A 57,671-nucleotide genomic window follows, 5' to 3' on the forward strand; every position below is an offset into this window, starting at 1 on the left:
TCTATGTTTATTGAAATGATTTTGTCGTTCTCTTGATTTTCTAAATCTTCTGCCATAAATAATTTGTTCGTTAAAAACGAAGTTTAAATTAGGTTTTACTATAACCTTGCGAATTTAATAAATTATGCACCAATATGCACCTTTATGTGGAAAAGTTTTGCCTATTTGGAGAATGATTTTTTGAGGTAGATTTTCACATAAAAGGCAATCGAAATTTTAGCCACAGATTAGCAGATTTTTAGTGTTCTTTTAAATCTTTTAGTCTGTGGTTTTAATTTTTTGTTTCAGTGACTTGCTATTTGTTACCAAAACCGGATTATCTACAATTGGCAATTTAGCAAACTTCATTACTTCTATGCTAGGTACACCAAAATCTAGTACTACTTTGCCCAAAATCAAGTAGCATCCTTTTCCTCTAAAAGGATAAATTGGGTTATTATTTGGAAAATGCGTGGTATCAAAAAAATCGCCTTCATTATCAATAAAGGTTCCAAACCACATTTTAGTGTTTTTAATGGTATAAACTGTTTTATCGCACACAAAATTCCCTAGCATTTTTACAATTTTACCTTCGTGTTTTTCTAAATCCTTTGCTAAAACATCTCCTCTATATTCGGTTTTCAATAAATCGAACATATTTAAACTAACGGGGAAACCTAATAACTCTAATTCCTGATAAGCATCTTCAACCAAATATGTATCTAAATTGGGTAATACATACTCTTTACTCGGTAAATGAAATAATTCTTTTCCAGGTTTCGGTTTTGTTTTATTTCCTAAATAGTTATAAACCTCCCATAGCAATTCTTTTTTGCCTTTCCCTATAAAGCGTAAAGCTCCAATCCTTATTAAAATGAGCGCCTGTTCTAAATTCAAATTGGTGCGTTTTATCAAATCTTCCAGATCTATGTAATTTCCGTTTTGTTTCCGCTCCTGCGGGATAAGAGCAATCAACCTATTTTCTAAGCCTTGCACACCAATAAACCCTAAATAAGCCTTATTTCCATTGATATTAACCACATCATCGCTATGATTTACACACGGCAAATGCACTTCTGCACCTGTTTGTTGTAAAGCTTTTACATACACCCAACGCTGGTAAAAACCACCATAATTATTTAAAACCGCTACCATAAATTCTTTCGGATAATAGGTTTTAAGAAATAAGCTCTGATAACTTTCTACTGCAAAACTCGCCGAATGTGCTTTAGAGAAACTGAATCCTGCAAAACTCGAAATTTGTCGCCATACTTCTTTCGTCGTTTCTTCATCTCGACCTAACTCTTTTGCACAAGAGAAAAACCGTTGTTCCAGCTTCTGAAATTCTATTTTTTGTCGGTATTTACCACTCATTCCTCGACGTAAAATGTCGGCATCTGCAAAATCTAAACCCGCATAATGACAACAAACTTTAATTACGTCTTCTTGATACACCATAATCCCAAAGGTTTCGCCTAATTGCTCTTTCATTACCTCTGATAAATACTTCACTCCCTTTGGGTTATGGTAACTTTGGATATACATTTTCATCATACCAGAACTAGCTACTCCAGGTCTAATAATTGAACTTGCAGCCACTAAGGTTAGGTAATCTTCGCATTGCAATTTTTTAAGTAGTTGTCGCATGGCTGGAGATTCGATATAAAAACAACCAATAGGTGTACCCGCTCGCAATTGTGCATTTAGTTTAGGATCGTCTTTAAACGATTTAAAATCATGGATATCTATTGCTATTTGTTTATTTTTTTGAACAAGCTGAACGGCTTCTCTAATGTGTCCAATTCCTCGCTGACTTAATATATCGTATTTATCTAGCCCAATTGCCTCGGCTTCATACATATCCCATTGTACGGTTGGTAAGCCTTTAGGTGGCAAATCTAACGCTGTATAATACGTTAATGGTTCTTCACCAATCAAAATCCCACCGGCATGAATGGAGCGTTGATTTGGCATGTTATTCATGTAGGTATGTATGGCCAAGATTTTAGTAAAAGTGGGATTGTCCCTGTTAAATTTTTCTTTTGTAGGATCTGTAAAATCATCTATTTCATTTTTAGGCAAACCCATTACTTTTCCAATTTCTCTAATAATCGCTCTATCTTTAAAACTACTCATTGTGCCTAATAAAGCAGTATTAGGGTATTTTTTGAAGATATATCTTTGTATTTCTGGTCGCTCATCCCAACTAAAGTCAATATCAAAATCTGGCGGAGAACTGCGTTTGTGATTTAAAAATCGTTCGAAATAAAGATCTAATGCAATCGGGTCAACATCGGTTATTTTCAAACAATAAGCAACAATACTGTTGGCTCCAGAACCCCTACCTACATGATAAAAACCTCTTTCTTCCATGGCATACCTCACAATATCCCAAGTGATTAGAAAATAAGCGCAAAAATCCAATTCAGAAATAACCTTCAGTTCGTTTTGAATACGTTTTAAAGCAACCTCGTTATCCACCCCATACCGATAAGCCAGACCTTTCATGGCAAGATCAGTTAATAACTTTAAATCATCTTCAGTGCTTTTTGTAAACGTTTTTTTGTTTTTTTTGCCAAATATATAGTCATCCATGCTACAGCTATTTAGCAATTTCTGGGTATTAGAGACTATAAAATCATAGGCAATAAATTTCTCTTTTAATTCATCTTCAGGAATTAAAACTTCATCTTTCTGACAAACATCTTCTTCTTTTAATTTTCCTAAAACTGTATTTAAACCTATAGCTACTAAGTAGTTGTGCAACCTATATTCTATCTTATCTTTAACTGTTACAGGATGAAAAACTACGAGTTTATCTTTAACAGAATCCAAAGGCTTTCCAGCGATTTTATTTAACTCATTGCCACGCACACCTAAGTATTCATTCTCCGCTAATGTGATATTGGTTTGATAAGGATAAATTACATATGCATTATTAAATTGAAATGGTTGATCTGGCAAAGAGATTTCATTCAGGTTATGATGAGTTAAAAAATCATTTAACTCTTTCATTCCCTCTTTATTTTTGGCAATGCCGATATATAATAGCTTATGATTTCGTCGAAATTCTATTCCAACAATAGGTTTAATAGCATAAGCTGGCCAAAATGTACCGTGTTTATCTTCATGATCCCTACCATGTTTTCTACATAAACGAATAAACTCCATGCAGCCTGTAGAGTTATTAATATCCGTAAGCACTAGCTGGTGGATATTTTTTGCCCTCGCTTCTTTTATGAGATCCTCTATCTCCATTGTGCCATAACGGAGGCTATATTGCGAATGGACGTTGAGGAACATAATATTTTGAGTTTATCCGTTCATTTGTATCATTCGTTCATTAGTATTAATGCACGACGCAAACTAATGACAAGTGAACCAATGAACTACGTTTTTAATACTGTTGCTAGTTTAATAGCATCTACACCATAACGAGAACGCATTTTATCCATGCTTTGATAGAGATTATACATTTTTTCTGAAGGGCCATACAGTGCAATTTGCTCATAACCGCTCACCAAGTGTGATAATTTTACCCCTACCAAGCGCAATAACATTCGTTTCTGATACACTTGATCAAACAACTCTTTTGCTTTCATAATTAAGAAAGAATCAAGCGACGTATAAGGAATTTTAGCCTGTTGAGTAACGGTTTCAAAATTCGCATAGCGGATAGTTACCGTAATACATGCTGTTAATTTCTGTTTCTGTCGAAGTTCAAAAGCCAACTTAGTAATCATATCCGTAAGAATGATCTTCATGCCCGCAATGTCCATGCTATCACTATCAAAAGTGGTTTGCTTACCAATAGACTTTTGTTCACGATAAGGCACCACAGGCGAATTATCTATTCCATTGGCTTTTTGCCATAAACTCAATCCGTTTTGTCCCAAAATTTTAAACATTAAATCTTGTGGAATTTGAGTTAAGGTATGGATTTTCCTTACGCCCATTTCACTGAGTTTTATAAAGGTAGAATCGCCCAAACCAGGTATTTTTTTGATAGAAAGAGGATTTAAAAATGATTGAACTTCTGGTTTTCGTATTTGTTTTTCACCATTTGGTTTACATTCATTGGTAACCATTTTAGAAACCGTTTTGTTAATAGATAAACCAAAAGAAATTGGTAAACCTATTTGTTTTAATACCGAATGACGTAGCTCTTGGGCAAATTTCATGCAACCGAAAAACCGATCCATACCCGTCATATCTATATAATGTTCATCTATACTTGCTTTTTCTAAAAGGGGTACTTTTTCCTGAAGCAATTCAGTTATCTGATCGGAATATTTACTATAATCTTCCATGCTACCTTTTACAAAAATTGCATGTGGGCAAAGTTGACGAGCCATGCGACTTGGCATGGCTGAATGAACGCCAAATTTACGAGCTTCATAGCTACAAGAAGCAACCACTCCCCTGTCTGACATACCCCCAATAACGACAGGAAGACCAGCTAATTTGCTATTTTTAAGGATTTCTACAGATACAAAAAAGGCATCCTGATCCATGTGGATGATATGTTTATCGCTAAATTCCATAAATTATAAACAAATATAATACTAATATTTTTAGTATTAAAAATATTTATCAACTAATTATAATAGTAGTGTTATGCTAATTTATAAACGATAGATGCCCTTTAGGCTTTGATGAACAGGCGGTTCTTATAGTATTTGAACACTGGATGTATGACTATATTCTTATCTAGTACTTTTGAGAATAAGCGTTGCATCCATATATCAGTTTCGATTGCGAAACAATAGTGCCAATAATTTAATAATTGAGCGAACCTTTACGCTAGAAAATGTATATTTAAAAACCATTCCATATACAACGATTTTCCGTTACAAATCCTAATTTTTTCTTAATGCTTACCGCGACATTACGGCGACCTTATAGCGACCTTACCGCGACTTATATCCTAGAACAGTTCTTGTTTAGTTCTACCTTAGTTTAGGTTACCTACTGGTTTTGGTGTATACAGTCTTTTAAAATTGGATGTCTTCTAGAACAAGACTCGGATTAAAGTAGGATGTTGATAAAAAGAAGATGGTATGCAAGCAAAAATGAATGCGATGATGGTTATAAAATATCTCCGCTTTTACATGAGCGCCCTACTTGTGACTAACATTAACAAAAATACAACCATTAAACTAATTCGCTTAAAACGATAAGTTTAGCCTGAATAATACATTACACCCAGTCTATCCCCTTTTTAAGGTAGTTTTGAGTGATTTCTTCTTCACTATTGGTTATAATTTGAGGATTGTAATTCCATTTAGCAGTTGGCGGCAAACTCATTAAGATACTTTCGATACGGCCATTGGTTTCTAGTCCAAACTTAGTACCTGCGTCATACACTAAGTTAAATTCGGCATAGCGACTTCTGCGTAGATATTGCCATTCTTTTTGCTGATCTGTATAGGAAGTATCGCGATTGCGATCTATTAATTCGGTATAAACGGGTAAAAATGTATTGCCAACAGCTTCAGAAAAACTCAATATCGAAGCAAAGTCTAAACCTGTATTTTCTGGTTTTAGTCTATCGTAAAAAATACCGCCCACTCCTCTGGTTTCTTCGCGATGTTTGATAAAAAAATAATCATCGGCAGTTGCCTTAAATTTTGGATAAAAAGAAGAATCGAAGTTATCGCAGGTTTGTTTTAAGCGATGATGGAAAAATCGAGCATCCGTAGGGATAACATAATGTGGTGTAAGATCTATGCCGCCACCAAACCAACGAGTTTGCTCATCCATTTCAAAATACCTAATATTCATGTGTATAATAGGCACAAACGGGTTTTCTGGGTGCATTACTATAGAAACACCTGTTGCGAAAAAGTCATCACTATCAACTTTAAAAGCTTTTTTTACTGCTTCAGGAAGTTTACCATGTACTGCAGAAAAATTTACACCACCTTTCTCTATCACGTTCCCGTTTTGCATGATACGGGTTCTACCGCCTCCGCCACCATCACGTTGCCAAAGTTCTTCTTCAAATTTTGCTTTTCCATCTGCCTGAACCAAACCTTCACAAATACTATCTTGTATGTGCTGATACGCTGCAGCTACTTCGTCCCTAAACATCATCTTTAAATTAAATACCAAAGTTAAGGGTATTAATAGCTAATGCTAATTGAAAGTTTAGATAGTACATTTTTTTGACATACTTTGGCTTATTGGATTTCTTGCCATTTTGTTTACATCACGCTCCCTCTCCTTGAGTAGAGGGAATCAAAGAGTGAGGTTTACACCTCAACGTAATCTAAATCTTTATGAAAGGTTTCCTTTAACTGGCTTAAAGCTACCAAAGCGATAATTACACAAGTAAAGCCTACAATCAGTGCACTTTGTAAAATGCCAACTTCACCTTTTAAAAACTGAAAAGAAAGCGTAACTGCAATTACAGAACCACGAATAAAATTCGGAACTGTTGTAGTTACCGTTGATCTTAGGTTTGTACCGAATTGTTCTGAAGCGATAGTTACAAAAGTGGCCCAATAACCAGATGCAAAACCTAAAAATAAGCTTAACCAAATAAAAGTCTCAGGAGTTAATCCTTTAGCATTTAAATACACAACGATTGAAACAGCCGTTAATAACAAAAACAATAACATTACTTTTTTCCGTGATTTTAATAGCTGACATAAAAATCCAGCAACAACATCGCCTGCGGCAATACCTATATAACAATACATTACGCCTTTGCCGGCATTTAAAATACCTGTAGCCCCTAATGCTTTACCAAATTCTGGAGAAAAAGTAATGAGCACGCCTACCACAAACCAAAGGGGTAAACCTATTAAAATACAGCAAACATATTTTTTAAAACGACCAGCATTGTTAAAGAGCATCCACATATTGCCACGCTGAACAGTCTTCTCTCTTACCTCCTTAAATAGACCTGATTCAACTAAACCTACACGTAAAAACAAGAGCAACAAACCCATCCCTCCACCAATAAAATAACTGGTTTGCCACGTGTAATGCCCACCAATTAATGCTGCAGCAACAGCACCAAATAAACCCACTCCTGCAACAATCATAGTTCCATAACCCCTATTTTCTTTACCCATACTTTCGGTAACCAGGGTAATCCCTGCGCCTAATTCGCCAGCTAAACCCACACCCGCTATAAAACGAATGATTGTATAAGCAGTTACTGAACTCACAAATCCATTAGCAATATTAGCTATTGAATACAAAATGATAGATCCAAATAATACGCTTAATCGACCTTTTTTATCACCTAAGATACCCCACAATATGCCGCCAATCAGCATCCCAAACATTTGGCTATTTATAATAGTTGCACCAACCCTTAGCATTTCATCATCGGCTACGCCTAAATCTTTTAGGCTCTTAACTCTAACTACCGAAAAAAGGATAAGATCATAAATATCAACAAAATAACCTAGTGCGGCTACGATAACAATGAGCGTGATGTTTCGCTTATTTGAGGCGTTCATATATCATACAGTTTGAAGGCTTTAAACTACAAAAAAATAGATAGAATCAAAAAAGCCAACCCACAATGTGAATTGGCTTTTAAAATTAATTAATTAATTAAACATATGATTATTTAGGCATTAAAACGCCATCAATAACGTGTGTTACACCATTGCTAGAAACAACATCAGCAATAGTAACGTTAGCGCCATTAATCATCACTTTACCATCTTTAATAGATACTTTAAGCTTACCACCTTGTACTGTTGTTAGCTCTTGGCCATCTTTTAAATCTGATGATTTTAATGCTCCAGGAACTACATGATACGTAAGGATTTTAGTTAAATCAGCTTTCATAGCTGGCTTCATTAAATCAGTTAAAGTAGCTGCAGGTACTTTAGCAAATGCCTCATTAGTTGGTGCAAATACTGTAAAAGGACCAGTTCCACTTAATGTTTCTACTAATCCAGCTTGTTTAACAGCGGCAACCAAAGTAGTATGATCACTAGAACCTAGTGCATTTTCTACAATGTTTTTAGAAGGAACCATCATTGCTCCACCTACCTCTACACCAGCTTCAGTACTCATAGTTGTATCTGCCATGGTAGTATCCATTGCAGTACTGTCTCCCATTTTAGAATCTGTTTTGGTAGAATTACAAGCAGTTGCCATAGCTAAAAATGCTACACCCATTGCTACGCTTAAGAATTGCTTTTTCATAAAATTTTATTTTTTTGTTTTTAAGTTATGCCTCTACTTACGAAACAAATTGTAGAGCGGTTTTTAAAACAAAAAATAAAATAGAAGATTAGCTGTCGTGATGTACTTTCAATTTATCTAATAATTCTGGTGAGATATTTTCAGCATAAGCTCCATAAGCATCAATTAAAACACCTTTCAAATTACCAACTGGCGATGAAATGGCATAAATAACTGCACTATCTCCAGGATCTGTCATGCCTTCGAAACGATAAAATTCATCAATTTCAAATTCCTCTGGCATTAATTGAAGGTTTAAAGATTTACATTCAATGCAATCTTGAGCTAATGTAAAATCGTACTCGTAGCCTCTTTTTTCTAAATCGGCCACTGCGGCAGTAAGTGTATCGTAAATGTGCATAGCAGCAATTTACCACTTTTTTCTTACACCACATAAAATGAATAACCCTTAATAACAACCATGTTATTAAGGGTTAGATTTGCTTAAACATAGGTAGATATGTTTTTTTTTCATGTAAACGTGCCCACCATCCAGTGAGCGTAATTAATTAACTAATAGGCTAACACCTTGTGAATTAAAATGTTTTTTCAAATTATTGAGTATTCTTAAAAGTTTTACTTTTTACATTAAACATCAAATTTCAGCATTACCTAGAGATAAACTTTTAAAGCTCAATTCTATTTCTGATATTTAAACATCATGATAGTTTCGGAAAAAACCCTTAAATGGGCTATGTGTTTGTATCCTCCTTTATTATTTCAGCGCATTTGGGTTAAAAAATTTCATCCTGATTTTAGAGGCGTAGATGTTAAAATTAGCAACAGCTTTTTAAACAGAAACTACAATGGTTCTATTTTCGGTGGCTCAATTTATGCAGCAACAGATCCATTTTATGCTATTTTGTTTGATCAACTGATGCAACGTAGAGGCTTTAAAGTTAGAGTTTGGTTAAAAAGTGCATCTATCCAATACCTTAAACCAGGTTTAACGAGCTTATATTTTACCTTAAAGGTAACCGATGAAATGATTGCTGAGGCAGAAGCTTCCTTAACGGAAACTGGAAAATTTGTGAAATCATATCCAATGGAATTATTTAATAAACAAGGCGAATTGTGTGCTACGGTAATGAATGAGATTTATTTAAGAAATAAATTCCCAGGAGAAAAACAGAGAGTTGCGATATAATTAATGCTGAGCTATGAACATTAAAAGACTAATTCTGGAAGGTGAAAATGTAAGCTTAGACTTTAAAAAAACCATTAGTAATAACGAAAAAATAGCCAAAACACTAGTTGCTTTTGCAAATAACAGAGGTGGTAAATTATTAATTGGCGTAGCCGATGATGGAACCATTAAAGGTGTAAAAGCTGAGGATGAAGAAAAGTACATGATTACTAAATCTGCGCATCTATTTTGTAAACCAGCGATAGAACCAAAATTCGAAGAAGTGTATGTGGATGATAAACTGGTTTTAGTAGTTGATATTCCTAAAAGCGACACCAAACCACATTACGCATTGGACGAAAACAAAAAATGGTGGGTTTATTTTAGAGTGAAAGACAAAAGTGTATTGGCTAGTAAAATTATTGTTGATGTTTTAAAAGAAGGTAATCATGAAAACGGACAACTCATCTCCTATTCAGAACACGAAAAAAAACTATTAAATTACCTTGAAGAACATGGCCGTATTACTTTAAAAGAATACAGTAAATTAACACGAAGTGCTTATAAAAAAGCACAGAAAATTATTGTTAGCTTAATTCTTACAGGCGTAATTTTACCACATACCTCAGAAAAAGAAGAATATTTTACAGCGGCAGATATAAAATAAAATCGGCTATTTGAGATAAAAATGCGAATTTGCAAACCTTATGCTTAAAGCACTATACACCAAATATAAACCTTACTATAAAGAAAACCTTATTCTTGCTAGTCCAATTGTAGTTTCTCAAATTGGACACATGGCTGTGCATATAGCCGACAGTGTAATTGTAGGTCAATTTGCTGGTACAGTTCAATTAGCAGCTGTATCTTTAGTAAATAGTCTTTTTACTATTATTATGGTATTGGGCTTGGGTTTATCTTATGGATTAACGCCATTAATTGCCAAACAAAATGGTGGTAAAAATTACAGTGAATGCGGACGATTGCTTTCTAACAGTTTATTAATAAATATCATATCAGGTATTATTCTTTATCTATTGTTACACTTTGGTACTTTATCTATAATTAGTCATTTAGGACAATCGCCTGAAGTTGTTGCCTATGCAAAACCTTATTTAGGTCTACTTGCTTTTTCAATTATCCCCTTAATGATATTTCAAACCTTTAAACAATTTGCAGAAGGATTGGGCTTTACCATGCAAGCGATGATGATCTCTATTTTCGGGAACATCTTAAACATTATACTCGGAATTATTTTTGTAAAGGGAATGTTTGGTATCGAATCAATGGGTGTAAAAGGTGTTGGATTAAGTACATTAATTGATCGTACACTAATGGCTGTAGTGATGGGATTTTACGTGATGAGATCAAAAAACTTTAAAGTATATCTTGAGCACTTTAAAGTGTACGCCATTGATAAAATTAGAAGTATTCAAATTATTAAAATTGGAGCGCCTGTTGCCATGCAATATATTTTTGAAATAAGTGCGTTTAGTGGTGCTGCTATTATTATTGGTACAATTGGCGCTGCTCCACAAGCTGCACATCAAATTGCCATTACGCTGGCTGCGTTAACCTATATGGTAGCAAGTGGTATTGCATCTGCCGCCACCATAAAAACAGGTAATTATTTAGGTCAGAAAAATTTCACAGATCTTCGTCGCTCTGCAATAGCCAGCTACCATGTGGTAATTGCTTTTATGAGTTGTACAGCCCTTTTATTTATACTCGCTAATTCTCTATTGCCGTACCTATATACAAGTGATTTAAAAGTGATTGAAATTGCTGCACAGTTATTAATTATAGCAGGCTTTTTTCAATTGTTTGATGGTACACAAGTTGTTGGTTTAGGCGTTTTACGTGGAATTGGAGATGTTAATATGCCAACTTTTATTACTTTTTTATCGTACTGGATTATTGGAATTCCTTTAGGTTATTTTTTAGGTTTCCATTTAAATATGGGTGTAAGAGGAATTTGGTATGGCTTAACTTTTGGACTTTTAACTGCATCAATTTTATTATTCTTCCGATTTCAACATAGAACAAGATTATTAATTCAAACTTCATCTAAATAATTTATATTTGTTTTTTTTATTATCTATATGAAAAAACGCATCTTGGTTGTTGAAAGCAATAAAGATATTCTAGAATTGATATCAATAGTATTGGACGAAGCTGGCTATAATTATAGTCTCTACGCTAATGAAAAAGATATATTTGAGCATATTGTAGAGTCTAAACCCGATGCTATTTTACTAGATATTGTTAAGCCTACAGTAGAAGGAACTGAACTTTGCCGTCAAATAAAAGAAGCTGAAGGAACGAAACATATTCCTGTAATTGTGCTTTCAACCCATCCTCAAATAGAACGAGTAAAAGAAGTTTGTGCAGATGAAGTGGTGCCAAAACCATTTGACATAGATACCCTTTTAGAAACTTTAAGGGATCAGTTGGGTTAGTACTTCTTGTTAGCTAAACGAACTAAACACGTTTATCACTATGTTTTTCAGGCGTAATTTCTCGCTCATTAAGTTCGTTTTCTAATTCCTTTTGGTCTTTTTTATTCCGTTTAACGATAAAATAAACAAAGGCCAAAATCGCCACAATTACAATAGCTATGATTACGGTATTTATTTTCATAGTAAAATCAGATTATACTGCTGATAATTCAAAAATACCTTTGATTTGTTTCGTTAAAATTAATTAAATGTTAAGTGTTAGTTGTGGGGAAAAGCGTAGGCTGATGGTTATTATACTTTACTTTGGGTTTGGATTCTCCGAAATTAGAAAAAGAAACACCAAGCAATCTGATTTTTTTATCACCTAAATCAAGATGATCCAATAATATTTTTGCTGTTTCCTGTACGTGAGCTAAATCTACAATTGGATTGGCAAAAGACATACTTCTGGTTATGATCTTAAAATCTCCAAACTTAACCTTTAGCGTTAAGGTTCGTCCATAAATTTCATAATGCTGTACACGTTTAAAAGCAGATGTTGCAATTTGCACTAGCCAATCGCTAAGTTCTTCTCCTTTGCCCAAATCGTAAGAAAAGGTATCTTCTGCACTTATAGATTTAGTTTCCTGGTGTGGTTGTACTCGTCTATGATCTATACCTCTTACTATGCTATAAAAAAACTTTCCAGTTTTACCAAATAGCTGTATTAGTCGTTGTTCTGTCAATTGTTTTAAGTCTGCACCTGTATGTAAACCCTGCCTTTTCATTTTCTCGGCAGTAACTTTACCAACTCCAAAAAACTTTTCTACAGGCAATTGCTCCATAAACTTTTCGAGCCGAGAAGGACCTATAAAAGTCAAACCATCAGGTTTATTCATATCAGAAGCAATTTTCGCAGCAAACTTATTAATAGAAACTCCAGCAGATGCGGTTAAATTCAATTCGTCTTTTATTGCTTGTTTTATTTGCTCGGCAATGGTAATGGCAGATCCGATGTTTAGCTTATCTACCGTCACATCTAAATAGGCTTCATCTAAAGAAAGTGGCTCAATTAAATCCGTATACCGACTAAATATCTCTCTTATCCGTTGAGAAACTTCTTTGTAAGCTGCAAATCTTGGTCTCACAAATATAGCATATGGACAAAGCTGTTGAGCTTTCTTAGCTGTCATCGCAGAGCGGATGCCAAATTTACGAGCTTCATAACTTGCAGTTGCAACTACTCCACCTCTACCTTCTGGAGATCCGCCAACAACCAATGGTTTACCTCGATACTCTGGAAAATCTCGCTGTTCTACCGACGCATAAAAAGCGTCCATATCGATATGGATAATTTTACGAACTAAATTTCCACTTTCATTTTCCATGATTACTGCAAAACATACTGTTGGTAAGCCCTATCTCCCCAAAACTGATAATCTTTATCTTGATAGGTTGTACCATTAAATAACAACCGGATAAAACCATTCTTCTCTACCAATACAGTATGATAGATTTTGCCTTCTGGGTTTTTAATTAATGAGAAATCAATTAAATGACTTTTATTAAACCAGTTCACTCGATCAGGTAAATCGTATTTCTTTAAGTTAAACTCGATTTGTAAATCTTTAGCCATTAATTGGCTTCTGTACCAGGTTCCGCCAGTTGGTGATACCAACGGTTTACCATTATAAACCACCACACTATCGTTGTAAGCCATAACTTGCAATGATTTATTTTTCGTTTTTAACCAATTGGTAAGCTTCGCTTGATGCTTTTCCGTCTCGTAGCCATACGTTGCATCCAAAAACCCAATACGCTCTATATACGTTGGCAATTGAATTTGTGAGTTGATGTAACCAAAAATAAAACTTCCACCCCCACTATGACTGCTTAATGTAATTTTAGGATGATACTCTTGATAACGTTTTGCTAAACCCTCAACCAATTTACCTATTTGCTGATCTCCTGTTAAAAATTTCCTGCGCCAAGCTGGCCAACTTTTTAATTCGTTTTCTATATAAACAACAATATAGTTTGTATGTCTATCTAAACTACGAATAAATGCAGTTTGAGCACCGATATGCTGTATATCAAAATGCCAATCATCGCCATCAGTTAACTTTTTCCCAAAAGTTTGTGCAGTCGTATTACCATTTGGCAAAGCAAATAAGATAAGTTTAGTAGGTTTTTTAGAATTTAACTGTGCAGGTTCATCGAAGGTTAAGGTAATACCGCTATCAATGTTTACCTTTTTTAAGGAGTTGAAATACTCGTTGAAAGTGTTTTGTGCTTTTAAATCAGCTTTAAAAGCAACTACGCAAAAGATTAATAGCGACCATCTCATGCTAACAAATTTACAATAACTTCTTATTGTTTTTTAGGAGTTCTGCCTAAATTTATAACCGCACCAACACTAAATACCGAATTACCAGCATTTAAAAACTTACGACTTTTTAAGCCAAAATTGCTTCCACTCGTATATTGTAATTGCACTTCATCGCTTAAAATCATTCGAGTAAAGAAAACAGGTTCAAGAAAAATATTCTCTTCATTCGGTTGCTGTATGTTATTTCTAAAGAAATCATTGGTTTTAACAAAACTCATTCGTAATGCCGTACCAAAGTTTAATCCAAAGTTTACACCAAATAGGCGAAGGTTATCTCGTTTTTTAGAACTATAATTTACCTGAATAAACTTCTTATCGTATTTCGCTTCTTGATGATCTCTACTGATTACGTTTTTGTTATCATCAAATTGTCTGAATACTCTGTCGCTTTTACCACTTCCTACACCCCCATAAATTTCTAATATTCTATTATTATTTGGACCGAAAGTATTAAAATAACCGCCTCCAAACTCTATCATTTTATGTTTAATGTCTTTTTTAGTGCCATCATTATTCATGTAAGCACCATTCGCCAATACAGCAAAATGATTACTTACGGCATAGGCCGAATTAAAATTAGCATTGCCTTTCAACGAAATATGTGCACCAGCAGCAATTTCACCTTGTGTGGTTAACATTGGCGTATTAGGTACGCTAGGAATATAAATGGAAGAACAGCTGCTTAAAAATAAGATAAACAGCACGGGTGCAAATCGTGAATATGTCATCATAGATGTAGTAATAACAGCTTTTAGAGTGCAATTATTATACTAACTGGTAAATTTTAGCACATTCATCATCCTAATAAACTCCTCATGAAGTGTTGCTTTTAACTGAATTCGTTTTTCGGTTACAGGGTGATTAAAACTAAGCTCTGATGCATGGAGTAGCATAGTGGTCATTTCAAATTGTGTAGCAAAAAAGCCATTTTGCTTATTGCAACCATGTTTTCTATCACCAATGATAGGATGAAAAATATGTGCAAAGTGCTTACGAAGCTGATGCATTCGGCCTGTTGTTGGCGTAGCTTCTACTAAAGAATAACGTGAAGTTGAGTGTTTGCCAAAAGGAACTTCGATTTCTGCTCGTTGCAAAGTAACAAAAGAAGTAAATGCTTCCTGCAGTGTGCCGTTCTCTTTTTTTAGGGGATAATCAATATCCAATCGATCTGGTGCATACCCACGTAAAATGGCTAAGTATTTCTTTTCGACTAAGCTTTCTTGAAATTGTTTTTGCATAGCGATTTCTACTTCTTTAGTGAATGCAAAAAGTAAAAGCCCGCTGGTTTTTCTATCTAAACGATGTACAGGATTGACATGCTGACCAATTTGATCACGTAATAACTGTAACGCAAATTCTGTGGCATCATTTGCTATTTTAGAACGGTGCACCAGTAATCCGTGTGGTTTGTTTATAGCAATTAAATGTTCATCTTGATAGATAATTTCTAACATGTGGCGAAGGTAAGAATTTAATAAAACAAATCTCTCGCTACGCGGAAAGTAGTGCAATGCGCATCTACAATAGTCCTAATGCTTGGAGAATAACCTCCTCCCATACTTACTTGGACAGGAACTTGATGCTGTAAGCAAGCTTCAAAAACCAATACATCGCGTTGCTTACAACCACCTTTAGTAAGAGCTAGCTTACCTAAATTATCTGTTGCTAATACATCTACTCCAGCTAAATAGAATACAAAATCAGGCTGATGCTTTTTAAATACATAAACTAAAGCTTCTTTCAGTTTAGTTAAAAAGTTTTCATCAGTTGTGCCATCATCCAAAGGGATATCCAAATCTGATTGTTCCTTTCTAAAAGGAAAGTTTTTAGCACCATGCATCGAAAATGTAAAAACCCGTTGATCATTTTGAAATATTTCTGCGGTTCCATTACCTTGATGAACATCTAAATCTATAACTAAGATGCGTTTACCTAAATTGTTTGTTAACAAATAGTTTGCTGCTATAGCCTGATCGTTTAATAAGCAAAAACCTTCTCCCCAATTACTACCAGCATGGTGTGTACCACCAGCTACATTAAAAGCTACCCCATTTTGTTGTGCATACAACGCACCATCTATTGTTCCTTGTGCAATTCTAATTTCTCGTTCTACCAATTGTGCGTTTAAAGGAAAGCCTATCCTGCGTTGTTCTTTTGCAGGCAGAGTGAGATTTTTGAGTTGTAGCCAATAAGCTTTATCGTGTGTAGTTAAAATATTTTCTTCTTTTGTTGGCTCTGGTGCAAATAAGTTTTCTTGTTGAATAGTGCCTTCGTGAAGTAATTGAGCAGGTATTAATTCATATTTAAGCATCGGAAAACGATGACCTTCTGGTAAGGGATGTGCATATATTGGATGATAAGCAATTTTTAACATGGAGTATGGACAATATAATCCAACAATGGAACAATTAACAGTATAGCAATTATATCAGCTTAAAATCTCTCTAACGTGTTTTTCAATATTATTGCAAATCTCATCTACTGGCAAATCATTTGCATCCTGATTGAAAGGGTTTTCTATTTCTTCAGCTATTAACTCCAAACTTGCTAATACATAGAGAATAAAGGGTACGATTGGCACCACGAAATAACCTAAACTAAAAACCCATCCAATAGGTAATGTTAATACATAAATGAAAATGAATTTCTTAATAAAAGCACTATAAGAATACGGGATTGGCGTGTTTCTAATCCGTTCACAGCCACCACAAATATCTGTAAACTGACTTGCATCGGTGTTTAAAGTAATGAGTTGTTCTTGAGAGATTTTATTTGCAGTTTGTAAAGCATAAATACGACTAACTATACTCGTTGCTACTTGATTGGGAATGTGTTTATCACCGTCTATTCCTATTAAAAAGCTATCTTTTCCGAAGTATTGCTTTTCTCTTAGGTGTTCTTTTAAAGCAAACGCGTATTTAGGAATAGCGTATGTAAAGAATTCAACGTCTTCCTGATCTAAGTTTAATGCTTTGATTTTGATGGCTAGATTTCTACTTACATTGGTTAAAGAGCCTAGCAATTTTCTTCCATCCCACCATCTATCATATGAAGTATTAGTCCTAAATACCAATAACATAGAAATTACAAAACCTAAAAGGCTATGCATCATACCTACATTCTTGATGTATGTAGTATCTGCTAGCTTTAAATAATTAAGCTCTAGGTACGCTAAACCAGCAGAAAATACCGCTATGCTTAACATCAATGGCCATAATTTTCTAAATGTATCTGCTTTGTGAATATGGAAGATGAAACTCATCCACTCTTTAGGATTGTAATTTATCATTTGATGGATTGGCTAATGGTTAATAGTAATTCTCCAGTTCTGTACACATCTTCAAAATTATTATACATAGGTACAGGACTTAAACGTATAACATTTGGTTCACGCCAATCACCCAGCACATGATGAGCAATTAATTCGTCGAATATTTTCTTTCCATTTGCTTTGGCAATGATAGAAACTTGCGCTCCTCTATCATCTTCGTCTTGGGGTGTAATTATTTTATATTGCTCCTCTCCTAATGTTGTATTTACTTGATTGATAAGATAAAACAAATAGGATGTTAAAGTTTTACTTTTAGTTCTTAAAATATCCATAAACCCTGCTTTTTCGAATAATTGCAACGATGCATGATATAAAGCCATCGGCATTACTTGTGTACAACTTACTTGCCAGCCATCTGCTCCAGCTTCAGGAACAAATCCCTTTTCCATTTTAAAACGTTGCGCTTCATTATAGCCCCACCATCCCGCAAAACGATTTAAAGGAGTATTAAAATGCTTTTCATGAACAAAGATTCCACTTATCCCTCCAGGACCAGCATTTTGATATTTATACGAACACCAACACGCAAAATCAATATTCCAATCGTGTAACTGTAAAGGTACATTCCCAGCAGCATGAGCTAAATCGAAACCTACTATCGCACCTGCACTATGCCCAGCTTTTGTAATTGCCAACATATCAAACCATTGACCAGTAAAATAATTAATCCCTCCGAACAGTACTAAAGCTAATTCTTCATCATTATCGGCTATGGCTTTAACAATATCTTCAGTTCTTAACGTGTATTCTCCTTCTCGTGGTTTTACTTCAATTATAGCATCTTTTGGATCGAACCCATGAAAACGTACTTGGCTTTCTATTGCATATTGATCTGATGGGAATGCACCAGCTTCCATTATAATTTTAAAACGTTTCGCTTTTGGCTGATAGAAACTAACCATCAATAAATGAAGATTGACTGTTAAGGTATTCATTGGACAAACTTCTGCAGGTTTTGCACCGACAATAGGCGCCATTAGTTTTTTCAGTTCTTTATGATAAAACATCCAAGGTGAATTTCCATCAAACCAACCTTCTACTGCTAAGTTTTGCCAATTGTTCAATTGCACTTCTAAAACTTCGCGTGCTACTTTAGGTTGTAACCCTAAAGAATTGCCACACAAATAGATAAAAGGTTTTCCATTTTGATGAGGGAATAGGTATTCATTACGCATTTCTCTTAGTGGATCTTGCTGATCTAAGACTTGAGCGAAGGATAAATTATTCTCGAAATTCATGCTTCAATATTAACAAAAAAAAGCCTAACCAGATGGCTAGACTTTTCATTATCATTTTATGACTAGTTAAAATTTCATCTTTTCGTGCTCACCTAAATCAGGTGTTTCTCCAGTTACAATTGCTTTAAGCATATTAAATGCGACTACCATTTTACTTGAACTTGAGTCCCAGTATTCGGCTACGCTAGGAGTTACTTTTATTAAAATTAAGTTAGGATCATCTGCTCCTTCTGGAAACCATGCTTTAATAGCTGGAGAAAAATATGCTTCTTTTCTAGCTTGATCATCAACTAATTCGGCCTTGCCGTTTACATAAATAAATGTATTATTTGATGGATCGCTGTAACCTAAATTCACTTCATTATCTTTTGAAATTTCTTTAGACTTTGGGGAATATTCATTTGTAAAAAACCAAATACTTCCATCTTCTTCAATTTTAGCCGTCCCCATTGGGCGACTATGAAAGCCATCTTCAGTAATGGTATTAAACATACAAATTCTTACTTTTTCTGCCATTTCTTTTAGAATGGAAATATTTTTTTCATTTTTCATAGTGACGCTTTTATTAATAAACATCAGCTAAATTGAAATAGTTTTAGTTAACTTATGAATTTGGTTTACTCACAAACTTATTGCCTTTCACATAAAAGCGCCAAGGCAATAAGGCATGATCTTCTGCATAATCTACGCCAACTCTAGGCGAAGCCACTATTTGTTCTTCTTTGAAGTGAATACCATTGTCTTCAATCCAAATTTCATCGCCCAGCAAATCTTTACCATTTAGGTTTTTATCAATTCCTAATGCTTTTGCCAATGCACCTGGACCTGCAGTAATTCTCGGTTCCAGTTTTTGCATATTTCTACGTTCTAACATAGTTGAAAGCCCTTCTGTTGGTTCAATGCCACGAATTAGCACCGCATTTGGGTTATTTTTTGTGTTGGTTACTACGTTAAATAAATGGTGAATTCCATAACACAAATAGACATAAGAAATACCTCCAGCTTCATACATAATTGAAGTTCTTGGTGTAAAGCGACCATTGTAAGCATGAGAAGCTTTATCAATAATTCCGTTATAGGCTTCCGTTTCAACTATTGTTCCTCCAGTTAATTTACCATTAATTAAAGTAAATAATTGCTTGCCTAAAAGCTGAACCGAAAGATCAATTACATCTTCATTTTGATAAAAAGAATACGGTAATTTAGGCATGGATTAAATTAATAATTTGGTTTAAGTATTTAGCGTCAACTTCATCAAAATGAGAAAGATATTCACTATCAACATCTAATACACCTATGATGTTTTTATTGTTATAAATTGGCAATACAATTTCTGACTTTGAAGCAGAAGCACATGCAATATGACCAGGAAATTCATCCACGTTTGGAACAATAATAGTTTCTTCTTTTTCCCAAGATGCACCGCAAACACCCTTTCCTTTTTTAATTCTAGTACAAGCTACAGGACCTTGGAATGGACCTAAAACCAATTCATCATTTTTAATTAGATAGAAACCAACCCAAAACCATCCAAATTGTTCTTTTAAAGCTGCACAAACATTAGCTAAGTTCGCTACTAAATCTGTTTCCCCATAAAGCAAAGCTTCGATTTGAGGAATAAGCGATACATATTGTTCTTCTTTTGTTCCCGATTTGGTTATTGTTAAATCTTCTGCCATTGGATTTCTTTTATTGAATTACAAAGGTACAAAATGATTAAATAATCTTGTTTTATAGCGAAGAATTAACATTTCTATTACTATTCCACATTGTGTTTTTACTTTGAACAAAATACTTAGATTTGACGATTATAAGCATTAACACAACAACATGAACAAGAAAACCTTATCAATTACTTTACTAACATTAGCTGGATTATTTCAGTTTTCTTATAGCCCACCTGAAGAGGGAATGTTTCCACTTAGTGAAATACACAAGCTAGATTTAAAGAAAGCAGGTTTAAAGATAGATCAAAATGAAGTTTATAATCCCAATGGGATAAGTTTAGTTGATGCCTTGGTAAATGTGGGTGGTTGCACAGGTTCTTTTGTTTCTAATGACGGTTTAATTATTACCAATCACCATTGCGCATTTAGCGCCGTACAACTAGCAAGTACGCCAGAGCATGATTATTTGAACAACGGATTTGTAGCTAACAGTCGTGAACAAGAAATTGAAGCAAAAGGACTAACATGCCGTATTACTGATAGTTATGAAGATGTATCTGATAAAGTATTGGGTGCGGTTGCTCAAATACAAGACCCATCGACACGATTACAATTAATTAATAATGCGATGAAGAATATTGTCCTTGAAGCGGAGAAAAAAGATCCAAGCATTAAAGCCGAAGTTTCAGAAATGTTTATTGGTAAAAGCTATGTGCTGTTTCGCTATAAAACAATTCAGGATGTACGGTTAGTGTATGTGCCTAATCGTAAAATTGGAGAATATGGTGGAGAAACTGACAATTGGGTTTGGCCACGCCATACTGGAGATTTTTCCTTTATGAGAGCATATGTTTCTAAAGATGGCAAACCAGCTAAATATGCTAAGAATAATGTTCCATACACCCCTAAAAAGTTCTTAAAAGTTAATCCAAATGGAACTAATGAAGAAGATTTTGTTTTTATTTTAGGATATCCTGGAAAAACATTCCGTCATCGTCCTGCTGAATTTATTGATTATCAGCAGAAATACCTTTTACCTTATGTATCTGAATTATATGATTTCCAGAACACAACGATGGAAAATGTAGGTAAAAGGGATAAAACTACTGAACTAAAATTAGCTACCAGAATTAAAAAGAATGCCAATGTAATGAAAAATTATAGAGGTAAATTAAAAGGAATTAAAGGAATTGATTTAGTCGCACAAAAAAAACAAGAAGATGCTGCTTTAGCTCAATTTATTAATAACAATGTGGATGTAAAAGCACAATACGGCAATTTAATGACTGATATAGATCAATTATATAAGCAAATAAATGGCGATGCGTATCGCGATATGTGGTTAACCCAAATTTATACATCTACCAGTTTACTGAATGTATCAAAACAGATCAATACGTTTAAAATTGAGTTAGAAAGTCAACCAGCAGCACAAAAAGAAATTTATTTTAATGCAAATATTGACAAGTTAAAACAAGCTTTAAATGCAATATATGATTCTTTTGATATTGATGTTGATCGTAGGATTTTTAAGAAAATGATGACTGATGCATCAGTTTTTACATCAAACCAAAGAGTAAACGCAGTTGATAAAATAACAAGCAAAGGCGCCAATAGCAACGCAATGATAGATGATTTTATTAATGATGCGTTTGGATTGAGTAAGTTAAAAGACAAAAACTATGTACTGAATAACATTTTAAAATCTAGCAAATCAATTCTTGATTATAACGACGGTTTATTGTTATTTGAAAAAGATATTACAAAACAAATAGCAGAGCTAAAACCAGAAAAAGATCGTAGAGATGGGGTTTTAAATAAGTTAATGGGTGATTATGTCAATGTAAAAGAGAAATTTTTGCAGAAAGATTTTATTCCTGACGCAAATAGTACGTTAAGGCTTACTTATGGCCATGTTCGTGGTTATTCTCCAGCAGATGCGAGTTATATGGCTCCATATACCAGCATTAAAGGAATTATAGAGAAAGGTGCTACTGGCAATCCTGAATTTGAATATCCTGCTCAAATTAAAACACTTTGGAATGTCAAAGACTTTGGTCCTTTTGCCAAAAAAGAACTTAACGATGTTCCTGTGGCATTTTTATACAACATGGATACGACCGGCGGAAACTCTGGTTCACCCATTATGAATGCATATGGAGAATTGATTGGGGTAAATTTTGATCGTGCTTACGAAGCTACTATTAATGATTACGCTTGGAATGAAAGCTATAGTCGTTCAATTGGTGTAGATATCCGCTATGTACTTTGGGTTGCTGCTAAAATAGATCATGCAGATTTCTTATTGAAAGAAATGGGTGTGAATTTATAATATTAATTAATGATTAAATACTTCATCTTACCGATGGACAAACTAAAATAACATGAGAATACTTGCTGAATTACCACACCCAGATTGTAAGATTACATTGTTCAATATGAACCAAAAATACATAGTGAAATTTGAACAAGGTCAATTGGAACAAAGCTATAAATTATCGGAGCTTGACCTTAGCGGAGGAGGGGCAAATGAGATTTTTCAAATACTAGATGAAGAATTTATGACCACAGTTGTTAAGCGTTTTAAAAGCATGAGATCTGATTTTTCTGCAGCCTATCAACGTCAGCAGTAATAGTTGATATAAAATATGTAACTAACTGTAAAATAGAATATTTAATTAGTAAACAAAATATTATTTTGAAAATAGACTATATATAGCCTATACAACCTCTCTTTTTATTAATTATTAGTTTAATATAAAATATTTAAATACTTGATATTTAATAAAATATATACATTAACAAAATATAATATTGATTGTATAAAACGCCAAATAATTGGGAGGTTTTGTGAAAAGTCACTAAAAAACTTAAAATTTAATTTTTCTAAAAACAAAGACATTTTAGCTTTTAATAGATGTAAAAATTTTGCTTTATACTGGCTTAGCTTCATCGTCATTTCGAATGGAATGCAGTGAAACGGAGAAATCTTTTACTCAGACATATATTGAAAAGATTTCTCGGCTGCGCTCGAAATGAGGAGCAGATTCATTTAAGTAACAAGGACGAAATTATCCTTTCGGAATTAAATCAATATACCAATAACCAGATGGTTTATCGTTTTCATTTGGTGAAGAAAAAGTTTTATAGACTAACTCTCCTACTTCAAAATTTATGGGTTGATTGAAGATTGGTCCGTCAAAAACAAACGTGTGAAATTCTCCATTTTCGCCACAAGGATCAATATGTTTAGGCAGATCTTTTATAAAGGATTGATCAATTACTCTTCCGCAGAAATCTTGTAAACCATCTTGTGTACATACCACAATAGTTTTATACCCTAAATCAATAAATTCCTTTACTAAGGCTAGACTATCCCTTTTCCACAACGGAAAAACAGTCTCCATCTCTATTTTAGCCAATTGATTTTCTCGATAAACTTTAAGGTCTTCTAAAAAGATATCTCCAAAAATAGAATGAGTAATTCCCTCCGCTTTTAGGGCAGATAAAGCTTCGAACATGGTTTTTTCATAAATTCCCATATCAGGCATTTCAGGTAATCGTACTTGAAACAAAGAAAGGTTTAAGCTATTCGCTTGTTCAACTAATAAAACCTCCCTTACACCATGCATCGAAATGCGATTAAAAGAACTATTAACCGTGGTCAGTAAATAGTGTACGTCAAATAATTTTTGCTGTAGAACATAATGCAAAGCCAATGTACTGTCTTTACCGCCACTCCAATTAAATACTGCAGGAATTTGTTTAAGCATTTGCTTTTAATAGTTTCGCGACTTCTTTTACTCCAGCAGTTGCTGATTTCTCTATTTTAATCAGATTAGCATATTGATTAACTGAAGGAATTTTAGGATCAATAATATACTTTGGAACGCTTGCCGGTACAAAATCAAGTAATCCAGCTGCAGGATAAACTGCTAACGATGTACCAACTAACATAAATAAGTCTGCTTCTTCACAAATAACAGCAGCGGTTTCTATCATCGGTACAGCTTCACCAAACCAAACTACATGCGGACGTAATTGTGAGCCTAATTCACAATATTCGCCCATTTTTAATTCATCTCCTTTAATAGGATAAATTAAAGATGAGTTTTTATCAGATTGAGCGAAGGTGATGATACCGTGTAAATGTGTAATTTGTGTAGAACCAGCTCGCTCATGCAAATCATCTATGTTTTGTGTAATGATTTGTACATCAAAATGTTCCTCGAGCTTTGCTAATTCTAAATGAGCCAGATTTGGTTCTGCTTTTAAAACCTGTTTTCTTCGTTCGTTATAAAACTCTTGTACTAAAGTTGGATTTCTTTCCCAAGCATCTGGAGTTGCTACATCATATATATTGTAGCCCTCCCATAAACCATCAGAATCTCTAAAAGTTTTTATTCCGCTTTCAGCACTAATACCAGCACCCGTTAAAACAACCAATCTCTTCTTCATTGTACTAATTTAATAAAAAAACCCTTTTGTACACTGCACAAAAGGGTTTTCTATTCTATTATTATAATATTTTATGAATGGACAACATTATTTTTTAAGCTCAACACTGGATATTTAGCTTTTAAACTTTCGAAAGCAAAAAACATTATCGCAGAATACGCTAAAGTTCCGTATAAGAAATTAAGTTCGTAAGGAATTGCGAAAACTAAGCAAGCCCAAAAACCAGCAAATGTTTGAGGATAAAAACTAGAACCATACCAAACACCGAAATCAGAAACTATCCAATGAATTAAAACACCAGTTAAACTAGCAGTTAAAACAGCTATAACATTTACTTTTTTAATCATTAAATGACCTACCAACACAATTAACGCAAAGGCAATGTAGGTATAATACCAACCCTGATAAAAACCATAATCTTTTCCCATCGTTAATGCAAGACCAATATCGCTTACCAATAAAACTAATAACGGTAGTATAAAAGCATTGAATTTATTTTTAAAATAAGCTCCACCAAATAAAGCTACAGCGCCTATTCCAGAAAAATTAGCTATTACTTTAAAATCTGGTGAAAGTGGTGCAATAACCCTTAGTCCGACAATTACCAACATTAACAATAACAATACAAGTGTTCTAGAACTATTTTTCATTTCTTTATAATTAATACACAAAATTAGCTTTTTAAATCCTGAATAAAAAATATAGAATTCATAAGTCAGCTGTTATTAAAAATAGAAAATCTTATCTTTAACTATCAAATACTAATGTTATGCGAAAATTATCCCTTTGTTTATTATTTCTAATTTGCTACCAAGCGATGGCACAAAAAACAGATACTTTATTTCTAAAAAAATTGATGGAAGACAAACCAGAGTTATTTTCTGGAATATTAAATCATCCAACCCATAATGAGGTTCAAGTGATGTACACCCAAGTAAATAGAGATAAAAACAACAAACCTAGTTTTAAAACATTCAGTTATAATTTAAATGCGAAGCACTATTTTTATCCAGCTAGTACGGTAAAATTGGCTGGAGTTATTTTTGCGTTGGAAAAAGTAAACGAATTAAAAAGCAAAGGTTTAAATTCTAGTTTAAACATGATTACCGACAGCAGTTTTAAAGGGCAAACTAAGGTATTGAAAGATAAAAGTGCAGCTAATGGAAAACCTTCACTAACACATTATATTAAAAAAGTTCTGTTAACCAGTGATAATGATGCCTTTAATCGTCTATTTGAATTTATTGGAAGAAGTGAGATTAATGCTAAGTTGAAGAAATATGGTTTAACTGAAAGTAGAATTTTAAATCGTTTGGCCATTGGTGATGGTGGCGAATCGGCAAGACACACCAATCCAATTGATTTTTATGATGGAGATAAATTAATTTACCATCAACCTGAACAATATGATGCTAAAGATTATCCATTAGAATTGACCAATTTAATTGTAGGCAAAGGTTACATGGATAGCAATGAAAAATTAGTAAATGAGCCTTACAGTTTTGCCGACAAGAATGTTTTTACAATTGCTGATCAACAATCATTAATGAAACGATTAATTATGCCTGAAGCTTATCAGGCTAAGGACCGATTTAATTTAACACCAGATGACTACAAACTCATTTATACCTACATGAGTAAATTACCTACCGAAAGTGATTTCCCTAAATATGATGCGAAAGAGTTTTGGCCAACTTATGCTAAAATGCTGTATTATGGAAGAGAGAAAAATGCAATATTAGACCCAAACATTAGAATTTTTAATAAATACGGCGATAGTTATGGCTTTATCATCGACAACTCTTATTTTGTAGATTTTAAAAACAAAGTTGAATATTTTTTAACTGCGGTAGTACAAAGTAATGAAGATGGAATTTATAACGATGGCAAATATGAATACGAAACTGTTTGTTATCCTTTTATGAAAAATTTAGGTAGAAGTATTTATGAATATGAATTGAATAGAAATAAAAAGCAATTACCAGATTTAAGTAAGTTTAATATGGATTATAGTAATAAATAAAAATAGCCGCAGATGCGCAGATTTAAAAGTTGTTTAATTTATCAAAATAATCTGCACATCTGCGGCTAAATTCCTTAAAAATTAAAGTTTACACCAGCGTTCATGTTAAAGCCCATCGTATTGTAACCAATAATTTCTGTGTATTTCTCATTAGTTATGTTTTTCAAATCTGCGAAGATTTTAACACGTTTTTTAGCTAAAGCATATTCTGCATAAAAATTAAACAAATTATACGAATCCAAAACTTTATTTACTGATGGATAAGTACTAAAGTCGCTATCTGTGCGCTCGCCAGTAAATTTGTAATTCGCATTTACATATAAAGCCGTTGTTGCCTGTACGCCTATATTTGCACCATAAGTATGTTTTGGTCTACGCAGTAAAATATCAGAAACTACAGTACCAGAGATCTGTTTACCCTCAACATATGCATAATAGCCGTTTATTGAAAATACACCTAATTTAACGCCTGGTTCAATCTCAAAACCTTTATCATTCTGTTTATCTTGATTGATATACCCATTAGCTCCATAAATAATGGCATCAGTCATATTACGTTTAAAACCAACAACACGAAGATTTACTTTTTCATTTAACAAATTAAACTGTGCTCCAGCTTCATAGCTCGTAGATTTTTCTGGCTTCAAGTCTAAATTAGCCCCATATTGACCGAACAGCATTTCTAAAGTTGGCGCTCTAAATGCAGATGAAACTGTACCAAAGACTTTTACTTCCTTAGTAATATTAACACTTGGTGTTACAGCATAAGTGAAGTTCTCACCATATTTATTGTGTTTATTGTAGCGGCCACCAACCTCTAAATTAAATACGCTTAAATCATGTAAAAACAAAGATGCATAGGTGCTAAATAAATTTGCAGATGGTTCTGTATTAGTGGTTGTACCAAAATGAGTAACTGTTGTAGCTCTATTATCTAAACCTAAAAGGAGATTTAATTTATTGCCTAAGTTTTGATTGTAAAAAACATCAAGTAAATCCATTTTACCTTGATATTTACCCCCATACATACTTATATACTCACGGTTTGTATTTTCATGGCTATAATTTAATGTGATTTTTCCTTTATCCAATTGATAAATTGCATTTACTCCACCATTAAAATGTTTTGAAACAGATGTGTTTTTTGCATCTGTAAAGGCATCATCATCGTAATCAAATTTGCCATAAAAATAACGTACAAAAGGATTTATACTTAATCGCTTATCCAATTGGATAGAAAAATTAGCGTTTAATGCATCTTGTTTTAAACCATCTTTATCAAAAACTTGTGTATTACCTGCTGGATTAGCAGCTTCAGAAATTCCATCAGTTTTAAAATGAGAATAGCTTAGATTGTAGGTAAATGCATCTACTTCACTACTTAAACCAATCGTTCCTTTATAAGAATTATAACTTCCTGCACTAGCAATACCATATACATTATTCCCTTTTTTACCAGATTTTTTAGTGATAATGTTCACCACTCCTGCCACTGCATCAGAACCATAAATAGTTGATTGTCCACCTCTTAAAATTTCAATGCGCTCAATTTGATCGATAGCAAACATACGCAAATCGAAAGCGCCACCATTTCCAGATGGATCCGTAACTAAAATACCGTCAATTAAAATAACGGCATACGCACTTCCAGCACCTCTAAAAAACAAACTTTTGTCTTTTCCAGCATTACTCCCTACTCCACCTATTGTAATTCCAGCTTGCTGATTTAATAGTTCAGCTAAATTCTTTCCACTACTACGAGCTAATTCTTCACTAGTAATTACAGTTACAACCTTACCTGTTTGTGATTGTTTTTGTTCATTTTTCGTGGCTGTAATAACCACTTCATTTAGATTTTGGGCTTCTTGAGCCACGGCTTTGTTCCCCAATAGGGCTAACTGTACAAGTCCTAGACCTGCAGCAATTAATTTAGTTTTTTTGTTCATTTGTTGTGAGTTTTTCACGCACAGCAACAGAATCAGAATAGAAATGAGGTATTAAAAAAGTCCCACTCCTAGCTTCAATCCCCGAAAGCTATGAAATATTAAACTTTTAGGCAGGTCTTCTGACTTACTCTGGTTTTCCTGTCTTCCCATCCCATTTATTGGGAAAGTGACTTAGATTTGAAAAACTTTTTTAGAGCTTACAGCTGCGGGACAGTTACAGAATTACACTGTATTCCCTTTTAATTCCGATATAAAATCGGAAACCAAAAAGCGATGCAAAGGTATATTTTAATTTGTTATGAAAAAATCAGATTTACTTTTCACTTAACAATTGTTGTTTAATAGTTTCTAATTGGTCTGCTTCTTCTTTTGGTAAAACTGGATATTTTAAATTAAGAGATTCTAACGTTTCCTCAATTATTTGGCTAATGGCTAATCTGGCATACCATTTTTTATCTGCCGGAATTACATACCAAGGTGCTGTATCTGTTGAAGTTTCTTTAATTGCTTCTTCATAAGCAGCCATATATTCCTTCCACAAAGCTCTTTCTTTTAAATCGCCAACAGAGAATTTCCAATTTTTACTTGGCTCTTCTATCCTATCTAAAAACCGTTGTTTTTGCTCGTCTTTAGAAACATGCAAAAAGAATTTTAACACAACAGTTCCATTGGCAGTAACGTGTTTTTCAAAATTACGGATGCTCTCATATCTTTCTTTCCAAAATTTCTTATCAATTTTTTTCACATCGTTGTATCCAGGAATATTCTCACTTAAAACATAATCTGGGTGTACTTTACAAACCAAAACATTTTCATAATGTGAGCGATTGTGAATACCAATTTTTCCTCTTTCAGGCAAGGCTTTAGCATGTCTCCATAAAAAATCATGACTATACTCTTCACTATTTGGCGTTTTAAAACTATATACTTGGCAACCTTGCGGATTTAAACCAGACATTACATGCTCGATTGCACTATCTTTTCCTGCTGCATCCATCGCCTGAAAAATAACCAATAAAGAGTGAGAATCAGATGCATACAAAGCTTCTTGATAATCTTTCAATTCACCTTTAACACGTTCAAGTTCTTCTTTACCAGCTTCTTTATCTAAATGTCCATCGTAAGTAGTACTATAATCTTTCAATGAAAATTTATCTCCAGCTTTGGCTAAATATTTTTTTGTATTGGTTTTCATGGTAGAATCATTTTATTTTTAAATATAGACTAAAATTTAAGCAAATTAAATACGTTAATTTGTACTATACTTTTAACACAATTTAACACATAATATTTCACGTTTTTTCCATCTTTATCCCATGTTTAAAGAAATAAAAAATAGATACGTTCGCTATATCGCACTTTTTGTATTTTTCATAGTTATTTTCTTTTGCGCATTACAACTAAATTTCTTGTGGCTATTTGGCTACTCTCCCTCTTATAAAGATATTAAAAAACCAGCACAACGTGTTGGCTCAGAATTATATACTGCTGATGGTAAATTAATTGGACGTTATTTTAAAGAAAATCGTACTCCTGTTAACTACAACGAAATATCACCAAGTGTAATAAATGCTTTAGTTGCCACTGAAGACGTTCGTTTTTACAAACACTCTGGTATTGACATTCAAGCAGTTGGTAGAGCTGTTGTGGGCATGGGAAAAGATGGTGGTGCAAGTACAATAACTCAACAATTAGCTAAAAACTTATATCGTACTCGATATAGCAAATCTTCTGGCTTGATTAAATATATCCCAGTGGTAAGAACATTAGTTTCTAAACTAAAGGAATGGATGACAGCATTAAAGCTAGAATCTAATTATAGTAAAAACGATATCATTACCATGTATTTAAATACGGTTTCATTTGGTAATAATACCTATGGAATAAAAACAGCATCTAGAATATATTTCGATAAAGAAGCTAAAGAATTAGCTACAAATGAAGCCGCACTATTAGTTGGTATGTTAAAAGGAACTTCATACTATAATCCACTTAAATATCCTGAAAGAACATTAAGCCGAAGAAATACAGTTTTAAGCCAAATGAATAAGTATAAGTATTTAAGTAAGGATAGTCTAATATTGCTTTCTAAGCAACCAATGCAACTAAAAGAAGGTAAAATGCAAGATAGTAGTGATGGAGATTCTTATTTAAGAGCTGCTGTTGATAAATATTTGGAGAAATGGTGCGAAGATAACAATGTTGATTTATACGAAGACGGCTTAAAAATATACACCACTATTGACTCTAAGTTGCAAGGTTATGCCGAAGAAGCTGTAAAAGATCAGATGAGGATTTTACAACGAAGATTTTATAATGTTTGGGGAAATGAAGATCCATGGGAAGATTCTGAGCGTAAAAAAGTAGATTATCCAGATAGAGCAAAAAAGAATTTACCTATTTATGCTTTGTTGAAGAAGAAATACAGTAACAATACAGATTCTATTGACGCGTACTTCAACAGGAAGAAAAAAATGAGAATTTTCTCTTACAAAGGCGATAGAGATACTTTATTTTCAACCATGGATTCCATTCGTTATTACGGTAAAATTTTAAATACTGGAATGATGACCATGGAACCAAAGACAGGGAAAATTAAAGTTTGGGTTGGTGGTATCGATCATAAATTTTTTAAATATGATCACGTTAATCAAGCAAAAAGACAAGCAGGTTCTACTTTTAAACCTTTTGCTTATTTAGCTGCTTTGGAAAGCGGTATGAGTTCCATGTGATAAATTTGTAGACAAACCAGTTAAAATTCCGTATCAAAAGCAAGGAAAAACCGAGTATTGGGAGCCAAAAAATGCTGACTGGAGCAATAGTTATCAAGAAATGTCCTTACGTTGGGCAATGGCAAAATCGGTAAATACCATCACTGCTCAGGTAACAGAAAAAGTTGGTTGGGATAATGTGGTTAAATGGGCGCATGAATGTGGTATTGAAAGTAATTTAGCTTCAGTTCCTTCTGTAAGTTTAGGACCAAATGACGTTTCGGTATTTGAAATGGTAAAAGCGTATGGTACTTTTTTAAATGAAGGCGTAAAAACTGATCCTATTTTAGTAGAAAAAATTACCGATCAAAATGATAAAATAATTGAAGAATTTGCACCAAAAACGAAACGCGTATTAACTGAAGAAATAGCTTGGCTTATGTTATATATGTTTAGAGGAGGTATGGAAGAACCTGGAGGAACTTCTCAGGCTTTATGGGAATGGGATTTATTCAAAAAAAATAATCAAATTGGTGGTAAAACAGGTACTTCATCTGATTACGTAGATGCCTGGTACATGGGAATTACCAAAGATTTAGTGACTGGCGTTTGGGTTGGTTGCGACGAGCGTACAGCACATTTCCAAAACGGAGATCAAGGTGAAGGCTCTCATACGGCTTTGCCAATTTTCGCTAAATTTATGGAAAAAGTATATCACGATCCAAATAGCGGATATACATATGGACCTTTCCCAAAATCAAAAGTTGAAATTACACGAGAAATTAATTGTCCAACGCCTCGTCAGCAAATCGATACAACTGAAGTAGATAGCACACAAGTTGATTCACTTGACATGAGTGTTCCTGTCACTGATGAGCAAATTCCTGTAGTTAAACCAGAATCTGAAGTTCAGAAAACTGAGGAAAAGAAAAACAATAGTGAAACAACGCCTAAGCAAGCTCCTGCAACACCGGTTGTTCCACTAACAAAGAAAGAAGAGAGAGAACTACGTAGAAAACAACGTCAGGAAGAAAAAGAAAAAAACAAAAATGGCGGAGGTTAGTTATTGTATTTAAAACCAAATAGCATACTTTTTTCGTAAATTAACACTTTATACTGTTCTTAAAAATTTAAACTATGAATAGAAATTCTACTTTGATAAGGAAACCCTTGTTAGTTCTATTATTTATTTTGGTATCTGTTTTTTCAGTGCAAGCCCAATATTTTGGACAAAATAAAGTAAGATATAAAAATGAGGATTTTAAAGTATTGCACACACCTCACTTCGAGGTTTATTACTACATAAAGAATGAAAAATTATTAAAGAACTTTGCTCAAGATGCGGAAACGTGGTATAAAATGCATCAAGAAGTTTTTCGTGATACTTTTCTAACTAAAAATCCAATTATTCTATACAATAATCACCCAGATTTTCAGCAAACTACAGCATTAAATGGAGAAGTTGGTATAGGTACTGGTGGTGTAACTGAGGCTTTGAAAAACCGAGTTATTATGCCAGTAATGGACATAAAAAGTCAAACCAGACACGTTTTAGGACACGAATTAGTACATGCTTTTCAATATCACCTCTTATTAGAAAAAGATTCCATTAGTTTAGAGAATGTTGGAAATACGCCTTTATGGATGGTTGAAGGTATGGCAGAGTATTTATCTGTTGGAAAGAAAGATGCTTTTACATCTATGTGGATGCGTGATGCGCTATTAAATCGTGATATTCCATCTTTAAAGGATTTGACAAATTCCAATAAATACTTTCCTTATCGTTATGGTCAGGCGTTTTGGACATTTGTAGGTTCACTTTATGGCGATACGGCAATTGTTCCCTTATTTAAAGCAACAGCTAGATTTGGATATGAAAATGGTATTAAATATACGTTTGGATACGATGATAAAACATTATCTGGTTTATGGAAGAACTCCATTGAGCAACATTATAGACCTTTATTAAAAGCAGACAGTTCACAAATTAAAATATCAGGAACAAAAATTATAGATAATAAAAATGCCGGTAATATGAATGTGGCACCAGCAATTAGTCCAGATGGTAAATATCTAGCTTTTCTTTCTGAAAAGGATTTATTTGGTATAGACTTGTTTCTAGCCGATGCGAAAACTGGTAAAATTCTTAGAAAATTGAGTAGTCAAGTTGCGAATTCACATATTGATGATTATAATTTTATAAAATCAGCTGGAGCTTGGTCGCCCGATAGTAAACAATTTGCCTTTAGTATTTTTAGCAAGGGTAAAAACCAAATGCTTGTAATTGATGTGTCTAATGGGGCCACACTATTTCAAACAGACATGGGTAAAGTAGAGCAATTTGGTAATTTAACTTGGTCGCCGGATGGAAAAGAAATTGCATTCTCTGGAATGGTAGAAGGTCAGAGTGATATATTCTCTTACAATTTAAGTACAAAAGAAGTTGCTCAATTAACCAATGATGATTTCTCTGATTATGCGCCAAGCTTTTCTCCAGATGGTAAAAAAATAGTTTTCTCATCTGATAGAGCAGCAATAGCTGGCGGAAATATCAGCGCTGTTAATCCAATTAATTTAACGGTTTATGATATTTCAACTAAATCATTGTCAAATATCCCAGTTTTCCCAGGAGCAAATAATTTGAACGCACAGTTTTCTGGAGATAGCAAACGTATTTTCTTTTTATCAAATCGTGACGGCTTTAGAAATTTATACGAATACACTTTAAGCGATAATACTGTAAAACAATTAACTGATTATTTTACAGGTATAAGTGGTATTACAGAGTTCTCTCCTGCTATAACGGTTTCTAGGAATGATGATATTGTATATAGCTACTACCGTTATCAACGCTATACATTATATAATTCTCCATTAAGTAATTTTAAAGCTAAGCCAGTTGGCGTACAAGATGTTAATTTTGATGCGGCAATTCTACCTCCAATGGAAAATGTTGGAGTAAACATTGTAAATTCTAATTTAGGAAATTTTGATCGCTTTGAAAAAATAACAACTGATTCGATGAAAGTTGTTCCTTATAGAGCAAAATTTCGTTTAGATTATTTAGCGAATAGTGGTGTAGGTGTTTCTGCAAGCAGATTTGGAGCGGGTGTACAAGGTGGTATTATTGGTATGTTTAGTGATATCTTGGGTAGAAATCAAATTATTGCCAATCTTTCTATTAATGGAGAAATTTATGATTTTGGGGGCTTAATTGGTTACATTAATCAAAAAAATAGAATTAATTGGGGAGTTGGTATTTCTCATATTCCATATGTTACTGGTTTTAGAAGCATCGGAGTGTATAATCCGTCTTCTGGTGCAGAACCTATTGATACAGTAAGTACCAATGTTTTACGCACATTTGAAGATAAACTTGAATTATTTGCTTCTTATCCTTTTAACAAAGTCCATCGTTTTGAAGCTGGTGTTGCTGGCTCGTATTACAGTTATCGTTTAGATAGATTTAATAATTATTATCAATCTGGAACTTATCCCTATGGATATTTGGGTTCAGATCGTGAAAAAGTATCGAATGCTCAAGCAACAAATACATTAGGAATTCCATTAAAACCCTTTTCTATTTTACAAACTAATGCATCCTTTATTGGAGATAATTCAATATTCGGAGTTACTGCTCCATTGGATGGTTTTAGATATAGAGTTGGTGTTGAGAAATATTTTGGAGATTTTAGCTTTATAGCCGTTACGGCAGATTTAAGAAAATATTTCAGAGTAAAACCAGTTACTTTTGCTGTACGGGCATATAACTATATGCGTTTAGGTCGAGATGGTGAAAATCTTTATCCTTTATATGCTGGATACAGTTATTTAATAAGAGGATACGAAGCCAATTCATTTTATAATAGTAAAATAGCAAATACTGGTAATTTTGATATCAACCAATTATCTGGCAGCAAATTAGCCGTATTTAATTTTGAAGTTAGGTTACCATTTACAGGCCCTAAGAAATTAGCTCAAATTCCATCGAAGTTTTTATTCACAGATTTGAACCTATTTTTTGATGCAGGTTTAGCTTGGACAGAAGATTCTAAAGTTTCATTTAAAGGTGAACCAAATGGAGTTTTACTGCCTGATGGCACTCCTGCAGAACGTATACCTGCCATAAGTGCTGGAGTTTCTTTGAGAGTAAATGTATTCGGTTATTTTGTAATTGAGCCTTATTATGCTATTCCTTTTACACGTTCTGATGTAAAAGTTGGTGTATTTGGATTAACTTTTGCTCCTGGTTGGTAAACAAACCATTTAATAGTATTAAGCGTCTCGATTAAACCGAGGCGCTTTTTTTATGATAAAATACTTAACGGTAAAGCTACTTGTGTATTCAGTTTCTGATGAGAAAGAATATTTTCAAAATCTAAACCAATAGTTAAGTCAATCCAATCTGGATTACATGAGCGAACAATTCTTTCTTTTTGCATTCTAGTAAAACGACTCACTAATTTAAAACGGCTTAACGCTTGGGCTTCAGTTTTAAATTCTTCAAAATAAACCAAGCGAGTTAATTGTTGACCGCTATCAAAAAATAAGTTTGGCATTTGCTTATAAAAATCAAGTGTTTTGATAAGGTCTGCGCTCATTCCTACGTGTAAACTTGTGCGATTTCTGTCGGTTACGATGTAAACAAATTTTTTCATGACTTCTAGGCTTAAAGATTAAAAACTAAATTAATTAGATAAATGTTTGTACTTTTAACAAATATTACTAACTTTATGAGCACAATAATACTAACAATTTTAGTAAAAACAAATTTATTTTAAAATTATTTTTTATGTCAAACATTTCATCAAACCTTAAATACTTAAGAAAGAAAAAAGGTCATACACAGCAGCAATTCGCTGATGCTATGGAAATTAAGCGTTCATTAATTGGAGCCTATGAAGAAGACAGAGCAGAACCAAAATACGACTTACTAAAAAAAATAGCAGAGTATTTTGATTTAACGATAGATGAATTTATCAATGAAAGCATAAATGATAATTGGAAACCAAAACCAAAAAGTCAAGGTTCTAATTTAAGAGTTTTGAGTATTTCTGTTGATCAAAACGACAATGAGAATATAGAACTAGTTCCTGTAAAAGCTAGTGCTGGCTATTTAAATGGTTTTTCTGATCCACAATACATTCAGAATTTACCAAAATTTCAACTTCCCCTACCTGCTTTACGACAAGGCACATTTAGAGCATTTGAAATTATGGGAGATTCAATGTTACCGATACAACCAGGAAGTGTGATTATTGGAGAATACATGGACAATTGGAACGATGTAAAAACTGGAGAAACCTATGTAATCATTAGTAAAAATGAAGGTGTTGTGTACAAAAGAGCTGGTAATCGATTTAAAGAAAATAAAGAATTGAAATTAATTTCAGATAATAAAGTATATGACCCATATGCAATAGATGCTGATGATATTTTAGAAATATGGAAAGCTAAAGCATATATATCTACTACTTTACCAGATCCAACGCCAGAGCCAACTATTGAAACTTTATCAAGTATGATGGCTCAAATGCAAAAATCTATCTCTCAATTAAATAAAAATTAACACTTTTTAACGTATTGCTTTTAAACCGTTTACTTTTTTTTATATCTCACCAATAAAAGCAACACATATGAAAAAATTAATTTTAAGCATAGCAATCGTAGTAGTTGGATTTACTGCTGCCCATGCGCAAGACAGCACTAGAGTAAGAAAAGCACATAATGCTACTAAATTTACTGCTGAGCAAAGAGCCGAAATGGTTAGTAAAACCATGCAACAAAAATTAACTCTAACCGACGACCAAAAACAAAAGGTTTATCAAGTAGAATTGGATCGCATTAAAAAGAATGATGAATGGCGCAAGGACGATAAAAATGCAATGAATGGCAAAACGGAAGAACGAAAAGCTTTTCTAAAAGCAAGCAAAGAAAAAATGGATGCCATTTTAACAGCTGAACAGAGAAAAACTTTAGCTGCTTATCGTGATGAAATGAGAGGAAAAATGAAAGATAGAAAAGGAAATAAAAGCCCACGTCGTGGTGATAAAACTCTGCCACCTTCAAACAATTAGAAATAAAAAAGCCCCACTAATGTTGGGGCTTTTTTTTAAATAATGACTATCAACTATTTCAGATAACCGTTAGCATTTAAAAAATCGGCCCAAACTTTATATCCTTCTGGAATAAGATGTAAACCATCTTTTGTAAGTTCAGCTCTTAAATGATTATCCTTATCTAAAAACTGAGGATACAAATCTATAATGGTTACTTTTTTTGCAGCTAACTTTCTGATTTCGCTGTTTAACCACAGAATATGTTCATCCTTACCGTAATGATTTTTGAATTTCTCAAAAGATGAATTAACAGGTAATAAGGTATTGAAATAAATTTGAGTTTTCTTAGATCCTTTTCTAATTCGTTCTATAATTTTCTTGTAATTCCCTAAAATCACACTATCAGGTATATTTCTAGAAACATCATTTATTCCTATAAGGATAAATACTTTCTTAGGTTTTCCATCTATTACATCTTGTAAACGTTCTAAAACACCAAATGTAATATCACCAGAAATACCTCTATTTTTCGCTTGTGGTAAATTTAAAAGTTTAGCCCAATCTGTACCGGCGGTAATACTATTTCCCAAAAAAACGTAGTCTTTTTTAGATTTTGGATCAGCTTTAAATTTTGCAACTTGTTCTACATATTTCCCTGGGCGATAGGTACTATCCCATTTTACAGTTTGAGCATTTGCTTGATTAAAAGCAATTGCACAAATCAATGCTATTGCAACTAGTAACTTATTAAAATGTGTTTTCATGTTAGCCAAAATAAAAATTAATGAGATAATGGAGTAAGGTTAGCTAGATTTTTCTTTTCCCTATTCCAAGTAAAGGCTGTGAAGAAAATGGCAACAAGACAAGAAATTGCAATTACCATAAAACTTGCATCCCATCCTTGTTTATCAACTAAACGACCTAATGCTGCATTTGCTAATAAATCTCCAATAAAATAACCGAATAAGCCTGTTAAACCAGCGGCTGTTCCTGCTGCTTTTTTAGGTACTAAATCAATTGCTTGTACACCAACCAACATTACTGGACCATAAATGAAAAATCCAATAGCCCAAAGCGAAACATTTTGAACAAAATGATTTGATTCAGGGCTTTTCCAATACACTAAAACACCAATTAAAGTCATTGCCATATAGATAATTGTAACTGGAGCTCTCCTACCATTAAAAATTTTATCACTTATAATTCCACAAAGCAAGGTGCCAGGTATTGCAGCTAATTCGTAACCGCTTGATGCCCAAGCAGCTTCAGATTGCGTATAACTTTTAGCTTCTTGTAAAAATGTTGGCGCCCAATTTATGATTCCATTTCTAACCAAGTAGATAAAGGCATTTGCGATAGCAATATACCAAAGCAATCTATTATTAAAAACGTACTTTAAGAAGATTTCTTTAGCTGAAAACTCTTGCTCTTGAGTTTTTGCATCGTAACTTTTTGGATAATCATTTTTGTACTCTTCAATAGGTGGTAAACCAACAGATTGCGGTGTGTCTCTTACCAATAACAATGCAATTAATGCAAATAAAATAGCCACCATACCTGGGAAATATAGTTTTCCATGCCAATCTGCAAAGAGTTCAAAACCTAAAACTGTTAATGGTCCAACTAAAAAACCTCCCAAATTATGAGCTAAATTCCAAACCGACATAGCAGTCCCTCTTTCTCTTACCGAGTACCAATGCGCTACAACTCTACCGCATGGTGGCCAACCCATTCCTTGAAACCATCCATTTATGAATAATAAACCAAACATAATAGCAATAGATGAAGTTGCAAAAGGAACTAATCCCATAAAAATCATGGTAAACGCTGATAGCACTAGGCCTATTGATAAGAAATATCTTGCATTACTCCTGTCAGATATATTTCCCATTAAAAACTTACTGAAACCGTACGCAATAGAAAGTGCAGATGCGGCCAGACCTAACTCACCTTTGCTAAATCCTAGTTTTTGAAGTTCTGGTATAGCAAAAGAGAAATTTTTTCGAACAAAATAATAAGCTGCGTAGCCTAAAAATATTCCTATAAAAACTTTAATTCGTTCTTTACTATATATTGATTTGATTTTATCAGGAGGCAATAAAGGTTTATGCGCCGCAGGAGCTGGAAAAAGTCTAAAACTCATACTATTTGGTTAGGTTAGTGATATGGTATAAAAAGAAATTAAGCGTTTCTAAAAAAGATTTGGGTAATCTGAAATGATTCCATCCACTTTTAAAGATTTTAAACGGTTAATTTCTTCTGGTGTATTTACGGTCCATGGCACAACTTTAACACCATCAGCATGTGCTTTTTTCATTAAATCAGCGTCAACCATTGTATTTACGGGACTTAAAATAAATGGCTTAAATCCTAAATCGGCCATGTTTTCTTCGTAAGTTTTTTTATTGCTTACCAGAAAAGATGTTCTTACGCTAGGATATTCTTTATGAATGATTTGGATAGTTCTTTTATCAAATGATTGTATAACTACATATGGCGTGATTTTCTTTTTCTCAATTACATCCATTAATAACTTTACAAAAACTGCAGGTTCTGGATTAACTACATTATCCCCTTTAACATCACATTTTGTTTCGATGTTGTAAAAAAGTTGTTTTTTGTTTTTTAACTTGATTTCTTTTTGAACAGAATCAATTAAATCAGCCAACAAAGAAATGTGAGTTTTAATTTTTTTTTGTTGAGGAAAACCAGTGTTTGCTTTAGTTCCAATATCAAAAGTCTTTAATAAATCGTATTCCATTTGATAAATAGGATACTTTTGTGCATCACTTTTAGGAATTTCTTTTCCTTCTGGTGTAAGCATAAAACTTGGGCTTAAATAGTCGTCGTGTGTAACTACAACTTTGCCATCTTTTGTAATGTGCGTATCCATTTCTAAAGTGGTTACTGCATCAAAGGTCATTGCATTTTGCATAGCGATGATGGTATTTTCAGGCATTAATCCCCTACCACCACGATGAGCTTCTGCACTAAAAGAAGGAAAGCTTGCATTTTGCATATTATTTTGTTGGATGGATTGACTACATCCAACTACTAAAGCTACACTCAAAAAACTGAAAAATATAGTTGATTTATTCATTTTATGCTTCTGCTATAAATTGTTCTCCAAAACGATCTGTTGCTACTACTTTTACTTTTTTAACTGATGGATCAAAATGCGCTAGGAATAAATGCTCTGTCATTCTTGGCTCTGCAAAAGTTCTTCCCATTGGTAATTTATCTCCTTTAAATAAGGTTACAGATAATGGATCAAATCCTTTTTGCTGTTCCATATTTCCCATTGCTTTACCATCTAAAAAATATTCAATTTTCCACATTGGATCCCAATTCCAAACATTGGCAATTAAACGTTTTTGTCCAGTTAATTCATCAACATAAATATGAACTTGCTCTTTTCTATCTAATCCAGTTCCCTGATAGTACCATTTTAATTCTGTTCCATTGACTTCATAAACTCCATAGCCATTTGGCGTACCATCTTCACAAATTGGACCAGTCCACCAAGCACCACATACTGTACCATGGTTATGCTCGTATATGTTATTTTTTATGGTGTTTTTATTGTAATGTGTATGCCCAGACATGAAATGAACATTTGTAAAGCAGTTTAATACTTTATATAAATCTTCATTGTTTTTAACTGCATTATGAATTGGAATATGTGCACAAATAATCAATAAAGCATCTTTTTGCACATATTTTAAATCCTTTGCCATCCAGTCTAATTGAGCCTGAGTGATAAAACCATCATAGGTACGCTCTATGCCTAAATATCTTACATCGTCTAAAACGATATAATGTGCTTTTCCGCGATTAAATGAATAATAAGTTGGTCCATAATGTTCTTGAAAAGTTTTGTCAGATGTTTCATCTCCGCCCATGCGGTAATCCATATCATGGTTTCCTAAAGCTTGGAAAAACGGAATTCCAATTTCAGTTACAGCTTTATTATAATCAACAAATAGCTCATGATTATCCCATACAATATCTCCCACACAAATGCCATGAATTGGGGCATTGCCAAGTGATTTAATAATCTTTTTAGTATCAGGAACCGATGTATTCATCATTTTTTCTACATCTTTTTTATTTTTTACTTGAGGATCTGCCCAAATAATAAAATTGTGTTTATCATCTTTTTGAGCTAATTTTTTTAACTCAAAATTTAACGTTGATGTAGGTAATGCTTCGTAATGTTTTGCTAAATAACTTTCTGTTTTAAACTCATATCCTGAAGGAGTGCTTAGCCAAACAAATTTAGCCAATGAATTAATTTCAATGGTATAATTTCCTTGTGCATCAGTTTGTACCACATTAAATCCATCTGAAACTACAACATTAGCAACGCCTTTACCCTTACTGGTTATGCGTCCTGAAATTTTCTGATCTACATCAAGGAAAGAAAAAGAATGTGCTTTTAAACTAACGAATAATGTAGTGGCTAATAAACTTGATTTCTGTATAAATGATCTTCTATTCATGGTATTGAATAACCTATTTAATAACAAAGGATAGTCCGATTACTATCCTTTGCTAATTTTTTTTAATTAATTTTTTAAGACAGTAACGCCTGCTCCGGTTTGCAAATCAGAAACAGTAGAGGTTGTAGACATTACAATATTCGTAAGTAATCTACCTTTTTCCCATCTTCCTGTACTTGTTACATATGTACCTCCCAGTTGAATAAACCCGCCTCCATTTGTGCCTGTCTGCTCTATTTGAAAACCTAAGCGATTTGTATTGCTGCCAGCTCCAAAAAAGTTCTGCTGTAAACGAGTAGAAGGGTTTATCGTAGTGTAATAATCTGTGTTTGTAATTCTATATCCAACCTCTGGCGGACCTGCAGCATACACGTTTCCAGAGTTTGCATTTGAACCACCATAAAATATTGCATCTACTGGTACAGTACTAGCATTAACATTTGTTCCTTCAAAAAGAGCTATACCTGCAATGTTACCACTATTTGCTAATAAATTTGTGTTTTTAGTCCCAAAATTAGCGCCATCGTTATTTGCATAATCTACTGCCGCAACCCAATTTGATGATGAAATGTTTGTAGAACCAAAACCCCAAATTAATTTACTATAGCCACCTACATAAACAAAATCGCCCTTTTTAGCCACACCAGATGTAATGTTAATTTTATAGGTACGTGCTCCACCAGTTGCCCATCCATTTGCTGGAGCTGGATTTGCAGAACCTGCATTATTAGTAGTAACTAAAGAATAAGGTGTAACTGAAAAGTCAATATCCTTTGTTACCAATAACTGAATATATTCATAGGCTCCTTTTTGAGTTCCACTAGTTACAGCTTCACTACCTCCTGGATTGGTTAGATAGCCAGAAATAATTATTGGAGAAGGTTTAACTAATGGCAAGGCAAATACATCATTCGCATTACGCATCCATAAATACAGTTGGTTTTTATTTTTAAAATAGGCAACTCCTGTAAAATTAGCTGCAGCAGGTAATTCATTGCCAGCAAAATTAGCTGTAGCTTCCGTATGTAATTTCGCTTTACCAAAGCCATCATTGATAGTTTTATCGCCAGAAAAAGTTTCTCCTTGTACTGGCTCAGGTTCTACTACAGTATTACTTATGGTAACCATTGTATTCTCATATACGGTTGGCATTGCTATTAAATTTGCAATATTTACAATTGGCACTTTAATATTTTTACCAGAAGCAATTTTATTAACTGCAGAACCACTTATACCATCTATTTGAAGAATACCATCTACACGTTTTAAAGTTCCACCTTCTATTTTAATGTGTACAGAATCTCCAACTAAATATTTAGCAGCATCTGCTCCAATATTAATGGCAATACCTCGAACTGAATCAATACCATTACCAACTATTCTTGAGTTTTGAACTACTAATAAGTTTTTTGGTGTATTCCCAGCTACAAAATCGGATATTACTACTCCTTTTATAGAGTTAGCACCTTTCATAACTGTTGCATTAAGTACCAAATCTGTTTCTTTATAAGATTTTTTTAAATCAAAATTAGAGATAAACGGACTTATTGTGCCTAATACAAATTCATCCTTTTGTTTATCACATCCCATGATTAATATACATGCAATAACTGCGAAAGCATTTATATATTTTAACGTATTTTTCATATTAATTAAATAAAATTAAGGCTTTTGCCACCAAACTTGAGTACTTATTACATCTGGACCTTGTGAGGCCACAGCATTTTTATAATTGGCTGGGTTAGCTGACTGTGTAACTACTGGATAGAATAATCTAGCAGGCATAACACGATTGTTAAGCAAACCTAAACCCATTGGCAAAATTGGATATGCAGTACGACGGTACTCGAACCATTGTTGAAAATCTACCAAAAACAAAGCATAATATTTTTGTTGATGTATTAACAACATTTTACTCATTGTAGAAGCAGATGGGCTTTGTAACGGTAACGCATTATTCCATTCAATATCTGCAGCATCAGCATAAGCTATTACAGCAGGATCTGTTGCGCCACCAGTCATTATATTAGGTAACCAATAATTAATCGCATCCGCAATTCCTTTGTAATAATAGGTTTGGGGACTTTTCGTAACCCAGCCTTTTGCAGCTGCTTCTGCTATAATAAAATCAACTTCAGCACAATTCATAACAATACCTGTGTATGGATCTGTTTGAAGAGATAAAACTGCATTATCACTTGCAGAATAAAAATTAGATTGTTTTGCAGGCTCGTTACCTGGTACATAACCACTTGGCACACCAGCAAACCCATTTGTACCTGGCCTAATACGGAAACGATTGATATTACTAGTTCCAAAAGCAGGTAAAATACGAGGGTCGTTCCATGCTACTAAGTTATTTATAAAAAACTCGCCAATTGCCGGCACGTAAAAATCATTCACACGTACACTTGCCATATAAGGCGATGTATATAATGCACTACTTATGTTAGAGCCAGTCCATAGTAATTTAGCCGTATGCTGGTTATTTTCCATAATCGGGTAATTATTTGGATTGGTATCAATGATATCCTTTATTTTAGCAATAACAGTTGATGATACCTCAGCTTTACCCGATACTCGGAGCAATAATCTTAAATATAAGGAATTACCTAATCTACGCCATTTACTTACATCCCCATAAAAAATAGGATCACTTGTGGCAACAATAGATGTTCCATCTTTCAATAAATTATTTGCTTGTTCAAGTTTCTCAAACAATCCTAAATAAATATCCTTTTGCTTATCAAAAACTGGTTGATAATTACCGTCTTTTCCTTTGTTAGCTTCCGAATAAGGTACATCTCCATAAGTATCTGTAAGTAAAGAATATACCCATGATTGTAAAATAAGAGAAATACCTTGATATGATTTATTCAGCTTTTCTGGTTTACTTGCAATGTTCTGAATATCAACGATATTTGTTAAATTTAAATACCAATTGTTCCATGTATTATCAGCAGCATTTCGTCTAATATCGTATCTAAACGTTTTTCCTTCTGAATCTCCTAAATCAACCGTAACCTGCATTAATTCGTTATTAAAGTTACGGTTACGTAACATATTGGTTGACATCAGGTTTACCAATGTTGGTGCCAATAACTGGTCAGCATTCACATCACTTTGTCCTAGCGGATCGGTATTAACTTCGTTAAAATCTTTTGTGCAAGAAAGTATTGATAAGCTTAATCCTGCTAGTATGGTATATATGATAATATTTTTATTCTTTTTCATAACTGTAATTTTTATAAACCAACAACTAAACGTACACCATAATTTCTTGTAGAAGGAAGCTGTCCAGTTTCAAACCCTTGTTGAATATCTGAGCCAGCTAAAGTTCCAAATTCAGGATCAAATGCTGGCCAAGGTGACCAAATAAACAAGTTACGACCATAAACACCTACGGTTAACTTATTAAATCCAATTTTAGTTAAGAAGCTTTTATTAAAGCTATAGGTAATATTTGCCTCTCTAAACTTCAGATAATCTGTACTAAAAATACTTCCCTCTGCTTGGTTATAGTATATCGAATTATAATATCCTTCGATATCTGTAGCAATTATATCATTTTTACGATAAGTACCACCTCCGTTATCTACAACTCCATTGCCAATTATTCCATTGTATCTACCAGGCAAAGTAACTGTTGACTTACCTAAAGAAGCCATACGAGCAAAAGTAAATGAGTGCCCAACAGCACCTAATTGGGCATCGAATAAAACACTCATACTTACTTGTTGATAGGTTACGCCAGTACCAAAACTAAACCTGAATTTAGGTAAAGTATTACCTAAATATTTAACTTCTGAAGTTGTTTTAGCGTATCCTGTTGTTGCGTCAAAAATTATTTGACCATCAGGAGAGCGTAAAAAACCAGTCCCATACAAATCACCCATACTTCCACCAACAGCCGCAACCACTTGTCCAGCATTACCAAAACCACCAGTGCGCAAAATTACGGAGCTATCAGCTAATTCTTTAATTTCGTTACGGTTAGCGCTAAACGTACCATTCAATGTCCATGAAAATTTCTTACTTTTTAATGGTATAGCATTAACTGCAAGTTCTAATCCTTTGTTATTTACTCTACCCACATTAAAAATACCAATATCATAACCAGATGATTTATCTAACACTCGACTAAGTATTTGATTTTTTGTATTACCAGTGTAAACGGCTAAATCAAAATTTAATCTGTTTTTAAACAATTTCAAGTCTAATCCCAATTCAACTGTTGTTGTCATTAATGGTTTTAAATCTGGATTTGGTAAAATCCTAGGGTTTGTCATTGCATTACCAGGGTAAACACCATTCGAAGCAATTAAGTAATTATAAGCAGTACGATAAGGAACTGTACTACCACTTCCAACTTGTGCATAAGATGCTCTTAGCTTTGCAAAGCTTATTGCTTTTGGCATTTTCCAAAAATCTGATGCAACAAAAGCTAAACTAGCCGATGGATAAGAAAAACCAACATTATCTTTTCTTGTTAAAGTAGCTAACGTACTGTTCCAATCCTGACGGATGGTTAAATCTAAAAATAGATAGTTTTTGTAAGCCAATGATGCCATTGCATAAAGACTGTTAATTCTATATCTAGCAGTATCTGGTACATAAACCAATTTGTTAATGTTATTAGTTAAGTCGTAATAACCAGGTACTTTTAAACCATCAGCACGAGTTTCTAATTTAGAATATTCGTTACGCATTTGGCTACCACCAACACTTGCTGACAAATTAAGGTCTTTTGTTATTTTTTTATCGTACTTCAACATAAAATCGGCATTAATTTCATACGATTTAATATTAGATACACGATATGAACCTTGTGCAAACAAACCACCTGATGAAGTATCCCAAGGGCGCATGGTTTCACGCTTATCTTTATTATAATCGGCAGATGCACGTACCATTAAACTTAATGCATCAGTAAATTTATAGTTCGCCTGTATATTTCCTAACCAGCCATTACGTTTTTGTCCATTCAAATACTGTTCTGAAATAGCGTAAGGACCTTCTGGAAATGATGTTGTTAAATTTACAAATTGTTGTAGTTCTTTACCTGGTGCCCAATAATCTCTATACCAATCTGGATTAATGTTTGGTTGTGCAAACATAAACCAATACATCAACGATTGATTTCCATAACCTGTAGCAGGTAAATTATCACTATGTCTGTTACTATATTGCGCTTTTAAATTTAAACTCAATTTCTTCGTAATATTAGTATTCGCATTTAGTGAAACATTGGTTCTTTCCATACCAGTATTAGGTACAATCCATTCGTTGTTACCATGACTTGCTGAGAAACGAAGACCAACATTTTTAAGTGTTCCGTCTAAACTAACTGAATTGGTAGATTCGAAACCTGTAATAAAAAAAGCATCAACAGGATCTCCATAGCCTACCCATGGCGTTTTTGTTAATCCTTTTGTTTTAGTTGCAGGATCATATTGAAAAAATAAATAGTTATCTGCAAACGCAGGTCCGTAAGTAGAACTAGTATTACCTGTACCAAATTGATAACTTGTAGTACCATCTGTACCAGCTCCAAATTCATTTTGTCTAGCTGGACCACGATTAATATCTTCCCAAGAACTATTAGAAGTAAAAGAAATTCCTAATCTCTTTTTATTTTTATTGGCAGATTTAGTTGTAATCATAACCGCTCCATTGGCACCTCGTTGACCATAGAGAGCAGAAGCCGCTGGACCTTTTAATACTGTTACACTTTCAATATCATCAGGATTTAAATCATTAATACCACTACCAAAATCTACTGGCATAATATCGCCCGACGTACCATATACACCACCTCCCGTAGAAGCTGATCGTCTTGAACTACTACTTGCAACAACACCATCAATAACAATTAATGCCTCATTATCTCCAGTTAAATTATTTTCACCACGTAAAATAATTTTATTTGAAGCAGCTGGGCCACTATTTCTTACCAAATTCAGACCTGCTACTTTACCAGAAAGTGCATCAGTCCAGTTACTTGAGACTGCATTAGTAAGTTGCGTACTGTCAACCTTTGTTGTGGCATAACCTAAAGATTTCTCTTCACGTTTTATACCTAAAGCAGTTACAACAACTTCATTAAGTTGACTTGAGGAAGCTTTTATACGAATACTTAAATTACCCTGAGCATCGTTAAGCGTTCTTGTAACTGTAGTATAACCAATCATAGTAAAGCTTACGGTTGTCCCTTTTGGAATACTAATTGAAAAACCTCCATTTTCATTGGTCACACCCCAAACTTTTTTAGTGTTATCAATAATCGTGATACCAGGTATTCCTTGCCCATCAGCATCATCGATAACAGTTCCTTTTACTGTAATATTTTGTACAGTGGTTTGTGCAAAAGATTTTTCAGAAGTAATTGTTAAAATTAAAGTGCTAAGCAAAATAAGTTTACAGCAAAATATACTACTGTAAATCAAATTCAAACTACTTTGTTTCTTGTAATGCTTTTCTGAGTCTTTAGTCTCACTACGCAAGTTATGCCAAAGCAAAGCAACATGTTGAGTAAATGTTTTGTTCATAATTTATTGATATATCCGGTTAGTTTATGCAAAAATTTATCTTGCTACCGAAGTCGCAAAAGTAAAAGGTCTTCATTAACCTAATATTAACTAATGGTTAATACCAGGTTATTTTTATTACGATTTGTTTAATTTAATGTTATCAAACATTTCGATATAAAAATATAAAAACAAATTGAAACTAATAATATTTTTGAAATTAGCACCTGAAATTCCTTTTCAAGAAATATATAATTACCAAATATCTATGGAGTAATTAATGGTAAAACAATATTAAATATGTACATATATTCAAAAAAAGCTTTATTAAGACAATGAAGAATGTTTTAAAATTGACTTAGAAACATGTTGTAACATTTTACTTACAAAAACCATAAGGAGTAAGATTAACTTTTAGGTTTTTACACTTTTCATTTACTTAAGTTACTTAAAAAGAAATTAAATGATAAGTATTTCGAATGAAACATCACCAAGACATAAAAGAGATTTAAAAGGGTTTATACAATAGTAACCGTAACCCCTAACCCTTCTAAATGATTTACAATTTGTTGAGAGATTCCTTTATCGGTTATAATATGATCAATATCTTCTAATCCACAAATTTTTCCAAAACCTCTTTTTCCAAATTTTGTTAAATCAGCTAAAACAATTGTTTTCTGTGAAACATTAATCATTTTACGATTTAAATGCGCTTCCATTGCATTCGTTGTAGTTAAACCATAATCCAAATCAATACCGTCAACCCCTAAAAACAAAGTATTGAAATAAAAATCTTGTAATATCTGCTCAGCGTAAGCGCCCATGACAGAGGATGAACTTTTACGCATCAACCCCCCTAATTGTATCACCTCCACCCCTGGCTCGCTTACTAATTCTAATGCAATATTTAGTGCGGATGTTACCACAGTTAAATTCAGACCAGAAGGAATATTCTTAACGAAATATAACAATGTCGTGCCTGATGCAATTACTATAGAATCATTTTCTTTCAAAAGCTGTACTGCTGCAAGTCCAATTTTATTCTTTTCAGCTGATTGTATCTTTTCCTTTTCGTTTACTGGACGGTCTACTGTATATGGATTATTAACTGTAGCACCTCCATGCGTTCTAAAAAGCAGATTTTTATCCTCTAGTAATTTTAAATCTTTTCTTATAGTTACAGACGACACCTTTAACTCTTTGCACAACTCTACAACATTAATATATTGATCTTTTTGAATGCGGTTAAGTATAAACTGGTGCCTTTCAGCTAAATTCATCATAATTATAAGATTATCAATTTCTGCAAAATAATAAAAATAAGCAGTCAATTTGTTTACTAATTATAAAAATAATAATTTTTTAATACACATTATATATTATTTCAACAACTATTACTTATACTTGCTTATTGTTTCGTTTTATTTCTTTTTAATGAAAAGGCTACATAATTATAGTATAGAAAATAACTCATATTGGGATATCATCATCATTGGTGGTGGCGCTACAGGCTTAGGTACTGCCCTCGATGCGGCAAGTAGAGGTTTAAAAACATTATTGGTAGAACAATCTGATTTTGCTAAAGGAACTTCAAGCAGAAGTACCAAACTGGTACATGGTGGAGTAAGATATTTAGCACAAGGTGATATTGGTTTAGTAAAGCATGCTTTGAGAGAAAGAGGATTATTAGCTCAAAATGCAGCTCATTTGGTCCATAAAGAAAAATTCATTATTCCTTGCTACGATTGGTTCTCAGTTGCTAAATATTTAACAGGGCTTACGCTTTACGATTGGCTTGCTGGAAAATTTAGCTTTGGAGCATCGAAATATTTATCAAAAAAAGAAACCTTAAACTTAATGCCTGGCATTAAGGAAAAAGGACTTAAAGGAGCAATTAGTTATTATGATGGAAAGTTTGATGATGCTAGACTAGCCATTAATATTGCGCAAACAGCAGTTGAATTAGGTGCTACATTAATCAATTATATGAAAGTTGTAGACCTAATTAAAAAGGGCAATGATGTTGTAGGTGTTGAAACAGAAGATACATTAACAGGCGCAAAATTTAAACTAAATGCCAAAGTTGTGATTAATGCAACGGGTGTTTTTGTTGATGAGATTTTGCAAATGAATAATCCGACTGCTAAAAAAATGGTTCGTCCTAGTCAAGGAGTTCATGTTGTATTAAGAAAAGAATTTTTAAATAGTGAGTCAGCATTAATGATTCCAAAAACTGCTGATGGACGTGTTCTTTTTGCAGTTCCTTGGCATGAACATTTATTAGTTGGCACAACAGATACTCCACTAGATGAACATAATTTGGAACCTAGAGCCTTAAAAGAAGAAACAGATTTTATTTTAAATACTGCTGGTGCTTATTTTAAAAAGAAACCAGCAGAGAAAGATATTTTAAGTGTATTTTCTGGCTTAAGACCTCTTGCTGCCCCTACTGATGCAAATAGTAGCAGTACAAAAGAGATTAGTCGTGACCATAAATTAATAGTTTCTGCAAAAGGCTTAATTACTATTACTGGTGGTAAATGGACAACTTACCGAAGAATGGCGGAAGAAACTATTGACTTAGCGATTAAACATAGTGGTTTTTCTCCTAAGGTGTGTGCAACAAAAAACCTGAAAATACACGGCTCTTTATTAGCAAATGATGATCAATATTTGAATATTTATGGTTCGGATAGACAGTATATTGAAGATTTGTGTAAAAAACACCCAGAATTGAATAAAAAAATACATCCTGACTTTCCATATACAGAAGCTGAAGTACTTTGGTCGGTTAGAAATGAAATGGCCGAAACGGTTGAAGATATATTAAGCAGAAGATTAAGAGTTCTTTTTATTGATGCAGCAGCTGCAATTGAAATGAGCACCAAAGTAGCATCAATTTTAGCAACAGAATTGGGTGCAAATAAAGAATGGGAAGAAAATCAAATAGAAATATTTAATAAATTAGCTTCTGGATATATTTATCACGCAGAAAAATCTAGAGAAAAAGAGGCTTTAGCGAGTTAAAAAACCTAACCAATTATAAATTATGAGCAATTATATCTTATCTCTCGATCAGGGAACCACAAGTTCGAGAGCTATTATTTTTAACCATGATGGTGGAATTGTCGCCATTGCGCAAAAAGAATTCACACAAATTTATCCTCAAGCTGGTTGGGTAGAGCACGATCCCTTAGAAATATGGTCTACACAATTATCTGTTGCTGCAGAAGCAATTGTAAAAGCTGGCTTATCCGCAAAGGATATCAACTCAATAGGAATTACTAATCAAAGAGAAACTACTGTAGTCTGGGATAAAGAAACTGGGCAGCCGATTTATAATGCTATCGTTTGGCAAGATAGACGTACATCCGCTTATTGCGACGAAATTAGAAAACAAGGCTTAGCAAAGAAGATTCAAGATAAAACAGGATTAATTATTGATTCTTATTTCTCAGCGACTAAAGCAAAATGGATCTTAGAAAATGTACCTGGTGCAAAAGATAAAGCTGAAGACGGAAAATTGGCATTTGGTACTATTGATACATGGCTTATATGGAAATTAACAAATGGCACAACTCACGTTACCGATGTAAGTAATGCTTCACGTACCATGATGTATAATATCCATACATTAAGTTGGGACGAAGAATTGTTATCACTTTTTGGTATCCCAACATCAATGTTGCCAGAAGTTAAATCATCAAGTGAAGTATATGGAGAAACAGCAGGAAATATTTTAGCCGCAAAATTACCTATTGCAGGTATAGCTGGCGATCAACAGTCGGCCTTATTTGGACAAATGTGTACTGAGCCAGGAATGGTTAAAAACACATATGGAACAGGTTGTTTTATGTTAATGAATATTGGTAAAACACCAAAAATATCAGCAAATAACCTGTTAACAACAATTGCATGGAAAATTAATAATGAGGTTTTTTACGCATTAGAAGGAAGTATTTTTATTGGAGGAGCTGTAGTCCAATGGTTAAGAGATGAATTAGGAATGATTTCTAAATCTGCAGATGTAGAAATTTTAGCAGCAAAAGTAAAAGATACACAAGGAGTATATATTGTTCCCGCATTTGCTGGATTAGGTGCTCCACATTGGGATCAACATGCTCGTGGAACGATTACAGGTTTAACAAGAGGAACTAACAAATCACACATTGCAAGAGCAGCTTTAGAAAGTATTGCCTACCAAACGATGGATGTTTTGAAAGCTATGGAAGCTGACGCTGGAGTTGGCATAGCTGAATTAAGAGTTGATGGTGGTGCAACGGCTAACAATTTGTTAATGCAATTTCAGGCAGATTTATTAAACTGTAAAGTAATCAGACCAGAGGTTACAGAGGTTACCGCTATCGGCGCTGCTTATTTAGCTGGGCTAGCAACAGGTTTTTGGGATAGTGTTGATCAAATTAGATCCCAATGGAAAATCAATAGAACATTTGTAGCTGAAAATGGCATTGACAATACTGAACGTGTAAAAGGTTGGAATAGAGCTATAAAAGCTGCTAGAGTAAATGCTGAAAATTAAAACCAAATAAACAAATTTTATATGAACGTATATCTTGCAGAATTCATTGGCACAGCGCTAATGATTTTACTCGGCAACGGCGTTGTAGCCAATGTTGTACTAAAAGGAACTAAGGGCAACAATAGTGGTTGGATTGTAATTACCACAGCTTGGGCGCTTGCTGTATTTGTTGGTGTTGTGGTAGCAGGGCCACACAGTGGAGCTCATTTAAATCCTATTGTGAGTTTAGGCTTAGCAATAGCCCATAAATTTGAATGGGCATTGGTTCCAGGATACGTAGCTGCGCAAATTGGTGGAGCAATGACTGGTTCGTTATTGGTTTGGTTCATTTACAAGGACCATTTTGATGCAACAGATGACCAAGGCTTAAAAGCAGCACCATTTGCTACGGCGCCAGCAATTAGAAATTATACTTCCAATTTACTTTCAGAAATTATAGGGACTTTCGTACTAATTTTTGTCATCTTTTATTTTACAGACGCCATTATGGGCACTAAAGAGCAACCAACACCAGTTGGATTAGGATCTCTTGGCGCAATTCCTGTTGCCTTTTTGGTGTGGGTAATTGGCTTAGCTTTAGGTGGAACTACTGGATATGCCATTAATCCAGCGAGAGATTTAGGACCACGAATTATACACTCAATACTTCCTATGAAAGGCAAAGGAAGTAGCGATTGGGCTTATGCTTGGGTACCAATCCTTGGTCCTATCATTGGATCTTCGTTAGCTGCTCTTGCTTTTTTAGCAATAAAATAACCATTAAAATATACCTCAGAAAGCCTCGATTATATCGGGGCTTTCTTTATTTTTGGGCTCAATGAATCAAGCAGAGAATTTTCTTCAACAGAAACTAAAAGAAAGAGTAGATAAGGGATTGCTAAGAAAACTAACAAACCTATCTCTACCTATAGATTTCTGCTCAAATGACTATTTAGGTTTTGCTCGTTCTTCAACATTAAATGAGCTAATTGAAGAACATATCTTTAACTTAAAGCCCCATTTTAATGGTTCAGGAGGTTCTCGCTTGTTAAGTGGCAATCATCCATATACAGAAGAAACAGAGCAATTTATTGCAGATTTTCATCATGCCGAAACTGGTTTAATTTTCAATTCTGGTTACGATGCCAATATTGGTTTATTATCATCCATTCCACAACGTGGAGATACAATTATAACAGATGAATTAATTCATGCAAGTTTAATTGATGGAGCAAGGTTAAGTCATGCAGAGCGATATAAATTCAAACACAATGATTTAATAGATCTTGAGCAGAAATTGAAAGTTGCAAAAGGAATAATTTATGTGGTAGTGGAGAGCGTGTATTCTATGGATGGCGATTTAGCTCCACTCCAAAAAATCAGTATTTTATGTAAATTATATAATGCCCATTTAATTGTAGATGAAGCACATGCAACAGGCGTTATTGGCAAAAAAGGAAAAGGATTAGTTGTAAAATTAGGTTTAGAAAGTGATGTCTTTGCTCGTATTGTAACTTTCGGTAAAGCCATTGGCACTCATGGCGCCATAATTCTAGGTAGCCAAAGTTTACGTAATTACTTAATTAATTTCGCTCGTTCCTTTATTTATACTACTGCCGCACCTTTACACAATATTGTAGCTATAAATTGCGCATATCAGTTATTAGCCAATGGTGATGAAACTAATCAAATCATAAAAAAAATAGATCTTTATAATCATTTAATTAACGATTTAGACTTATCAATAATTCCAAGCAAAAGCGCAATTCAAACTATTTTATTTAGTGGAAGTGAAAAAGCAAGAAATGCTGCTAAAAATCTTCAAGATAATGGCTTTGACGTAAAGGCAATATTAAGCCCGACTGTGCAAGAAGGAAAAGAGCGTTTAAGAATTTGCTTGCATACATATAATAAAGATGAAGAAATCATCAATTTAGTACATCATTTAAAAGTGTTAAGTAAGCATGAATGAAAATTATTTCGTTACTGGAATCGGAACTGGCATTGGAAAAACAATGATAAGCGCAATTTTAACAGAAAAGTTAAAAGCAGATTATTGGAAACCGATTCAATCGGGTGATTTAGCGCAAAGCGATAGTTTTGCTATAGAAAACTTGATTAGCAATTCAAAAACTAAAATTCATTCAGAAATATACCGTTTAAACAAACCGCTTTCTCCTCATTTATCAGCAAAATTAGATGGCATACAAATTGAATTAAGTAAATTCCATCTTCCAGAAACTAAAAATTCACTCATAATTGAAGGTGCTGGAGGTTTACTAGTTCCATTAAACGATAAAGAGTTAATTCTCGATTTAATCAAACAACTAAATGTTCAAGTTATTGTAGTTTCGCAAAACTATTTGGGAAGCATAAATCATACATTACTAACTATCAATGCATTAAAACAAAATAGCATTCAAATAAAAGGAATAATTTTTAATGGAGAATCAAACTTAGAAACTGAAGATTATATTTTAAAGTATATGCAAGTTCCTTGTTTGGGTAAAATCCCTTTGTTAAAAGATGTAAATAAGCAAACTATCATTGAAGCTGGACATTATTTAACTTTTGAATAATTAGCTACTATTTACGAGGACAATAATAAGTTCTTCTTCGTCAAACTATAAATAAAAATTAAGCATAAAAAAAGGCGAACATTAAGCTCGCCTTTTCTTTGAAACTGTATTTCTTATTTTACTGCATCAATGATTGCTTTGAAAGCATCTTTATGGTTCATTGCTAAGTCAGCTAATACTTTACGGTTTAAACCGATGTTTTTAGCTGCCAATTTACCAATTAATTGAGAGTAAGATACACCGTGCTCACGTGCTCCAGCGTTAATACGTTGGATCCACAATCCGCGGAATTCTCTTTTCTTAACTTTACGGTCACGGTAAGCATATTGCAAACCTTTTTCTACCGTGTTTTTAGCAATGGTAAATACCTTGCTTCTTGATCCCCAATAGCCTTTGGCCATATTTAGGACTTTTTTTCTTCTGCGTCTAGCAGCTACTGCGTTTACCGAACGTGGCATAATGTGTTGTTTTTGATAAGCGGTGTTGCATTTGCAATCTTAGGTACCGAGTATCTGGTTAAAAATTAATTATTTACCGATTGCAAGCATACGTTTAACGTTGCCCATATCAGCGTTACTTACCAGACTTGTCTGGCCTAAATTACGCTTACGTTTAGTGCTCATTTTTGTTAAAATGTGACTTTTGTATGCGTTCTTTCTTGAGATTTTACCTGTTCCAGTAAGCGAAAAACGCTTTTTAGCACTGGAATTGGTTTTCATTTTTGGCATAACCCTGTTTTAATTTATATAATTTATTACTTCTTTGCTACTTTAGGTGCTAATGTTAAAAACATGCGTTTTCCTTCTAATTTAGGCAACAATTCTACTTTACCTATATCTTCTAATGCTTGAGCAAACTTTAACAATAAGATTTCTCCTTGTTCTTTGTAAACGATAGCTCTACCTTTAAAATGTACATAAGCTCTTACTTTTTCGCCGTTTTCTAAAAAGCTAATTGCATGCTTTAATTTAAATTGAAAATCGTGATCGTTCGTGTTAGGACCGAAACGAATTTCTTTTATAACAGTTTGTTTAGCATTTGCCTTTATCTCTTTTTGCTTTTTCTTTTGTTCGTAAACAAATTTGCTATAATCTATAATACGGCAAACAGGCGGTACTGCGTTTGGAGAAATCTCAACTAAATCGAGCTCCAGTTCATCAGCAAGTGCCAAAGCTTTTGCCAAAGGGTAAATTCCTGGCTCAACATTATCTCCAGCTAATCTCACCTCTTGAGCTCTGATATACTGATTAATATTATGTTCTGCTTCTTTTTTCTTAAAAGGAGGACGTGGTCCCCTATTAAATCCTGGTCTTCCTAATGCCAAATGTAAATCCTATTAAACTGTTATTTCTTTACTAATTAATGCGCTAAACTCTGCTAAAGTCATACTTCCTAAATCTCCTTCTCCGTGTTTACGAACAGAAACTCTTCCTTCTTCTGCTTCTTTTTCACCGATTATGAGCATATAAGGCAATTTTTTAACCTCAGCATCTCTGATTTTTCTTCCAATCTTCTCATCTCGAAAGTCTATCAGCCCGCGAATATCGGAATTATTTAGTTCATCTGAAACTTTTTTTGCATATTCTTCATACTTTTCTGAGATAGGAAGAATAATATATTGTTCTGGAGAAAGCCATAATGGGAAGTTACCTGCACAATGCTCAATTAAAACTGCTACAAAGCGTTCTAATGAACCAAATGGTGCACGGTGAATCATTACTGGACGATGCTTTAAGTTATCACTACCAGTATACTCTAATTCGAAACGTTCTGGTAAATTGTAATCTACTTGAATAGTTCCCAATTGCCATTTTCTACCCAATGCATCCTTCACCATAAAATCTAGTTTTGGACCATAGAAGGCAGCTTCACCAAGTTCTACAACTGTTGGAAGTCCCATTTCTTCCGCAGCCTCAATAATAGCAGTTTCAGCCAATGCCCAATTTTGGTCGCTACCAATATATT

51 protein-coding genes, 1 pseudogene and 1 riboswitch (2 of these 53 running past the window's edge) are annotated in these 57,671 nt (G+C 33.7%); of the genes and pseudogenes, 16 read left to right on the forward strand and 36 right to left on the reverse strand.

Features of this window, described 5'->3' with window-relative positions:
• From gyrA to ACHMWN_RS13450, 7 genes are all read right to left on the reverse strand, one after another.
• Window positions 1-56: the beginning of a DNA gyrase subunit A gene (gyrA, locus tag ACHMWN_RS13420; protein WP_397301961.1), read on the reverse strand. The gene continues 2,539 nt to the left of window position 1, outside the view; 56 of the gene's 2,595 nt are visible here — the first part of the coding sequence; it begins with the start codon at window positions 54-56; the stop codon falls past the left edge of the window.
• A 202-nt stretch (window positions 57-258) separates the two neighbouring features.
• On the reverse strand, window positions 259-3,282 hold the full coding sequence (gene dnaE / locus ACHMWN_RS13425) for a DNA polymerase III subunit alpha (RefSeq protein ID WP_397301963.1): 3,024 nt from the start codon (window positions 3,280-3,282) through the stop codon (window positions 259-261).
• An 86-nt stretch (window positions 3,283-3,368) separates the two neighbouring features.
• On the reverse strand, window positions 3,369-4,523 hold the full coding sequence (gene dinB, locus ACHMWN_RS13430; protein ID WP_397301964.1) for a DNA polymerase IV: 1,155 nt from the start codon (window positions 4,521-4,523) through the stop codon (window positions 3,369-3,371).
• A 655-nt stretch (window positions 4,524-5,178) separates the two neighbouring features.
• A complete protein-coding gene (gene hemF, locus ACHMWN_RS13435) occupies window positions 5,179-6,075 on the reverse strand; it encodes an oxygen-dependent coproporphyrinogen oxidase (protein ID WP_397301967.1) in 897 nt (298 codons plus the stop codon).
• Window positions 6,076-6,233: 158 nt separating this feature from the next.
• Entirely contained in the window at window positions 6,234-7,454 is a 1,221-nt protein-coding gene (locus tag ACHMWN_RS13440) for an MFS transporter (protein WP_397301969.1), read from the reverse strand.
• Window positions 7,455-7,563: 109 nt separating this feature from the next.
• Window positions 7,564-8,154 carry a fasciclin domain-containing protein gene (locus tag ACHMWN_RS13445; protein WP_397301971.1) on the reverse strand — a complete coding sequence of 197 codons (591 nt, stop codon included), beginning with the start codon at window positions 8,152-8,154 and terminating at the stop codon, window positions 7,564-7,566.
• Window positions 8,155-8,242: 88 nt separating this feature from the next.
• The gene (locus ACHMWN_RS13450; RefSeq protein WP_397301974.1) at window positions 8,243-8,554 is read right to left on the reverse strand and encodes a phosphoribosylpyrophosphate synthetase; all 312 of its coding nucleotides are present in this window, start codon (window positions 8,552-8,554) and stop codon (window positions 8,243-8,245) included.
• Between the two features lie 300 nt (window positions 8,555-8,854).
• On the opposite strand from ACHMWN_RS13450, the gene ACHMWN_RS13455 reads away from it, so the two are divergent.
• Genes ACHMWN_RS13455 through ACHMWN_RS13470 form a run of 4 tightly spaced genes read left to right on the forward strand, consistent with a single transcriptional unit; the run spans window position 8,855 to window position 11,778 of the window.
• Window positions 8,855-9,340, forward strand: a complete 486-nt coding sequence (locus ACHMWN_RS13455) for a PaaI family thioesterase (RefSeq protein ID WP_372819673.1) — start codon at window positions 8,855-8,857, stop codon at window positions 9,338-9,340.
• Between the two features lie 13 nt (window positions 9,341-9,353).
• Window positions 9,354-9,986: a helix-turn-helix domain-containing protein gene (locus ACHMWN_RS13460; RefSeq protein ID WP_397301977.1), complete on the forward strand. Its 633-nt coding sequence runs from the start codon at window positions 9,354-9,356 to the stop codon at window positions 9,984-9,986.
• Window positions 9,987-10,026: 40 nt separating this feature from the next.
• A complete protein-coding gene (locus ACHMWN_RS13465) occupies window positions 10,027-11,394 on the forward strand; it encodes an MATE family efflux transporter (RefSeq protein WP_397301980.1) in 1,368 nt (455 codons plus the stop codon).
• A gap of 27 nt (window positions 11,395-11,421) precedes the next feature.
• Window positions 11,422-11,778 (forward strand): response regulator, encoded by a 357-nt coding sequence (locus ACHMWN_RS13470; protein WP_397301982.1) that lies wholly within the window; start codon window positions 11,422-11,424, stop codon window positions 11,776-11,778.
• Window positions 11,779-11,800: 22 nt separating this feature from the next.
• Here the strand turns inward: ACHMWN_RS13470 and ACHMWN_RS13475 are convergent, their stop codons facing one another.
• The 11 genes from ACHMWN_RS13475 to ACHMWN_RS13525 all read right to left on the reverse strand — a co-directional run bounded on the left by ACHMWN_RS13475 (window position 11,801) and on the right by ACHMWN_RS13525 (window position 20,394).
• Window positions 11,801-11,959, reverse strand: a complete 159-nt coding sequence (locus ACHMWN_RS13475) for a hypothetical protein (protein ID WP_397301984.1) — start codon at window positions 11,957-11,959, stop codon at window positions 11,801-11,803.
• 70 nt (window positions 11,960-12,029) lie between these two features.
• On the reverse strand, window positions 12,030-13,145 hold the full coding sequence (gene dinB, locus ACHMWN_RS13480) for a DNA polymerase IV (RefSeq protein WP_397301987.1): 1,116 nt from the start codon (window positions 13,143-13,145) through the stop codon (window positions 12,030-12,032).
• A gap of 2 nt (window positions 13,146-13,147) precedes the next feature.
• Window positions 13,148-14,104, reverse strand: coding sequence for a hypothetical protein (locus ACHMWN_RS13485; RefSeq protein WP_397301990.1), 957 nt, complete (start codon window positions 14,102-14,104; stop codon window positions 13,148-13,150).
• A 23-nt stretch (window positions 14,105-14,127) separates the two neighbouring features.
• The gene (locus tag ACHMWN_RS13490) at window positions 14,128-14,877 is read right to left on the reverse strand and encodes a hypothetical protein (protein ID WP_397301992.1); all 750 of its coding nucleotides are present in this window, start codon (window positions 14,875-14,877) and stop codon (window positions 14,128-14,130) included.
• A 39-nt stretch (window positions 14,878-14,916) separates the two neighbouring features.
• Window positions 14,917-15,600, reverse strand: a complete 684-nt coding sequence (locus ACHMWN_RS13495) for a pseudouridine synthase (protein WP_397301994.1) — start codon at window positions 15,598-15,600, stop codon at window positions 14,917-14,919.
• Between the two features lie 17 nt (window positions 15,601-15,617).
• Entirely contained in the window at window positions 15,618-16,520 is a 903-nt protein-coding gene (locus ACHMWN_RS13500) for a histone deacetylase (protein ID WP_397301997.1), read from the reverse strand.
• A gap of 54 nt (window positions 16,521-16,574) precedes the next feature.
• A complete protein-coding gene (locus tag ACHMWN_RS13505) occupies window positions 16,575-17,435 on the reverse strand; it encodes a bestrophin family protein (protein WP_397301999.1) in 861 nt (286 codons plus the stop codon).
• Window positions 17,432-18,715 (reverse strand): kynureninase, encoded by a 1,284-nt coding sequence (gene kynU / locus ACHMWN_RS13510; RefSeq protein ID WP_397302002.1) that lies wholly within the window; start codon window positions 18,713-18,715, stop codon window positions 17,432-17,434. Before kynU ends, ACHMWN_RS13505 begins: the two co-directional genes overlap by 4 nt.
• A gap of 66 nt (window positions 18,716-18,781) precedes the next feature.
• Window positions 18,782-19,267 carry a pyridoxamine 5'-phosphate oxidase family protein gene (locus ACHMWN_RS13515; protein WP_397302003.1) on the reverse strand — a complete coding sequence of 162 codons (486 nt, stop codon included), beginning with the start codon at window positions 19,265-19,267 and terminating at the stop codon, window positions 18,782-18,784.
• Between the two features lie 52 nt (window positions 19,268-19,319).
• Window positions 19,320-19,925, reverse strand: coding sequence for a DNA-3-methyladenine glycosylase (locus ACHMWN_RS13520; RefSeq protein ID WP_397302006.1), 606 nt, complete (start codon window positions 19,923-19,925; stop codon window positions 19,320-19,322).
• On the reverse strand, window positions 19,918-20,394 hold the full coding sequence (locus tag ACHMWN_RS13525; RefSeq protein ID WP_397302007.1) for a GAF domain-containing protein: 477 nt from the start codon (window positions 20,392-20,394) through the stop codon (window positions 19,918-19,920). The genes ACHMWN_RS13520 and ACHMWN_RS13525 overlap by 8 nt, the downstream gene beginning before the upstream one ends.
• A gap of 151 nt (window positions 20,395-20,545) precedes the next feature.
• Between ACHMWN_RS13525 and ACHMWN_RS13530 the strand changes: the two genes are divergently transcribed.
• Both ACHMWN_RS13530 and ACHMWN_RS13535 read left to right on the forward strand, forming a co-directional pair.
• Window positions 20,546-22,714: a S46 family peptidase gene (locus tag ACHMWN_RS13530; protein WP_397302010.1), complete on the forward strand. Its 2,169-nt coding sequence runs from the start codon at window positions 20,546-20,548 to the stop codon at window positions 22,712-22,714.
• A 52-nt stretch (window positions 22,715-22,766) separates the two neighbouring features.
• Window positions 22,767-23,015 (forward strand): hypothetical protein, encoded by a 249-nt coding sequence (locus ACHMWN_RS13535; RefSeq protein WP_397302011.1) that lies wholly within the window; start codon window positions 22,767-22,769, stop codon window positions 23,013-23,015.
• Window positions 23,016-23,453: 438 nt separating this feature from the next.
• Here ACHMWN_RS13535 and ACHMWN_RS13540 read toward each other — a convergent pair whose 3' ends face one another.
• From ACHMWN_RS13540 to ACHMWN_RS13550, 3 genes are all read right to left on the reverse strand, one after another.
• Window positions 23,454-24,155, reverse strand: a complete 702-nt coding sequence (locus tag ACHMWN_RS13540) for an ATP-binding protein (RefSeq protein ID WP_397302013.1) — start codon at window positions 24,153-24,155, stop codon at window positions 23,454-23,456.
• Entirely contained in the window at window positions 24,148-24,840 is a 693-nt protein-coding gene (locus ACHMWN_RS13545; protein ID WP_397302015.1) for an SIR2 family NAD-dependent protein deacylase, read from the reverse strand. Before ACHMWN_RS13545 ends, ACHMWN_RS13540 begins: the two co-directional genes overlap by 8 nt.
• A 71-nt stretch (window positions 24,841-24,911) precedes the next feature.
• The gene (locus ACHMWN_RS13550) at window positions 24,912-25,490 is read right to left on the reverse strand and encodes a DUF6580 family putative transport protein (RefSeq protein WP_397302017.1); all 579 of its coding nucleotides are present in this window, start codon (window positions 25,488-25,490) and stop codon (window positions 24,912-24,914) included.
• A gap of 167 nt (window positions 25,491-25,657) precedes the next feature.
• Here ACHMWN_RS13550 and ACHMWN_RS13555 point away from each other — a divergent pair, with 167 nt between their 5' ends.
• A complete protein-coding gene (locus ACHMWN_RS13555) occupies window positions 25,658-26,863 on the forward strand; it encodes a serine hydrolase (protein ID WP_397302019.1) in 1,206 nt (401 codons plus the stop codon).
• A gap of 74 nt (window positions 26,864-26,937) precedes the next feature.
• On the opposite strand, the gene ACHMWN_RS13560 is transcribed toward ACHMWN_RS13555, so the two are convergent.
• The gene (locus tag ACHMWN_RS13560) at window positions 26,938-28,809 is read right to left on the reverse strand and encodes a TonB-dependent receptor plug domain-containing protein (RefSeq protein WP_397302022.1); all 1,872 of its coding nucleotides are present in this window, start codon (window positions 28,807-28,809) and stop codon (window positions 26,938-26,940) included.
• Between the two features lie 91 nt (window positions 28,810-28,900).
• Window positions 28,901-29,092, reverse strand: a riboswitch (cobalamin riboswitch).
• A gap of 30 nt (window positions 29,093-29,122) precedes the next feature.
• Window positions 29,123-30,004, reverse strand: coding sequence for a polyphosphate kinase 2 family protein (locus ACHMWN_RS13565; RefSeq protein ID WP_397302025.1), 882 nt, complete (start codon window positions 30,002-30,004; stop codon window positions 29,123-29,125).
• Window positions 30,005-30,125: 121 nt separating this feature from the next.
• On the opposite strand from ACHMWN_RS13565, the pseudogene ACHMWN_RS13570 reads away from it, so the two are divergent.
• Both ACHMWN_RS13570 and ACHMWN_RS13575 read left to right on the forward strand, forming a co-directional pair.
• A pseudogene (locus ACHMWN_RS13570) lies at window positions 30,126-32,583 on the forward strand (transglycosylase domain-containing protein).
• A 74-nt stretch (window positions 32,584-32,657) separates the two neighbouring features.
• Window positions 32,658-35,777, forward strand: a complete 3,120-nt coding sequence (locus ACHMWN_RS13575; RefSeq protein WP_397302027.1) for a basic secretory protein-like protein — start codon at window positions 32,658-32,660, stop codon at window positions 35,775-35,777.
• Between the two features lie 50 nt (window positions 35,778-35,827).
• On the opposite strand, the gene ACHMWN_RS13580 is transcribed toward ACHMWN_RS13575, so the two are convergent.
• Window positions 35,828-36,178, reverse strand: a complete 351-nt coding sequence (locus ACHMWN_RS13580) for a GIY-YIG nuclease family protein (RefSeq protein WP_397302029.1) — start codon at window positions 36,176-36,178, stop codon at window positions 35,828-35,830.
• 134 nt (window positions 36,179-36,312) lie between these two features.
• Between ACHMWN_RS13580 and ACHMWN_RS13585 the strand changes: the two genes are divergently transcribed.
• Window positions 36,313-37,089, forward strand: a complete 777-nt coding sequence (locus ACHMWN_RS13585) for an XRE family transcriptional regulator (RefSeq protein ID WP_397302032.1) — start codon at window positions 36,313-36,315, stop codon at window positions 37,087-37,089.
• A gap of 67 nt (window positions 37,090-37,156) precedes the next feature.
• A complete protein-coding gene (locus ACHMWN_RS13590; RefSeq protein WP_397302035.1) occupies window positions 37,157-37,597 on the forward strand; it encodes a hypothetical protein in 441 nt (146 codons plus the stop codon).
• Window positions 37,598-37,650: 53 nt separating this feature from the next.
• Here the strand turns inward: ACHMWN_RS13590 and ACHMWN_RS13595 are convergent, their stop codons facing one another.
• From ACHMWN_RS13595 to ACHMWN_RS13630, 8 genes are all read right to left on the reverse strand, one after another.
• Window positions 37,651-38,343, reverse strand: coding sequence for a GDSL-type esterase/lipase family protein (locus tag ACHMWN_RS13595; RefSeq protein WP_397302037.1), 693 nt, complete (start codon window positions 38,341-38,343; stop codon window positions 37,651-37,653).
• 17 nt (window positions 38,344-38,360) lie between these two features.
• Window positions 38,361-39,722 (reverse strand): glycerol-3-phosphate transporter, encoded by a 1,362-nt coding sequence (gene glpT / locus ACHMWN_RS13600; RefSeq protein WP_397302039.1) that lies wholly within the window; start codon window positions 39,720-39,722, stop codon window positions 38,361-38,363.
• A gap of 48 nt (window positions 39,723-39,770) precedes the next feature.
• Window positions 39,771-40,679 carry a glycerophosphodiester phosphodiesterase family protein gene (locus ACHMWN_RS13605; RefSeq protein WP_397302042.1) on the reverse strand — a complete coding sequence of 303 codons (909 nt, stop codon included), beginning with the start codon at window positions 40,677-40,679 and terminating at the stop codon, window positions 39,771-39,773.
• A 1-nt stretch (window position 40,680) separates the two neighbouring features.
• Window positions 40,681-42,081 (reverse strand): calcineurin-like phosphoesterase C-terminal domain-containing protein, encoded by a 1,401-nt coding sequence (locus ACHMWN_RS13610; RefSeq protein ID WP_397302045.1) that lies wholly within the window; start codon window positions 42,079-42,081, stop codon window positions 40,681-40,683.
• A 66-nt stretch (window positions 42,082-42,147) separates the two neighbouring features.
• Entirely contained in the window at window positions 42,148-43,728 is a 1,581-nt protein-coding gene (locus ACHMWN_RS13615; RefSeq protein ID WP_397302048.1) for a DUF5689 domain-containing protein, read from the reverse strand.
• Window positions 43,729-43,743: 15 nt separating this feature from the next.
• Window positions 43,744-45,315, reverse strand: coding sequence for a SusD/RagB family nutrient-binding outer membrane lipoprotein (locus ACHMWN_RS13620; RefSeq protein ID WP_397302050.1), 1,572 nt, complete (start codon window positions 45,313-45,315; stop codon window positions 43,744-43,746).
• An 11-nt stretch (window positions 45,316-45,326) separates the two neighbouring features.
• Window positions 45,327-48,629, reverse strand: a complete 3,303-nt coding sequence (locus tag ACHMWN_RS13625) for a SusC/RagA family TonB-linked outer membrane protein (RefSeq protein ID WP_397302052.1) — start codon at window positions 48,627-48,629, stop codon at window positions 45,327-45,329.
• 497 nt (window positions 48,630-49,126) lie between these two features.
• Window positions 49,127-49,891, reverse strand: coding sequence for a DeoR/GlpR family DNA-binding transcription regulator (locus tag ACHMWN_RS13630; protein WP_397302055.1), 765 nt, complete (start codon window positions 49,889-49,891; stop codon window positions 49,127-49,129).
• A gap of 151 nt (window positions 49,892-50,042) precedes the next feature.
• Between ACHMWN_RS13630 and ACHMWN_RS13635 the strand changes: the two genes are divergently transcribed.
• The 5 genes from ACHMWN_RS13635 (at window position 50,043) to bioD (ending at window position 55,706) form a co-directional block, all read left to right on the forward strand.
• Window positions 50,043-51,635, forward strand: a complete 1,593-nt coding sequence (locus ACHMWN_RS13635) for a glycerol-3-phosphate dehydrogenase/oxidase (protein ID WP_397302057.1) — start codon at window positions 50,043-50,045, stop codon at window positions 51,633-51,635.
• A 22-nt stretch (window positions 51,636-51,657) separates the two neighbouring features.
• The gene (glpK, locus tag ACHMWN_RS13640; RefSeq protein ID WP_397302059.1) at window positions 51,658-53,148 is read left to right on the forward strand and encodes a glycerol kinase GlpK; all 1,491 of its coding nucleotides are present in this window, start codon (window positions 51,658-51,660) and stop codon (window positions 53,146-53,148) included.
• A gap of 21 nt (window positions 53,149-53,169) precedes the next feature.
• Window positions 53,170-53,904, forward strand: a complete 735-nt coding sequence (locus tag ACHMWN_RS13645) for an MIP/aquaporin family protein (RefSeq protein ID WP_397302061.1) — start codon at window positions 53,170-53,172, stop codon at window positions 53,902-53,904.
• Between the two features lie 61 nt (window positions 53,905-53,965).
• Window positions 53,966-55,099, forward strand: coding sequence for an aminotransferase class I/II-fold pyridoxal phosphate-dependent enzyme (locus ACHMWN_RS13650; protein ID WP_397302063.1), 1,134 nt, complete (start codon window positions 53,966-53,968; stop codon window positions 55,097-55,099).
• Window positions 55,092-55,706, forward strand: a complete 615-nt coding sequence (gene bioD / locus ACHMWN_RS13655) for a dethiobiotin synthase (RefSeq protein WP_397302066.1) — start codon at window positions 55,092-55,094, stop codon at window positions 55,704-55,706. The genes ACHMWN_RS13650 and bioD overlap by 8 nt, the downstream gene beginning before the upstream one ends.
• A 113-nt stretch (window positions 55,707-55,819) precedes the next feature.
• Here bioD and rplT read toward each other — a convergent pair whose 3' ends face one another.
• The 4 genes from rplT to thrS form a co-directional block, all read right to left on the reverse strand.
• Entirely contained in the window at window positions 55,820-56,164 is a 345-nt protein-coding gene (gene rplT / locus ACHMWN_RS13660) for a 50S ribosomal protein L20 (RefSeq protein ID WP_055131818.1), read from the reverse strand.
• Between the two features lie 69 nt (window positions 56,165-56,233).
• A complete protein-coding gene (gene rpmI / locus ACHMWN_RS13665; RefSeq protein ID WP_173269083.1) occupies window positions 56,234-56,434 on the reverse strand; it encodes a 50S ribosomal protein L35 in 201 nt (66 codons plus the stop codon).
• A 26-nt stretch (window positions 56,435-56,460) separates the two neighbouring features.
• Window positions 56,461-57,030: a translation initiation factor IF-3 gene (infC, locus tag ACHMWN_RS13670; RefSeq protein ID WP_173269084.1), complete on the reverse strand. Its 570-nt coding sequence runs from the start codon at window positions 57,028-57,030 to the stop codon at window positions 56,461-56,463.
• 12 nt (window positions 57,031-57,042) lie between these two features.
• Window positions 57,043-57,671 carry the 3' end of a threonine--tRNA ligase gene (thrS, locus tag ACHMWN_RS13675; protein ID WP_397302070.1) on the reverse strand. Its footprint extends 1,297 nt past the window's final position, so only the last 629 of its 1,926 coding nucleotides appear in the window; its start codon lies beyond the right edge, outside the window — the gene reads right to left on this strand; its stop codon occupies window positions 57,043-57,045.

Source organism: Pedobacter sp. UC225_61 (assembly GCF_044452285.1).
Lineage (GTDB): Bacteria > Bacteroidota > Bacteroidia > Sphingobacteriales > Sphingobacteriaceae > Pedobacter.

Excerpts from the sequence above, each read along its gene's own strand:
- dnaE (WP_397301963.1), bottom strand. The coding sequence starts at position 3,282 with ATGTTCCTCAACGTCCATTCGCAATATAGCCTCCGTTATGGCACAATG.
- dinB (WP_397301964.1), bottom strand. The coding sequence starts at position 4,523 with ATGGAATTTAGCGATAAACATATCATCCACATGGATCAGGATGCCTTT.
- hemF (WP_397301967.1), bottom strand. The coding sequence starts at position 6,075 with ATGATGTTTAGGGACGAAGTAGCTGCAGCGTATCAGCACATACAAGAT.
- ACHMWN_RS13440 (WP_397301969.1), bottom strand. The coding sequence starts at position 7,454 with ATGAACGCCTCAAATAAGCGAAACATCACGCTCATTGTTATCGTAGCC.
- ACHMWN_RS13445 (WP_397301971.1), bottom strand. The coding sequence starts at position 8,154 with ATGAAAAAGCAATTCTTAAGCGTAGCAATGGGTGTAGCATTTTTAGCT.
- ACHMWN_RS13450 (WP_397301974.1), bottom strand. The coding sequence starts at position 8,554 with ATGCACATTTACGATACACTTACTGCCGCAGTGGCCGATTTAGAAAAA.
- ACHMWN_RS13455 (WP_372819673.1), top strand. The coding sequence starts at position 8,855 with ATGATAGTTTCGGAAAAAACCCTTAAATGGGCTATGTGTTTGTATCCT.
- ACHMWN_RS13460 (WP_397301977.1), top strand. The coding sequence starts at position 9,354 with ATGAACATTAAAAGACTAATTCTGGAAGGTGAAAATGTAAGCTTAGAC.
- ACHMWN_RS13465 (WP_397301980.1), top strand. The coding sequence starts at position 10,027 with ATGCTTAAAGCACTATACACCAAATATAAACCTTACTATAAAGAAAAC.
- ACHMWN_RS13470 (WP_397301982.1), top strand. The coding sequence starts at position 11,422 with ATGAAAAAACGCATCTTGGTTGTTGAAAGCAATAAAGATATTCTAGAA.
- ACHMWN_RS13475 (WP_397301984.1), bottom strand. The coding sequence starts at position 11,959 with ATGAAAATAAATACCGTAATCATAGCTATTGTAATTGTGGCGATTTTG.
- dinB (WP_397301987.1), bottom strand. The coding sequence starts at position 13,145 with ATGGAAAATGAAAGTGGAAATTTAGTTCGTAAAATTATCCATATCGAT.
- ACHMWN_RS13485 (WP_397301990.1), bottom strand. The coding sequence starts at position 14,104 with ATGAGATGGTCGCTATTAATCTTTTGCGTAGTTGCTTTTAAAGCTGAT.
- ACHMWN_RS13490 (WP_397301992.1), bottom strand. The coding sequence starts at position 14,877 with ATGATGACATATTCACGATTTGCACCCGTGCTGTTTATCTTATTTTTA.
- ACHMWN_RS13495 (WP_397301994.1), bottom strand. The coding sequence starts at position 15,600 with ATGTTAGAAATTATCTATCAAGATGAACATTTAATTGCTATAAACAAA.
- ACHMWN_RS13500 (WP_397301997.1), bottom strand. The coding sequence starts at position 16,520 with ATGTTAAAAATTGCTTATCATCCAATATATGCACATCCCTTACCAGAA.
- ACHMWN_RS13505 (WP_397301999.1), bottom strand. The coding sequence starts at position 17,435 with ATGATAAATTACAATCCTAAAGAGTGGATGAGTTTCATCTTCCATATT.
- kynU (WP_397302002.1), bottom strand. The coding sequence starts at position 18,715 with ATGAATTTCGAGAATAATTTATCCTTCGCTCAAGTCTTAGATCAGCAA.
- ACHMWN_RS13515 (WP_397302003.1), bottom strand. The coding sequence starts at position 19,267 with ATGAAAAATGAAAAAAATATTTCCATTCTAAAAGAAATGGCAGAAAAA.
- ACHMWN_RS13520 (WP_397302006.1), bottom strand. The coding sequence starts at position 19,925 with ATGCCTAAATTACCGTATTCTTTTTATCAAAATGAAGATGTAATTGAT.
- ACHMWN_RS13525 (WP_397302007.1), bottom strand. The coding sequence starts at position 20,394 with ATGGCAGAAGATTTAACAATAACCAAATCGGGAACAAAAGAAGAACAA.
- ACHMWN_RS13530 (WP_397302010.1), top strand. The coding sequence starts at position 20,546 with ATGAACAAGAAAACCTTATCAATTACTTTACTAACATTAGCTGGATTA.
- ACHMWN_RS13535 (WP_397302011.1), top strand. The coding sequence starts at position 22,767 with ATGAGAATACTTGCTGAATTACCACACCCAGATTGTAAGATTACATTG.
- ACHMWN_RS13540 (WP_397302013.1), bottom strand. The coding sequence starts at position 24,155 with ATGCTTAAACAAATTCCTGCAGTATTTAATTGGAGTGGCGGTAAAGAC.
- ACHMWN_RS13545 (WP_397302015.1), bottom strand. The coding sequence starts at position 24,840 with ATGAAGAAGAGATTGGTTGTTTTAACGGGTGCTGGTATTAGTGCTGAA.
- ACHMWN_RS13550 (WP_397302017.1), bottom strand. The coding sequence starts at position 25,490 with ATGAAAAATAGTTCTAGAACACTTGTATTGTTATTGTTAATGTTGGTA.
- ACHMWN_RS13555 (WP_397302019.1), top strand. The coding sequence starts at position 25,658 with ATGGCACAAAAAACAGATACTTTATTTCTAAAAAAATTGATGGAAGAC.
- ACHMWN_RS13560 (WP_397302022.1), bottom strand. The coding sequence starts at position 28,809 with ATGAACAAAAAAACTAAATTAATTGCTGCAGGTCTAGGACTTGTACAG.
- ACHMWN_RS13565 (WP_397302025.1), bottom strand. The coding sequence starts at position 30,004 with ATGAAAACCAATACAAAAAAATATTTAGCCAAAGCTGGAGATAAATTT.
- ACHMWN_RS13575 (WP_397302027.1), top strand. The coding sequence starts at position 32,658 with ATGAATAGAAATTCTACTTTGATAAGGAAACCCTTGTTAGTTCTATTA.
- ACHMWN_RS13580 (WP_397302029.1), bottom strand. The coding sequence starts at position 36,178 with ATGAAAAAATTTGTTTACATCGTAACCGACAGAAATCGCACAAGTTTA.
- ACHMWN_RS13585 (WP_397302032.1), top strand. The coding sequence starts at position 36,313 with ATGTCAAACATTTCATCAAACCTTAAATACTTAAGAAAGAAAAAAGGT.
- ACHMWN_RS13590 (WP_397302035.1), top strand. The coding sequence starts at position 37,157 with ATGAAAAAATTAATTTTAAGCATAGCAATCGTAGTAGTTGGATTTACT.
- ACHMWN_RS13595 (WP_397302037.1), bottom strand. The coding sequence starts at position 38,343 with ATGAAAACACATTTTAATAAGTTACTAGTTGCAATAGCATTGATTTGT.
- glpT (WP_397302039.1), bottom strand. The coding sequence starts at position 39,722 with ATGAGTTTTAGACTTTTTCCAGCTCCTGCGGCGCATAAACCTTTATTG.
- ACHMWN_RS13605 (WP_397302042.1), bottom strand. The coding sequence starts at position 40,679 with ATGAATAAATCAACTATATTTTTCAGTTTTTTGAGTGTAGCTTTAGTA.
- ACHMWN_RS13610 (WP_397302045.1), bottom strand. The coding sequence starts at position 42,081 with ATGAATAGAAGATCATTTATACAGAAATCAAGTTTATTAGCCACTACA.
- ACHMWN_RS13615 (WP_397302048.1), bottom strand. The coding sequence starts at position 43,728 with ATGAAAAATACGTTAAAATATATAAATGCTTTCGCAGTTATTGCATGT.
- ACHMWN_RS13620 (WP_397302050.1), bottom strand. The coding sequence starts at position 45,315 with ATGAAAAAGAATAAAAATATTATCATATATACCATACTAGCAGGATTA.
- ACHMWN_RS13625 (WP_397302052.1), bottom strand. The coding sequence starts at position 48,629 with ATGAACAAAACATTTACTCAACATGTTGCTTTGCTTTGGCATAACTTG.
- ACHMWN_RS13630 (WP_397302055.1), bottom strand. The coding sequence starts at position 49,891 with ATGATGAATTTAGCTGAAAGGCACCAGTTTATACTTAACCGCATTCAA.
- ACHMWN_RS13635 (WP_397302057.1), top strand. The coding sequence starts at position 50,043 with ATGAAAAGGCTACATAATTATAGTATAGAAAATAACTCATATTGGGAT.
- glpK (WP_397302059.1), top strand. The coding sequence starts at position 51,658 with ATGAGCAATTATATCTTATCTCTCGATCAGGGAACCACAAGTTCGAGA.
- ACHMWN_RS13645 (WP_397302061.1), top strand. The coding sequence starts at position 53,170 with ATGAACGTATATCTTGCAGAATTCATTGGCACAGCGCTAATGATTTTA.
- ACHMWN_RS13650 (WP_397302063.1), top strand. The coding sequence starts at position 53,966 with ATGAATCAAGCAGAGAATTTTCTTCAACAGAAACTAAAAGAAAGAGTA.
- bioD (WP_397302066.1), top strand. The coding sequence starts at position 55,092 with ATGAATGAAAATTATTTCGTTACTGGAATCGGAACTGGCATTGGAAAA.
- rplT (WP_055131818.1), bottom strand. The coding sequence starts at position 56,164 with ATGCCACGTTCGGTAAACGCAGTAGCTGCTAGACGCAGAAGAAAAAAA.
- rpmI (WP_173269083.1), bottom strand. The coding sequence starts at position 56,434 with ATGCCAAAAATGAAAACCAATTCCAGTGCTAAAAAGCGTTTTTCGCTT.